Origin of the sequence: Paenibacillus residui (assembly GCF_042677205.1) — a bacterium.
GTDB lineage: Bacteria > Bacillota > Bacilli > Paenibacillales > NBRC-103111 > Paenibacillus_L > Paenibacillus_L residui.
On record NZ_JBHTIU010000027.1, the window covers coordinates 57672 to 115342 of the forward strand.

Below are 57671 nucleotides of genomic sequence, written 5' to 3' on the forward strand. Positions count from 1 at the left end.
TCCATGGGATTCTCCAAAGGTCGTTATTTTAAACATTTGTCCGAACGAATTACCTGCCATCTCAAGCTACCTCCTGTCTATTTCCATAAGTCCGTTTCGGTAAATAAACATTCCTGTTTACTTGCCGGGCGATTCATTGACTATCCGGTTGACTCCTATTATAATGTGAAAACTGGAATAAATGAAATTCAAATATCCATACTCTGACATAGAGGTGCTCTATATCATGATTTCATTGGAAGGATATCGTATTTTTCTTCATACGGCCAAATCGGGAAATTTGACGAAGGCGGCCCAGGAGCTGCACATTACTCAGCCGTCCGTCAGCTATGCGATCAAGCAACTGGAAGAATCGTTGGGCGTCAAGCTGTTCAACCGGCTGTCCAAAGGCGTGGAGCTGACCGCGGAAGGCCGGGCCCTGCTTGAATATGTAGAGCCCTCCTTCTCCCTGCTGGAAGCCGGGGAGACCAAGATCCGCTCGCTCAAGCAGCTCGAAACCGGCGAGCTTCGCATCGGGGCCGGCGGCTCTCTCATCCGCTATCTGCTGCTGCCGTACCTGAAGCATTTCCGTACCCGGTACCCGAATATTCGTATACGTCTGACTCATGGCAAAACCCCCGATCTCGCCAAGCGGCTGATAGAAGGGCAAATTGATCTCGGAATTGTGCACATGCCGTTTGCGGACCGGCTGCTGGACGTTCGCTCCTTCATGACCATTCAGGACTGCTTCGTGGTCGGGGAAGCCTACCGGGAATGGTCGGAGCGGACTCTGGAGGCGGAGGAATTGGGCCGCCTGCCCCTCCTGCTGCTGTCCAAAGGAAGCAGCACCCGGCAATTCGTCGAGCAGTGGTTTGCCGCGCAGAGCCTTCCCCTCGAGGTCGATATCGAGCTGGGCAGCCTGGAGCTGCTAATCGAGCTCGCACAGCTTGGCTTCGGTGCCGCATTCGTCACCCGCTCATTCGTCAGCAAGGAGCTGGAGTCACGCAGCTTGTACGAATTGCCTATTCGCGAGCCTATTCCGGAGCGCAGCGTTGGAATTGCTTTGCGGCGGGACATTTCACTGTCCGAGGCGGCCGCCTGCTTCGTGGAGACGCTGACGTCTCCCCTGCCATAAATACGCATAGCAGAACAGATTGGGAGGATGCTAGAATTGATTGTAGATACATTGAAAGTGTTTGTTACCGTCGTGGAGCAGAGCCATTTCTCCAGAGCGGCCGAGAAGCTGAACCTCTCCCAGCCCGGAGTCAGCCTTCACATCCGGAATTTGGAGAACGAATTGGGGAGCAAGCTGCTGCATCGTACCTCCAAGCACGTTAAACTGACGGAGGCCGGCTCTATCCTGTATCAACGGGCCAAACAAATTCTGGCTTTATATGAGGAAGCCAAGGAAGAGATTCACCTATTAAGGAATGAAGTAACCGGTTCATTGACTATCGGGGCCAGCTTTACTATCGGTGAGTACGTGCTTCCACATTTGCTGGCGGATTATACGATGGACTATCCTCTGGTCGATGTTTACGTGACGATTGCCAATACGGAAGAAATCTCGAGAGGAGTCCGCGCGAATGAGCTCGATCTCGGTCTGATTGAAGGTGAGGTCGAGTTCCCGGAGCTGCTCGTAGCCCCGCCGTTTGCCAAGGATGAAATGGTGCTGGTGGCACCTAACGATTATCCTCTCTGTTCCCTGGCGCCGATAGAGCCGAAGGAGCTGCAGGATCAAGTATGGGTTTTCCGGGAGACGGGGTCCGGAACCCGTGCGTACAGCGACCGCTTCATTATGGAATCCGGCCTCCGGGTGAAGCGATCCTTCGTGTTTAACAGCAATCAGGGGGTGAAGGAAGCGGTCATGGCCGGACTTGGCATCGCGGTTTTGTCCCGTAGGGTCATCCGGAAAGAATTGGCGTCCGGAGATTTGAGCGAAATTGCCATCGCAGGGAAAAAGATGACACGGGATTTTTCCATTCTTAAAGATCCGAAATCCCCTTCCACAATGGCTGTCAACACGTTCATAAGAAAGCTGAGAGAACAAGAAAAGACTAATGCCGCTGGAAGTCAATAATCCTAGACCGAAGAGCAGTCTCGATCCTTTAAATCTAACGAATAAACTTATAACGGATGACCGTTTAAAGCCTCAGTTTATACTTGAAGACGCTGTTGGCCACAAGCGGTCATCCTTAGTCCGTTTACTCCCAAACAGAAGCCTGTAACGATCCGTAATCGATTACAATCGCTTTACTTTATCCTCTAGGGCACATTTATTCTCTTCGTCCCAAACAACGGAAATTTCGAACGTCCCTTCCTGAAAGTACATCGGAAACCGCCTTCTAAACCAGGGCTGCATAGGAAGCTCCAGCGCTTCTTGAATCGGAACCCACAGCAGCTTTCCTTCAGGTGGATTCGTCAGCAGCTCTCCTTCGAAATCATCCGATATATAATTGAACACCATATACCGGTAATTGGTTTGCGGGACGACGTATTCATCCAATCCTTTATACATTAGTCTCTTCACGTGCAGCCCCGTTTCTTCCAAAACTTCGCGAACGGCCCCTTCCGCCGGGCTCTCCGGAAAATCAACCTTGCCGCCGGGGCCTAAATAACCCGGGAAGCCTCGATGATCAGGCCGCTCAATCAGAAGTACTTTATCGTCTTTCTTGAGCAAACACATCGTATAGAGGTCATATCTGATTTGTTTGGACATATTACTCTCCTTTGTCAATCTAATCCGGTTGAATAGAGAATCCTGTTTCATTGCTCTATTCTATTTCCTTCTATATTTTTCCTTCCGCTATTTTCTGTCGAGGTTTCGTTCAAGGATAAACGGCATCGCCGTCCTTAGGACAGCCCGTTATACTTACTTATATTTGAACAAAAAAACCGCGAAGGCTTCTGGAAACCTTCGCAGTTTACTGGCCTATCACCAAATATTAGATTCCTGGACCCTCTGATTAAGGAACAGAAAATCATCGTCCTGCAGCGGCTCTACCTTTCCTTTTTGATAACCGCTGCCCTTCGTGGAGAAAAAGTCGTGCGTACTCGTTTCCGTACGGATTCCGTTAAGAACGACCGGGTTAACTTCTTCTTCTTCAAACAAGGGCTCGAGCCCGAGATTCATCAACGCTTTGTTGGCGTTGTACCGGATATATTTTTTTACTTCATGGGTCAAACCGATCGGATCATACAGCTTCTCCGTATATTCCAGTTCATTCTTATACAGATCCATCAGAAGGTCATTGACGAACGCAGAGGCCGCTTTCTGCTCCTCCTCGTTTAGCTTCTGGAAGACCTCCTGCGCGAGCAAGCCGACGAATACCCCGTGCACGCTTTCGTCACGGATAATCAGCTTGATGATTTCTCCGCTGGCTACCATCTTGCCTTGTCCGGCCAAATATAACGGATAGAAGAAGCCGGAATAGAACAGGAAGCTCTCCAGGAAGACGGACGCAACCATCGCCTGATACAGGCTAAGAGGATCCCCTTCCTTAATGCTCTGATAATAGGAATCGATACGGTGCGTTTTGTACTGCAGCTGTTTATTCTCGCGCACCCATTCGAACGTATCGCGGATCCTCTCCGAGCTGGCTACCGTCGTAAAAATCGTACTGTAGCTCTTCGCATGAATTTCCTCCATCGCAGCCTGAAAAATGAGGATCGCCTTCTTCTGCTTGTCTTCGACGTGCTGCGCAATCATAGGCATGCCGACATTTCCCTGTTCCGTATCCAACAGCGTCAGCCCGCCCAATACTCTCATGAAGGTAGTCTTCTCATCGTCGTTTAGCTTGGTCCACGTCTTTAAATCCTTGGATATTGGAATTTCGGTATCCAGCCAAAATTGGGATGTATTTTGCGTCCATAGCATTTCCGTATAGTCCGTTTCCGGCGAATTCCAGTTCACCGCTTCGAATGCCTTCATTCTGCCTGAATCCTCCTTGTCAAATTCGTTATCGAGTCAGGGACCCGATCGCTGTTATCCCTGTCGCCAGTTCAATATATTTTAAGCCGCCCTTAAACAACGCAGCTGATGCATTCGTCAATCGTTCTTTTCTTCGTGCGGGTATAATAGAGGGTCTTCAGCCCTTTTTTCTGCGCATAAATGTAATACTTGGCCAAATCTCTAGTCGTCAGATCATCCTTCACATAGAGAATGGTCGAGATGGCCTGATCTATATGCACCTGCACCTCGGCAACGAGGTCTATCAGATTGTACATGTCCATATCATAAGCTTCTTTATAATAGAAGAAATTGTCCTCATTCAAGAACGGCATCGGATAAATCGTTCTGGAATCCCCGTATTCGCGCTCCTCTATTCTCTGCGTGATAGGCGCAATAGACGCGGTGGAGGATTGAAGGTATGAGATCGACCCTGTCGGGGCAATGGCCATCCGGTAGGCATGATAGATTCCATGCTCTTGAACCAGCTCCTTCAAGCGGAGCCAATCTTCCTTGGTCGGGATCACATGGCCTTCAAATAATGCTTTCACTTTATCCGTGCGCGGAGAATAATCATTATCCAAGTACCGGTCGAAATAAGCTCCGTTCGCATACTCGCTTTTCTCAAAATCCTTGAACGTTTCCTTCCTTTCCTTGGCAATCAGCATCGACCGCTCCAGGGAATAGAAGTTGAGCATCATGAAGAAGGTGCGTACAAAATCGATCGCTTCCTTCGATTCGTACGGAATTTTGTTCGAGGCCAGAAATCCGTGCAGGTTCATGGCCCCCAAGCCGACGGAATGAAGCTCCCGGTTAGCTTTGGCGACAGAAGGAACGATGGCAATGTTGGTGCGGTCGCTCACCTCGGTCAGCGCATCCATGGCCAGATGAACCGTATCCCTCATCCGCTTGTTCTGCATCACATTCACAATATTCAGCGATCCCAGGTTGCAGGAAATGTCGCGATGGATGTCATCCTCTACCCCGTAATCGTTAATGGTGGATACTTCACTAAGCTGGGCGATTTCGCTGCACAGATTGGAAAACTTCACCCGGCCGATTTTTTTGAGGGCATGATATTCATTGGCGTTATCGACGAACATTATGTATGGGTAGCCGGATTCCATCTGAATTTGCGCAATTTTTATGATGAGGTCTCTGGCGACGATTTTCTTCTTGCGGATATTCGGATTATTGACCAGCTCGTCGTACATTTCCGTAATATCCATATCGTCCAGATGCATTCCGTACTCACGATAAACCGTATGCGGATAGAACAGGTACATGTCTTTATCCTGCTCCACCAATTCGAAAAATTTATTAGGAGCAACGACGCCCAAGGAAAGCGTCTTGATCCGGATTTTCTCATCGCTGTTAATCTTCTTCGTATCCAGAAACTCATGGATATCGGCGTGGAACAGGTTGAGGTAAACGACCCCGCTGCCGTCACGCTGGCCCAATTGGTTCGCATAGGAGAAGGCATCCTCGAACAGCTTCATAACCGGCAGAACTCCGCTTGCTTTGCCGTCCAGCCCTTTAATTTGTTCGTCGGCCGCACGGATCTTGCTTAGATTGAGGCTGACACCGCCGCCGATCTTGCTTAACTGCAGAGCCGAATTGATCGCGAATCCGATCGAGTTCATCGAATCATCCACTTCCAGCAGGAAGCAGCTGACCAGCTCCCCGCGCCGCTTTTTGCCTGCGTTCAGGAACGTGGGCGTAGCCGGCTGATATTCCTGAGAAATCAGCAGATCCGCATATTCCCTCGCCTTTTGCATATCGCCGTTGCCCAGGAACAGCGCTACGACCGCAATCCGGTCTTCATACCGCTCCAGAAACTTGGTCCCGTCATTCGTCTTCATCGCGTAATTGTTGTAAAATTTAAAAGCGCTCATAAAGGACGGAAAGCGGAACTTCCGGGCATACAGCCCCTCATACAAGCTCTTCACTTCGGCAAAGTCGTATTTGTCGAACAGCTCTTTCTCATAATAGTCGTGCTCGATCAAATAATCGATCTTCTCTTTCAGATCATGGAAGAAAACCGTGTTCTGATTCACATAATCGACAAAATAGCTTCGGGCCGCCTCCCGGTCTTTGTCAAACTGGAATTTGCCGTCCTTAAGCACCATAATTTCATTATTAAGCTGTATCCAATTGGAAAGTTGCGTGGACAATTTGATTGACCTCCTGTTTAAATCGCTCGACATCTTTGTTCGTGCCGCTCAGCTCGAATTTCATCAGCAAAGGCACCGAGTACATCTCGGCCACCCGGTCTCCGGCCAAGCCGTAACGGGCTCCCCAGTTCATATTGCCGCTGGAAGCAACCCCTTGCAGCCACCGGCTATTTTCCTCCAGAAATTTCAGGGTCGTCTGCGGAACCTGCCCCACACCCGTAGTATAAGTAATCAGCACATAGGGCTGGTCGACGGTTAACCCTTCCGTAATTTGAACGCATTCCAGCTCCAATTTGTTCACGAACCGTTTCACGTTTCCTGTCTTAGAGTCAAATACGATAAGCATAGCTACCTCCATGGGCATCCACGTTCGGGGTCGTTCCATAGCAATCTACCTATCCACTTTTGAAGTAAAATGTGATAGCAGGATGCCGGCTGGCAGCAATTAACTCCGCCAAGCCCCGGAATTTAGAACTTCCAATGCATTAAAAATGGCCCATCCGCCGGTGGTGGGCCAAAAACGACAGCATGAAAGCTACAGAGCCATAAAATGGGCTCTGCTCCGTGTCGTTTCAACCTCTCATTCCCCGAAGATGCGAAACTTGCAGAGATAGAAGGCAGGTCTACTGGCTTTGTGCTTCATCCTACTTTGAGCCCTTCCCGTATAGACCCGCCCCAAGACGCTGCCTATACAGTGGTATGCTCATTTCATCCGCACTTACAGTTGCGGGGACAGCTCCGGATTCACACCGGATTCCCTATTAAGTCAAATCTGACACCTTCTTCTCTATCTGTTATATTCAGTTAACTCTCTATATCTAGTATCTGTCGTCGAAGATGAACACTAAATATAGTCTCCTAACGTAATATACAATGTTTCTCTGTAACAATCAAGAGGCATTTTGGCATATTTATATTTTCATAGATTTACATAACGGACATCGCCGTTGAGGTAAATAATTCTCCTGCTATTCCAGCCGTCTCTTTAACGGCCATGAAGCTGCCCTCCTGCGGAATAAGGCTCACCCGGGTTGAGGTCGATCACACGCCTTCGCGGTTCATTTAACGAGTGCTGATGCTCGCAGCGCCAACGCTGGCTCTCTGCGGAACCGATCGTTTCCCCGTCTCGAATGATGTCGCCCCTTTCATACAAATAATAGGCGAGATCGACGAGTATGGTGGCTACTTCATTCGGATCAAGACCGGTAAAATGACACTGCAGGTCAGGCACCCCCATCGCGGCAAGACCGCATGTATCGACGAGCATTTCCGGCTGGCCTGTCCCGTCCCCTTCCGCCTTGTATAATCGCACGTTCATAGCCCCGTGCAGCCATTCCCCTTCAGAAATTGCCCGTAAATATTCCTCGGGCTGAACGAGCTTGCCGCTTGTTTTCCAATAGATGGCCTCGCAAGGCGCCGTTTCCAGAAGAGCGCACAGAGCGCTCTGAAACAGTTTCAATCTTTCTTTATAGTTCAGTCCTTCCGCGCAGAAATCGGTCAGCAGCAAGGAATAACGGCAGCCTCCGACCACTTGGCGGGCATCCGGCCAATGCCACGATTGCTGCAGTGCAGCTTCATACAAGGCCGCTTCCGGCGGACGCTCAGAGGGTAAGATACAAGTTTGCGCAGGAACGACTCCATCGCGGTATTGGACCATATAGTTGGAATGATAGAATAAGAGAGGTTCGAAATCTTGCCGCGTCCGCTCGCCGGAATGGGCCTCCGATACGACCGGATCCCGATCCCGCGCACCCTTAGGAGCATGTTCGTCGAGCCTGGCTTCCCCGGTATATTTCTGCATCTTTGCGTATAACCGTTCTTGATTCAGAATTGGCTTGTGCCGGTACAGAAGTTCCACCATCCATACAGGAGCGAAGCCGGGGAATTCCTCTTTGGACTTCACGATCGTCTCCTGCTCCTGCTCCTGCTTCACCGGTGCTTCTGCGGGTTCATGAGCTTCCTCCGTCACTTGCTCTTTGCTTTTGCTCCATTTGCGAAATAGATCTAACCAGCCCATTATCATTAAATTCCTCCTGTCTATCCTGATGTTTTTTCTAACGGACCGTCACCCGACATCCGCTTTGCAGCCTTCTTATTCCTGACGGATACCGTTCCGGAGCCTTATCCATCCCATTGGCAAGGCTATAGCCCGCTCCTTGGTCCGGCCCCGGCTTCAGGGATCGTTTCATGCCCCGAAACTACATATAGCACATCCGCTTGCATTTTGCCATTCATCCGTCTCCACCTCTGCTAAATTATTCATAATCAGGGAGCCGTTAAATAATTTTTCATAACTTTTTTCAAACTTACTGTTTCTTTTTTTTGCAGTTTTAGGTAAAGTATTAAATGTTGTTAATTTATCAATTTATAGAAAGAAGGCTGAGTTAAGTACGATGATGAAGAAAAAATGGAACGTGCTGTTGGCAACTACCGTCCTAACAGCGGGAATTTTGTCCGGATGCGGTTCGGATAACAAACCACCGACAACAACCGACCCTTCGCCAAGTCCTACGGCATCCACCGAGCCTTCGGCTTCCCCGACGGCCAGCCAGAAGCCTGCGGCGGACGGGAAAGAGCTGAAGAGCAAGGACGAGAGCGTGCAAATTACTGTTCCTAAGGATTGGAAAGAGAATGACTCGCTAAACGCGCAGGCCATTCTGGGCGCAGCCAACCTTGTGAAAGAAAAGTACGTGATTGCTGTTCCATTCGCTAAATCGGAATTTGCTGACGATACTACGCTTGATGATTTCATGACCGTTGCTAATCAGAACATCGAAATGACCGCGGAAAATACAAAAATCAGTGAAACCAAAGATATTCAAATTGACGGCATCCCCGCAAAACAAGCCGTTATTTCGGCCGAGATTACCGGTATCAAAGTCCGTTATTTGATTACATACCTGGAGAAAGGCAACCGTTTCTATCAATTGGCTGCCTGGACATTGGATGAACGCTATGATGAGTACGAGGAAGAATTTACTAACGTCATTAATTCTTTCCGGGTTCTGAAAGATGATGTTGAAACTACGGCCGGGAACGGTTCGGATTCCAAGACGAGCGGCAAGGATGTCGTACTTACCGATAGTGCAGACTTGACGGAAATTACACTGCCGGGCGGGTGGACGGAAGCTAATGGGCTGAACGACGAAGCCGACCTCCAAGCCCTTAATCTCTCTGCAGGAAACGAGAACTATCTGATGGTTCTTAACGAGCCCAAGACAGATTTCGACGACGGATTTACGCTGCAAGAATACTACGATTTGATTATGTCCATGCAGACAGACGGTTCTCTCATCGGCAACGCCGTCCATTCCGATCCTGTTGAAACAGATATTAACGGTAACAAAGGCATCCAGTTTGAAGTCCGGGGAGAAGTGGATAAAGTCAAGATCGCTTATCTGTTTACACTGGTAGAATCCGAAAACGGCTTCCACCAAGTAATTTTCTGGACGAATGCCAATAAAATGGATGATAACAAGCAAACTTATATCGACGCAACCAACACGTTTAAAGTTAAGAAGTAATTACACTAACCGGTGAGCTTTCGGAATCGATGCGGGAGCATTTATGGCTGCACGATATCCGGCAGTCCGCGGAATTTATCAAGCAATGGCACTTATTAAATCATTAGCAGGAGCGAAGGGGCGTACCAACGCCCCTTCGCTCTTTTTTCCGGGTGGAAGATTAATCCCGGCTCCGAAAACGCGATGAAGGCGCCTGCCTCAGTCCGGAGCACAGAACGCCTTCGTATTCATATCACTGCTATATTAATTATGACTGGGCTACTCTTGCTCTCCTTCTTTGCGGCATGTCGGGGAGCTCATTGACAGAGACCACCTGATCGGTTTTCTTCCTGGGCTTCTCCCAATACTGTTCATTGCCCGGCAAATCATCGAACCAGGCCGCATCGTCAGGGCAATCCAATACCATAAACCGGCCATAATGCCCCTCTCGGGATTGGTGATATTTCAAATACGCTTTGCCGTCCTGAATCGCCAAAATTTCAATTTTGCCGGAAGTATGGCTCATCGAGAGGCGCACACGCTTACCCAATCCGGAAGTGAGAGCTTTGGCTTCTTCCACGATCTCGTAAGCCCGCTTCAAGGGGAGTACAAAATCTTTGTTACCGGCAACCGGACGGTTGATAAAGAAATAATACGGAGTGACGCCCGCCCAGGATAGCTGGTCTAACAATTCTCCCAGAACGACAGGGTCATCGTTAATTCCTCTCAGCACCGGAGTCTGGTTGACAACAATGGCTCCTGCTTCATGAAGCGCCTGAAATGCCCGTTTCGCTTCCGGTGTAATTTCCCGCGGATGATTAATATGAGCCATTACATATATTCGTTGTTCAGGAGTCGAATAAGTCCGAATCGTATCCAGCAATTCCTGGTCTTCGTATATCCGCATTGGGTTAAAAACGGGGATTTTGGAGCCGAGGCGAATAATTTTGACGTGCTTGATTTCCCGAAGCCGTTGGAAAATCATCTTCAGCTTGGAGGTGGCGAGAATCAGACTGTCTCCGCCTGTCAGCAGGACGTTGTTGATTTCGGGATGCCGGGAAATATATTCAATTCCCGGATCTACATCCAGCATCGCCTCTTTGACATCGTTGCGGAATAGCCGTTTGCGGAAGCAATATCGGCAGTAAGCGCCGCAAACCTCCGACACAATCAACAGAGCTGTTGTCTTATACTTGTGCTGGCAGCCGGGAACCACATAATTCGTGTCCTCGTCGGAAGCATCCCAGCGGCCGTATTCGAGAAGCTCTCCTTCATTGGGAATTACCAGCTTCTTAATGGGATCATGGGGATCTTGCCAATTGATTAATCCTAAATAATAGTCGTTAACCCGAAAAACGAACTTCTCCGTTATTTGCTTAAGCTTTTGTCTCTCTTCCTCCGGTATAGCCGTTATCTTGTCGATATCGGTGATATACTTCGGCTGGGCCATTCCAATTCCTCCTTTATTCTGTTCAAGTCGTGTCTCTTCCTATCTTAGTAATGAGCAGGAACCAAGAGCCTATAGGCGGAGGTTCGCTTAGAATCGATTCTTCGGTATCCACGTTCAACACCCCATTCCAATCAGTGTATAAAAGCAAAAATGTCCCGCCCTGACGGAAAGCCCATCTCTGTCAGCGGCGGGACCCTATACACAAAAAGACCCTACAAGGGTCAAAGTGTAAGCAAGTTTGCTCCTATATCAGTCTTGACCCATCCACTGCAGACGAGGTTAGCTGACGGGCTCGGGAAGATGGTTCCCTACATTCGTAAAGCAATGATTCGCCCCAATAACTGGTTCCCCCGCTTTCCGATGTGATAATCGGAAATTAAGCGTAATCAAATTGTATAGCAGAATAAGGAAATTGTCAACCATTAAGCCTTGACAACCATCCTTTACAAAATCGGCCATCCCCTTCCTTTTACTGCTCAACGCCATTATCCCCTCCCCTAACTGATTGATTTTTTGCCCCTCCCTCGCCGTTATCTTCTCCGCTCCTGCATGACTCCGCGATAGCTAGACCCATTTCTATCACGAAATCTCTCATTATTAAATACTCTATTACTATTAGATAAATCTATTAAATTGCTTTATCAAATTTTGAGGACGGTGGTTTGTATGATTCATCCGGATACGGAGCTTCGCTTCGTTAACGAAAAGATAGGGCTCGGCGTATTCGCGACCAAATTTATTCCTAAAGGAACTATTGTTTGGGTATTGGATGACTTAGATATGATTCTGGACGAGGATTACGTCGATTCTCTGGAACCGCTGCGGCGGGATATCGTCTACAAATACGCCTACCAAAATGAAAAAGGAGAATATGTTCTGTGCTGGGACCACGGAAGATACATCAATCACAGCTTTAATCCTAATTGTATAGGAACGGCGTATGAACTGGAATTAGCGGCGAGGGACATCCATCCCGGCGAAGAGTTAACGAGTGATTATGGAATTTTGGGGGATGAGGAGCCCTTTGTATGTGTGCCGGAGGAAGGCACCTCCCGGACTATAGTCATGCCCGACGATTATTTGCATTATTACCGGTTGTGGGATGAGATGGCCGCGGAAGCCTTCAAATATTTTAATCAGGTGGATCAGCCTCTGAAGCATCTCATTCCCCGCAAATTCAGAAAAAAAGTCCATGCCGTCGCCGCAGGCCTGAGACCGTTGGATTCAATCCTGACTACGTTTTAGCCTTATTCGGCCTGGCTGGAATTTGATGAAAGAGGTGAACGATATTGGCAACTAACTTGGTGATAAGCCTGCTCGGAAGCAGCGGAGGGGTAGCCAAAGCATTGCTTGCCTTGTTAAATCATTCCTGTCAACACGCTTCCGCCCCACTCCACTCCCTTCTTCAGAACAGTCAAATCCATTTGATAGATATCCGGCAGAAACCATTGAATCATTACCGGACAAGATATCCGTCCCTGGCTGACAAACTGGCCGTACATTCGTTCGATTTGGCAGACACGGACCGCTTTAAGGAGCATTTGCTCCATACCCGGACCAATCTCGTTATTGATGTCTCCTGGGCCGATACCGTCGGCATGCTGGAATGCTGCAATGAATTCGGCATTTCCTATATCAACTCGGCTCTGGAAAATACTTGGGTGGACGAAACGGAGGCCGTGGAGAGATTCACCCTGCTGGAAAGATATCGCATTGTAGATGAAGCAAGGGATAAGTATACAAATATGAAAGGAATTCTGTGCTCGGGAATGAACCCGGGGGTCGTCCAGTGGATGGCCATAGAGATGATTAACCGTTACCCCGATGAACGTCCGCTCGCTTGTTATATAGTAGAACAGGATACTTCCTTCTATAGAGATCCGTCCGTCATTCAAGCCAACACCGTCTACTCCTCCTGGTCACCTGAATGTTTCCTTGACGAAGCCATATTAAATTACCCGGTGTTTATGAAATGGCGTTCTCCTTTCGTCATTTTTAGAGAAGTGTACGAGCTGGAGTTCAAGGTCACCCTTGGGGACAAAAGCTTCTACGGCTGCCTTATGCCGCATGAAGAGGTTGTCACGTTAGGGAAATTGTATGACATGGAGGTCGGCTTCCTCTATCGGGTCAGCGAATACATGACCGATATCATCCGAACGAATCTGGACAATGTGGACGATTTATGGGACTGGCATCACCGGGTGCTCGATCCCGAGGAAGCGGAATTATTGGGCGAGGACCTGGTCGGGGTGCTGCTAGTATACGAGGATAAAGAACGCTATATGTATAATGTTTTGGACAATCGTTCCATCTTTCGCAAATTCGGAATCAGCGCCACCTATTTTCAGGTCGCTTGCGGACTGTACGCGGCAGCTTCGGCGGCGATGCTGGACAGCCTTTCTTCAGGAGTGCATTATGTAGATGAACTTCTTCTAGCCTCGGCTTCCCGCTACGGCAGTTATGTATCGTATTACATGAAGCATTTTGTTACAGGGGAAAACCATTCCTCGGACGGTTTGTTATCCGACCGGATCAAAGAAATACCGACGGAATAGACAGCAGCCATCCCGGAATGATACGATGGGGAAAATATATGGATACAGGTGGCTTCCATGAATTCAAGAGGTAGAATGGGACTTCTGCTGCTTTCCTTTCTGCTTGTTGCAGCTTCGATTCCCGTGGGTATATCCGAGTCTGACGGCCCTTTAACGATCGGCGATCCTTTGCTGTCATCACGGCAGCCGGATTCCTATCTCCACTCCGTCGTCAGAAGCTTCGAGCCTACAATGGCCGTTCTCATCGCTGTAGTTTTATATCTGATCTTTCTCCGGAAGAAGCTGCTGCCGCTTTTTCGTTTTCGTTATGCAGATTTAATGATCTTCAAACTGCGGCATCGGCAATTTCTGATGCCTATCAAGTTTACGTCCACTTTCGTGGGCTTCCGTATAGATTTGTTCCGGTGAACATTTCTATACAGAGAGGAGCCTGAGGAACATGCGGCAGAACAAGCCACCTGTGGATGAGAACGATCCGAAGCGAATTAACAGAGAGCTGTTAGGGACATTGCTGTTTCTGATTTTCGCCGGTGTCGTCATCACGGTTGCCTACTTTTGGATAGGTTGAGAAAAGCAATTGGCATCGATTCCGCAAATCCTAATCTAGTGAAGCAGGCTAGTGGAGTGTTAAGCGGATTCCGGCCCATAGTTCTTAATTAAGAAACCGTCCGGCAGATACGCTGTCGGACGGTTATTATTGTACATATCCTCGCCGGCATAGCCGGCCTGCTTCCCGCGCTTCCGCCCCGCTTCTCTTCTTAATGATTAGCCTGTAGCTTTGGATAGCGCACGAGCGGAGATGATCTCGCTCATGCTTTCCGCTCCTCGATAGATCCGGGGCACCCGGGCGGTTATCATGGCCAGAACTTGCTGGGGGATGCTCCCGATATGATCGGCCAGGTCGTTCAGTTTGATTTCCCTGTCCCTTTGCTTCCCGATCAGCGTTACCGGTGTACCGACGGGATAATATCGGGGCAGCCGGATGATGATTTGATCCATGCAAATATTTCCGGCAATCGGAGCCGCTTGTCCATCAACAAGCGTATAGAAGCCTTGATACCCTTTGCAGCAGCCGTCCGCATAACCGATGGAGACGGTGCCCAGCCACTCGTCGCAAACAGCCGTGTAGGAACGGTCATAACCAATGCTTGCGCCCTGCTTTACATATTTGACCTGCACGATTTCCGAATGCAGGGACAAGGTCGGCTTCAGCTCGACATCCAATCTCCGCTTGACTTCCCCGTCACATGGATTGATTCCATAGACAGCAGCCCCTACCCGCACCATATCGAGAGAGAACTCCGGATATTGCAGTGCCGCTGCACTGTTGGAGCAATGTGCAATAAAGCCGGCAAAACCGGAATCAGCTACCCACCCTCTCATCTCTTTAAAGCGGCTGAATTGCCGTTTGTAATAATCTGAGTCCGCCTGATTGGCTGTTGCGAAATGAGTATACACCCCTTCCACAATGAGGTCTTCACTCTGCAAATATGGGGCCATCGCTTCCCATTCGGAGAAATGGCGGATACCGATGCGGCCGAGGCCGGTATCCATTTTGACATGCACACGCAGCGGCTTGCGGCTCTGCTTGTGCCGTCTCATCTCCCTCAGCCAGCCTTCATCGCAAACCGTCAGGGAAATCCCGTATTCCGCCGCCAGGTCCGCATCGGCCGGAAGTGCCGGCGTCAGTACGAGAATAGGTACTTGAATGCCGCTTTCCCTAAGCTGCAGCGCCTCGCTGATCAGACCTACGGCCAGCGCATCGGAACCGGCCTGTAAAGCGGCTGCCGCCGCCTGTACGGCACCATGCCCATATCCGTCCGCCTTCACGGCCGTCATGAACTTTGTCTTCTGAGGCAGACGCCTGCGGATTTCCTTAATGTTGTGGCGGATTGCGTCCAGATGCACATCTGCCCATGTATGTCGGTACCTCGGTTTAACCACCATATCCGCTCGCCTCTTTTCTGAGAGTCTCGACCACTTCCTCAAGCTGCCAGCCCCTGGAACCTTTGATTAACATAATGCAATCCTCATGAAGCTCTTCCTTTAACAGTTCGGCCAATTGCTCTTTATCCATACAGCTGGTAATCCGGCTCTCCTCCATATTTTTCCTGGCCGCTTGGGCAATATGTGCCGCCGAGGTGCCCAATGTGTACAGGGCGTTCAGTCGCTCCCCGTCCAACTGCTCTCCGATTTCCCGATGCATTCGGTCCGACTCCTCCCCAAGCTCGACCATATCTCCAAGAACCGCAATTTTGCGCTTGTCCGGATTCAAGGAGTATAAGGTGTCCAGCGCAGCCCGCAAACTGGTAGGGTTCGACTTATAAGCATCGTTGATAATCAGGCATCGACCGGCCTGAACTAGTTCGTTGCGCATTCCGGTAGCTTCCACTTGCAGAAATCCTTGCCTGATCTGCTCATAAGTAAGTCCAAAGTGGCGGGCGGCAGCAATGACGCTCAGCGCATTGATCACCTGATGTCGGCCAAGAAGAGGGATAAACATTGGCGGACAATCAGGATCGTTAATGGAGAAGCGGACCCCCTTGTCCTCAAGCCGGTATTCGACAGGATAGAGCTGCTGCCCGCGACCGCTGCCGAATGATACGGTTTCGAACTCCACCGTAAGCTCGTCCAACCGGTCGGTTAACCGGGGATTATCCCCGTTATAGATGAACAGGCCGTTCTTCCGCAGACCGCATAGAATTTCCAGCTTCGCTTGGACTATCCGCTCCCGGGTCTTCAAATCGCCCAGATGAACCTCGCTCACATTAGTGATGATCGCTGCATCGGGCTTGGCCAGCGAGGCCAGACGATAGATTTCCCCCAATCCGGACATGCCCATCTCTACAACGGCCATTTCCGTATCCTCTTCCAATCGCAGCAGGGTTAATGGAACGCCCAGATGGTTATTCAAATTACCCGGCGTTTTCATAGTCTTATACTTCACAGACAGGACGGCGGCCAGCATATCCTTGGTCGATGTTTTTCCGTTGCTGCCGGTAATCCCGATAACCTTCACCGCCAGCTGCTGACGATATGCTTTGGCCAGACTCTGCAGAGCATCCACCGTATCATCGACAAGCACCAGAGGGATGTCCTGCGGCGGATCCAATTGCTTGCGGTCCCAGAGTACAGCCGCGGCACCGCCGGCCAGCGCCTCCCTGACGAAGCTGTGACCGTTAAAGCGATCGCCAATGATCGGAACGAACAAATTTCCATCCTGTACGGAACGCGTATCTATGGATACTCCCCGCACTATCGTGTTCCGATAGGCCTCCCGGGGCAGGTCTGCTCCGATCATTTCCGCTATTTGACGTAAGGTTCTGGTAATCATTATTCATCCCTCCTGTAATTACGTGCCTGCTTCCGCTCATGCCGCTCCAAAGCCAGCTCAATCAGCTTGTCAATGAGCTGAGCGTAGGTGGTGCCGTTCGTTTTTTCCCATAACGTCGGGAACATGCTGATTTTCGTAAACCCCGGCAGGGTATTCACTTCATTGATATAAATGTCATTATCGTCGGTAACGAAAAAGTCCACCCTCATCAATCCGGCCCCGTCCAACGCCGTAAAGGCTTGAATGGACAGATCCATCAACCGGCTGTGTATATCGTCGGTCAGGCGGGCGGGGATTTGCTGAATAAGCCGGCCGCTCTTGTATTTTTTATCGTAATCAAAAAAATCCAGTTCCTTAATAAATTCTCCGGCCACGGAGCATTGCGGGTGATCGTTGCCGATGACCGCCAACTGAATTTCCCGGCCGATCACTTCCTTCTCGATCACGAGCTTCCGGTCATACTGCAGCGCTATGTGGACAGCTCGGCACAAGTCTTGGCGGTTGTCACACCGGCTAATGCCCACACTGGAGCCAAGGTTGGCCGGTTTAACATAGCAGGGATAGCCGATCCTCCCCTCGATCCGCAAGCATTCCCGCTCCGCATCGCTCTGCCATTCATGCTGCAGCAGTGCGGTATAATCAGTTTGCGGAATTCCTGCTTGAGCGAACAGATCCTTCATGATGACCTTGTCCATCCCGGCAGCGGAGGACAGAACTCCGTTGCCCACATAAGGAACATCCATCAGCTCGAGCAAGCCCTGGACGGTTCCGTCTTCCCCGTTAGTCCCGTGAAGCACAGGAAGAACGACCTTCTGTTCCGTCCCTTCCGAAAACAGCTTGCACAGCAGATTGCCTATCGAGGCCGCCGGACGGGTGTCCGGGTGTTCCGCCTGCAGCTCGGTGACGTCGGTCAGCTCATGATCGAGCAGGCCAAGGCTGCACCATATTCCTGCTTTCGTAATATAGATGGGATAAACATTATATTTTTGCTTGTCCAATGCGTTCAGCACCGTGAGGGCCGTCAAGAGAGAAACCTCGTGCTCCGCCGATTTCCCGCCATATAATACATACAGATTCGTTGTCATCTCTAATCCTCCCGGATATTAATTATTGATGGAGTGCGTATTTCATAAAAGAAACTAGATGGAGCTCTGAATACAGAACTTCACGCTGCGACCTTTCTGTATCCTCATTTCCGGAGCTCCTGCTTCCGGCATAAATAACTATAGGAAAAAGAGCTGAAAAGTAATTCAATTAATCCTTAAGAAAACATAAAGAAAAGTGAAATAATCTTTAACAAAAGCCCCTTCAGAGAGGCCCCGGCTCATCTCCCCCCCGCCAAAAAACGAACCGTGAAGCCCAGGGAGGAAAGAAGCAGTGTGCAATCCGGGCGAAGCGAAGTGTGTGTACACTCTGACACACTCTGACGTAAAGCAGCCTCTCGATGTTCATTCGTATTTCTTCCTCTCTCTAAGCTTGGGACTATTATCCCGTTGACTCAGACAGGAGCGATGACCCGGGTTCCATCACCTGATTTGACTTCAACCATTTTTTATAACTTTTAAAACGATGATCGATATTAGCCCGAATTCCCTCGCACGAGGACAGTGAGCGAAAGGGATAATAAACAGATGGACCAAGATCAGGGGACGATGACGGTATACACGGGACACTGAGCCAAGGGGATAACAAACAGATGGACTATGATCAAGGGACGATGAAGGTATGCACGGGACACTGAGCCAAGGGGATAACAAACAGATGGACCAAGATCATGGGACGAACGACGGTATATACGGAACTCTGAGCGAAGGGGATAACAGGCAAATGGACCAAGATCAAGAGACGAAGACGGTATGCACGGGACACTGAGCGAAGGGGATAATAGGCAAATGGACCAAGATCAAGAGACGATGAAGGTATGCACGGGACACTGAGCGAAGGGGATAACAGGCAAATGGACGGTAAATGAGACACGGTTCCGGCTGATTGTAATGATGCAATAAGAAGCGCCCTGAACGGACAAAACGTGAAGGAACCGTGAAGGCTTTTGAAAAAATAGCGAGGCTAGTGGTCAATTTCCATTCACATTTGCCCTTCTCTTTCATCGTTGCCCTTTGAATCATTGGAACAAAGGAGTAAGAGAAAGCACCTTGCATCCGGGTCGGCAACAACATCGCAAAGACGAGCAAAAGTGCATTAAAATCCTGCCTTTTTCCAAAAAGAAGGCGAAAGACGCTCAAATGTGCAGGTCTTTTTGCCAGAATGGGGCCATTTCGCAAAAATCGCTGAAAAGACCTGCATTATCGCTTAAGAATAAGGTATCGCGCGGCTTTTCCCAAAAAGAACTGCAGTTTTGATTGTCTTTTTACACAATCCGGCGGGCGACCGGGCTGCCCATAAAGTCCCCGGTGCTGAGCGGTGCTGAAAATCGCAAACCGGATGGGGCAGCACCTTAAGGCTGCTTTTGGAATAAAAAAAATGAACCTTCGCAAGGCATCATGCCCTGACAAAGGTTCAGGTTGCGCGCCGCGGCTATAAGACTTCGGACCAGCCGGCTTCCTTCAGCATAGATTCCAGGCTTGTTCTCGCCTTTCGGATCTGCTCATCGAGCTCCTCCGGGGACCAAGGGCCGGGATGAGCCCCATCCGCTCTTTCCACCTGTACGGATCCGGTAAATCCGGCTTCTTTCATTTGGCGGAACAAATCCGTGAAGCGGACGTCTCCTTCACCGGGGACCGGAAAATCGGCGTTCGCTCTCGCCCCCCGGTGATCCTTGGCAATGAAGGAATAGAGGCGTTCAATGATGATCGGCATATCCTCCTCGGAACGGATTCCTTCATAATAATGGACATTGCCGGGATCATAGCAGGCCTGCACGAAGTCGGAGCCTATGGCCTCCAACGTCTGCTTCAAATGTACCGCCGTCGCCGTATTCCCTGTATGCGGCTTTAATGTCACCGTTATCCCGTAACGTTCAGCCCATTCCGCGATTTCCCGAAATCGGGTAACGAAGCGGTTGTTCGTCCTTGTTAATTCTTCCTCCGGCAGGGGACTATCCGGGAACTGATGGTAGCCCCATGTACCCAAGGATAAGATTTCCTTCACGCCCAACACCTTGGCGGCCTCAAAGCGGCGGCGCGCTCGTTCGATAGGCTGTCCCGGCGCCAACTGATTGGTTCCGACAAGACATACCGGCTCCAACCCGTACCGTTCGCAAAGAGTGACCAGCCTGCCGAGAGCCGTTGAATCGTCCTCTTCGGGCACCTCTATTCCTTCATGAGGCAGACCTAGCGACACGTATCGATACCCTGCCCGAGAAATTCCTTCCAATGCTCTCTCCAATGATTCATTCCGATAAGGCAGCGTCATACAGGCCAGCTTCACCATCTTTGCTCCATTCCTTCCGCTTGATTATTTCCATAATTTGTGAACCCATAAAACAAACTCCTTCGATCTTCGAGGGATGGAGAGGACATCCCGTTGCCGTGCTGTCCCTTAAGCGATCGGCTCCACATATACTTCGCGTCTTTCTTTAAGAGACCTGTAGGCCGCCTCCGAAACGGCAATCGCCCGCAAGCCGTCCTCCAAAGAGATTATAGGGCTTCTATCTTCCCGGATACAGTCAATGAAATGCCCGTTCATCCGTTCCCACATATCATTTCCGGTGAAGGTTATTCGTTCCTCCGGACCGTCGGCCGCCTGAATCCTTACTTCCCCGTTATTATTCCGAACAGTCAAGCCTTCTGCGGCGACGCCGGTTATATCATACTCCACTCGTGTGATCCAAGGGGTGCTTACACTGGCTATTCCGCCATTCCGGAAGCGGATGGCTACCGTAAACCCGTCAGCGACGCTGCCCGGTGGCAGCAAATAGGTCCCGCCATAGGAAAATACGCTCTCCACCTCTCCACACATCCATTGAAGCAAATCGTAATCGTGGGAACCGTGCGAATAGATCGGGCCTTTCGCCTCCGCTTCGTTAAAATACCAATCGGGAGTTTCATAATAGTGGTCGCGGTATTTATCATATACCTTCATGCCGGGGTCCAGGTAATGCGTTCTCATGGACCAGGCTTGCAGAGTCTTCCCCGCCTCCGGACGCATCAACGCTTCCTTCAGCTTGCGGTAGGCCGGATCGAAGCGCAGAGGGTACCCGACCATCGTCTTCAGCTCCGGGTGCTTCTTGCCGGCCTCTACGATGTCCATTCCGTCCTCCAAGGAAGTGGCCAACGCCTTCTCCAGAAATAAATGCTTGCCGGATTCCAGTACGGCCTTGGCCAGCTCCGCATGAAGATGATCCGGGGTCGCCACCCATACCGCATCCAAATCCTGCTCCAGCAGATCTTCGGCTCTATCATAGACCGATGCACCAATTTCCTGGGCCAAGCTGTCCGCTTTCTCCCTAGTCCGGTTATGCACCGCCGTCACCTTCACCCCGGGCATACCGCTTAATGTCCGTGCATGAAGCGTTCCCATCAAGCCGCATCCGATAATGCCAGCTTTAATCATTTAATTCACCTCATCCTGGGTTATTGGCTATGGTTTTCTTCGAAAGAATACATGTCCCAAATCGCCTGGTGGGACTTCAAGGATTCCCATCCATCCGTTTCCGGTGTTTTGCCTTTAATGATACAGTCCAAAAAATGCTCAACCTGAAAAACGGCGTTCGTTCCCCTGTCCTCCGGTATTTTATCTACAGGGCCAAATACGGTCCTTTTTCCCTGCTTATCGATAACATCTATGGTTCTCATGTCAAACGCGATCAGCGCATCGGGAGTATGAAGGTGAAGCAGGGCCGGAGATTCCTTGTATTTCATCCCCCAGCTTGTAACCAGATGGGCGACAGCGCCGCTTTCAAATTTCATAATGCTGTGGGCAGTCCCCTCCCCCTCCATCCATTCGGTTCCGAGGTTCGTTCCAACCGCCGCCGAGATGGTCGGATGGCCGAGCAGCCATATGAGCAGGTCGACATAATGACACCCATGGCTGAACAGAACCCCTCCGCCTAACGTCTCTCTGCGCGAGATCCAGGTTCCCGGCGCCGGGGGCAGGTAGGCCTGTATCCAGCACTGCGCGCTGAATACTTCTCCGAATTCCTTCTTCTCCACGATTTCTTTAAGCCTGCGAACAATCGGCAAATATCGGACTATGTAAGCCATCATAAAAACCACATTGTGCTCTTCCGCTGCATGGATGATGCGGAGCGAATCCGCTTTCGTCGTAGCTAACGGCTTCTCCAGCAGCACATGCTTGCCTGCGGCCATGGCCTGCAATGCTTGAGGGGCATGTAAATGATGAGGCGTGCATAGGCTGACTGCATCAATATCTTCGATAATCGCTGACCAATCCGTCGTATAGCGGCAGCCCAGCTCCTTGGCGACACGGGCCGCCTTCTCTTCCTCCAAATCAACCACCCACGTCAGTTCGGCTTGTTCTGCCGCATGATAAGCATAAGCATGCTGCAAGCCCATATTCAGCCCGACGACGGCTGTCCGTACTTTTCTCAATTCGGTTCCCCCTATCGTCCCATTTGTCTATCATCCTAAAGCAAATCTCCGCCTAAATCTTTAACTTTCCGGACGATTTATTTGCATTTTTGCAGCATAGACTTTATTGAATCCACCCGGAGGAAACCGTTTTCCAAACCGCAGAATGTGATGTAAAATATTAGGTAATGTCTGTAGATGAGGTGATTGGAATGCACTACGTCAGACTCCGCCTTAAGGAAGAATTCACGGTGAATCAAATTATTTCCTTCCATTATTCGGAACTGCCCAAGAACTCGTTTTTTCCGGGAGAAAAGCATGATTTTTGGGAGTTTTTATATATGGATAAAGGCGAGGCGGAGATTACGGCGGGAAAGCATACGCTTCATTTAAGGCAGGGGGACCTGGTATTCTACACCCCTAACGAAATCCATAGCTTGAAAGGAAACGGGCATAGTGCGCCCAACATCATGATTGTCTGCTTCGAGTGCCATTCTCCGGCTATGAATTACTTTAAAGATAAATGTTTTCATCTGGGAGATCGCGAAAGAGCGATACTGTCTTCCCTGCTTCATGAAGGACGGCTCGCATTCGACCGCTCTTATGGGAATAAGTCGGCGCTTCTGGTCAAGAGAAGCCCGGCGGAATTCGGCTCAGAGCAGATGGTCAAAATTTATTTGGAATGGCTGCTGATCCAGTTGTTCCGCAACGACAATTTGCTCAGCCGCGAGCCCCGACTTTCCACGGGAGCCAAAGAGAAAACAGAGGCGTCCATCGCAAACAGCGTTATGCGCTATATGGAAAACCATCTCTCCGGAAACCCGACCCTGGAAGAAATATGCCGGCATGCCCATGTCGGGGCCACTCGCCTGAAATTATTGTTCAAGAAGGAAACGGGCTATACCTTATCGGAATACCAGAACAAACTGAAGATTGATAAAGCGAAGCAATACATTCGCGAGGAAACGATGAATTATACTCAAATTGCGGAAAAGCTGGGATACAGCAGCGTCCATTATTTTTCCAGACATTTTAAAAAATGTACCGGCATGAGCCCGTCGGAGTATGATAAAAGCATTAAAGCGAGAGCTTTGGACTTTTTTTAACAGGAATGCCTTCGAAAGTATTCCGTCCTTACTCCGATAAGAGTCGGCGTGTAAACTTACCCCTAATCGCGGTCTATTGGATCAGGCGAAATCGTCATATAGAATATTAATAACCCGCGATGAATACAACGGGCAGCGTTACCGCTGCCCGTTATTAAATCCCATGCTTTCAATCCCCCGTCTGCAGCCAGTATCAGCTGAGGTATGTCGGACTTGCTTGACCAATTAAGACTCTGCCTGCCGGGAACCGCCGGAATTCGAATTGGGTTCGGGCAGTCCTCCGCCGGCATCCTCCTTATGTTTAAAAAATGCCGCCATAAACGGCAGATGGCACAGAAGGATGATACTCAAGCCGAACCACAGCAAGCCATTCGCTGCCATCGCTCCATTCAGCAGACCAAATAGCGAAAAACCGGCCATATAGGAAGCGTCCTGCATAGGCAGCGTGATGCTGTTAAATCTGCCCTGCATGCCCAGATCGATCCTGGATTGCAGAATCGAAAAATAGATGATCGTAGCCATAATTTCGAATATAGCGGCCACAATCAGGATGAACAAGGACCAGACAAGCCCGAAAGGCAGGCTTAACCCGGCCAGCAAAACCGCTTCTCCCAGGCCGAACACCATATAGATAGCGGTAATGGAAAATCTGTTCCGACAACGGGAGATGACGGTATGGCATCCGATGGCTCCCACCAAAGCACCCAGGCCTTGTGCGGCCAGCAACAGCCCCCAATACAGCTCCACGTTCCCATAACTGCCCGCTGTCGTAAGCAGATACAGTTTCAATATTCCGAGAGTAAGCGAGTAACCGAGTGCCGTGATCACCAGGCCCAAGATGAGCCGGTCTTTAAACAGCAGACGAAGCATCTCCCGATTGAATCCCGTCCCTTGATGTGTGGAATTCTGCGTTTTCCTTCTCTCCGGGACATGTACCATACTAAATAACACAAACGACAGCAGCCCCATTACCGAACAGATCAGCATGACCTTCGTATAATCGAGGATAATAATCATCAGGCTCCCAAGCAGCGGGCCGACAATTTTAGACAGCCTGTCGATCCCCAGCACCAAGGAATTGCCCTGGATTTCTTCCCCTTTAGGAATGACCGATGCGCGCAGGGTCAAGGAAGCCGGCGAGCCGATCGTCTGTGAAATACCTATGGCCAGCAGTGCGAACTGAACATGCCATAATTGCTGTGTAAACGGCAGAATGGCAATGAGCAGGCTGTACGATAGCACATCCAACGTTGTCATCCGCTTGGCCCCCCACCGATCAATCCACACCCCGACGATCGGGCCGAGCACTATTCCCGGAAGCAGCTCCATAACCATTCCCGAGACAAATTCTTTGCCTATACCGTATCGGTCGTTTAAAAACAACGGAATGACGGCGGCCAAGATCCACTTCGTCAAATCCCAAATTAACAGCGCGGTCAAATAACGCCTGAATACATGATGCCCCGATAATAATTTCCAAACGGACAATGGTCTCCCCCCAAGTAATTGAATTTTTTACTTGGGGGCGTAAGCAATCAGGAGGACCACCGTCTCACCTCCTTTAAGAGTTTACGCGCAATAAGAAAAGCTCCTCACGGAGCTATTTCCACAAATGAATAACCCGGTTTTAAAGGTAGCTTTATTAACAGATATTGTAATTCAAAGCATCCGGATTGATCAACTAAAATTTTCGTTTCTATTATTAGTTCTTCCTATTCAGCAGAGTCCGCAATCCGCTAAGTACCTAACACTGTCTTGCCTCTCGGCACCGATCCATGGGAGTCCGGCTCCAAGGTTATGTCTATCGAATCGAACGGCAAATCCGGACTATCCATATGGTACGCAATCGCGCCACGGCCCAGCGCATCCACCTGGAACGTCCCGGCACTCTGCCGCTCCCCTTCGTGAATGAGCCAGACCTGATAAGCGTCCCCTGCCTGATTGGCCGCCAGTCCTGCGAAGCTGCCGACGATCTCTACCTCCGCCCCCTGCCTCAACAGCCAGACTGTGCCTTCGGCCGTATCCATGGAGGCATCCGTCGATTTCAGATTATAAATCTTGATTACTTGCGTGGGGACCGGGTGCGCCGCCACAACAGCAGGCCGGGAGGGCTCCCGTACAGCCGTCAGTTGCTCGTGCATCTTGACATTCCCGCTCAGGGAGACCAGAAGCGCCCCAATTAGCAAGACCGAGGCAGATTTATAGAACCGCGGAGCATAACGCTCCCATTTCCATCTCGCCCGGCGCCGCTCCTCTTTCCGTCTGCGGGCAGTCTCCACACGGGAGAGTTGGAAGGCAGGGACAAGGGCTGGGATCGGCTCCGGTTTCGGCTCTGTTTGCTCATCGGGAAATAGAGAACTTATCACCTGCGTCTTCAAATCCGCCGGCACTTCCTCTTCCTCTGCTTGCAAAGCCAATGCCGTCCAGACCTGCTTTAACTCCCGCGCTTCTTGCCGGCAGGCAAGGCAGTACAGCAAATGCCGCTCAAAGCGTACCCGGTCTTCCTCTCCACATTCTCCGGCGACATAGGCTATGAGCAGAGAACATTCATCGTTCCGGTGATCCATATCTTCCCCCCTCCCATTCCATCTTCAGATGTTTGCGCAATATTTTTAACGTTTGATGAAGCCGGCTCTTCACCGTACCAAGCGGCTCACCCTGCATCCGTGCAATTTCCGCAAGCGAATAACCTTCCCAGTACAACTGCTGAAGCAACTCGATTTGACTGGCGGACAGCCAGCGATAGGCCTCACTTATTTGCCGTCTGATCATTTTGCGCAGCTCTGCGTTTCCTGTCGGGTTGGAAGAACGGGATGGCATCCGCTCCCAATCCTCTTCATCGATTAGAACGGTCTTGTACGCATTTCTCTGTTTCCGGATATAATCCATCGTCAGGTTGCGGGTGACCGTAAGCAGCCAACTGGCGAACCGCCCTTTGTGCGAATGGTATCCTTTCTCCGTAGACCACAATCGGGTAAAGACCAGTTGAACGATTTCCCTGGCCGTCTGTTCATTCTGCGAGGCCTTCAAGGCAAACGAATAAACGAGACGCACATAGCGGTCATACAATTCTTCCAGAGCCGCACGGGACTTGTCCCTTACCAGATCCATCAGCTGCTCGTCCGTCATATTCCGCATCAGCGGTCCTCCTTCCTGCCATCTTATAAGACACATCAAAAACGGCATAACCGTTTATAGCATTCGTTATTTTGGGGGTAAATCATTTTCCGGAAAAGCAAACCGGTCAGTCTTTCCTTACGGCGGCAGCACGGGTCCGAATGGATCGAGCCGCTTGACCTGGAGAAGCTGTACCGGACAAATCTGATTGCTCTTGCCAAGCATACCGATAATAGAAAAGAAGCACAACCGTTTATTGATTATTTAAACCAAAAGCCTGCGATGATACAATCATTTCCGTGCAAAAAAACCTCAGAAGCCCATGTATTGCGGGTTCTGAGGTTTCTTTGAACTATGTGGTAACCGAGGTGCTTGAGTCAGCTGATCTTTTCCCTAACTATCTGCCTAACGGAGCCGGACTCAGAGGCAAGCGGTGATTTTATCGTTTGTTTTTGATTGTAAGAGGCCGAGACCATTATCGCCCTTGATTTTGTTTATCCCGAACACTAATGGTGTCCACCACGTAGGAATAATCTTTCCGCGTTCCATCCTTGGCCGTCACGCTTATCTTCAGCAGACCGACGCTTCTGGTGCCGCTCACCAGCTCGGTATAATGGATGGACGTTTCTTTTGCCCCGCTGCTTGTGATGACCGACAGCTTCTTAGGATCGAAACGGTTGTCATACACCTCCAAGCGGTTCACCCCGAATGTCGGGAGCAGCTTATACTTGGTTTTATTTTTATAAGAAATGGACTCGATGGCCGCAGAGTTGGAAGAACCGGAGAGCTCCACCCAGACCGGATTGGAAAAAGCGAAGCCCGTGCCGGCCAAAGGGCCGATGCCGGAGCTATTCTCCTGTGCCTTCTCACTGCGCACCTCCATACGGTAAAATTCCTTATCCGTCACAGGCAAAGGAATCGTCTTGGAGAAGGTGTTCGTTTGCCGGCCCGTAAGGTCCTCTTCAAAAACAATCTCTCTGCGGGCATAATCCGCGATATCACCGGTTACCGGATATTTAATGACGCGGACGCTGGTCAGATTAGAGTTAGGATCAAAGGCCTGAAGCTGAAACGGCATATGGCCGGCGCTTTCCAGTTGAAGGGTTCCTCCCATGTCGACTCCGCCGATGCTGAATCTGAGCTCCGGTCCATTGGAGCCGTAATAGCCTCCGTTCCTCAGCAGCTCCAGAACATTCTGCTTGGAAAGCCCCCCTATCTTGCCTTTGATATAAGGATCTCCTACTTTATCTTTGGTATGGCCGTCGGAGTTGGCGATTCCGTAATATTTCCCGTCTCCGCGAATATTGATTTCGTCCCAGAAACGGAACGCCCGCTCATTCACTCCGTTGTCCAGGGCGTGCCAGGTGCCGTTCCACACTTCCACCCCGGTAAACCCCGTCCACTGATACGGATTCCGGAACGTATAGGTTTGGTCGAAGGGATGGGCGATATAGAACAGACCGCCTTGGCCTGTCACTTCATCGATGCTGTCCTGCCAGCTGTAGCCGGATTCCGGGTCGTTAATGTCATATCTCGGGACGCCGTTTATTCCGAAGGCCAGCGCATGGCCTGATTTCGTAGTGATTTCCGCAGCCGGTAGACTGAGGAAGCGTCCGTTATAGCTCTCGGTAACCGCATCCGTATCCGGCCCCTGCGAGTCGGTATTATGATCGGAGCTCCATAGCCAGGACAACAGCCGGTTATTATAAACGCTGGCGGAGTTTTCGGCTACGGTATGAACTCCGTCACTGTGCTTCGTATGGGAATGATTGTCTCCGCCATAATACCCTGCCCTGCGGACATCAAAGCTGCTAGTGCCCGTCAGATTAAAAATATCTGTGGATACTTTGGCCTGGATAACAGACCTTCCGCCTTCCAACGCCACCGCACGGACCTTCCTTACCGCCTGCGCACGGGCATCGATAACCGGGATTTCCAGGCTTCCCTCGTCCAGCAAATGGACAAAATATGGAGGATGTACCTCCAGGGCAACATTTTGCAAAGGGGCATCGGTCAGATTCTGCACGGTCATTGTGATCTCAAACGGTGTCTCCGCCACGAGTTCCGAAGGCAGCTCAACCCTGACCTCCGCATACTTTTTCATCGTAAAGTCCGCTTGTATCCTTCTTATCTCCCCAATTTCGACGATTCGGCCTTCTACCGAGTACTCTTCATTTACAGGAGTGATCCGATAGACGCCCTTCTTCGCAAAAATCTGGTATTTGCCCTCACGATTAGTTACCGCTCTTGCGTAGAGGGCTCCGTTCTCGTCCGCAGCCACTATTTCTGTAAAAGGCACAGGGGCCCCCGCCTCATCCGTCACTGAGCCGGTTATGCTCCCGTACTCTTCGGCCTGACCATGATCCCGGATGAATTGCGCCCAGAATTCTGCCGCGGCGTAGGGCTTATCCGCAGGGCCGGCGACATGAGGCAAATGGTAGATCACATAGCTTTGGCTCTCGCCGTCGGGGATCACCGCCGGGAACCAAACCCCCATGAATATAGCCTCATGCATAATGATTTCGGGCTGCTGCTCGTTCGGCCAGAGGATCGCATGGGCTGTTTTCCCGGTGAAGGCGTTGTTGATTCCGTTGAACAGATAGTTATCTGTCCATCCGCTTCTGATCGCATTCTTCTCCTGACTGTACACCCAATTTCTTCCCGGCAGGTAGCTATGCTGCTCTCCCGGCTGATCGGGATCGATAATATACCCGAAATTTCCGTTAAAATCGCTTCCCGTCCGGTTATCGAGCGTAATTTCCATCTTAATTAACGGCGTGCCTTCAACTATGGAATACCGCACCGAGGCTTTCATCTCGTCATTGGAATCCCAGTCCCCGTCGGCTACAATGGTATTGCCGTCCAGACGGATATCCGGAAGCTGGAGCTTCGTTAGCGGATGAAACCAAGACCATTCCATATGCTTGCCGTTCGCTTCGTCCTCCGGCGTTACACCCAAGTCATCGCTCAGAACGAATTCCGTAAAATCGAGGTTCTCCTGCATCGTCAGCTTGGGAACGGCATCCATTATATGACCGGGGGTCAGACTGCCCCACTTATTGTTCCCGGAAGCGTCGTTGCTCCAATCCACCGGGTCTTTGCCGGCTGTTCTTACCGTCCCGACCGTAAATTTAATGTCCGGGCTTTCGATGTAATAGTAATCGTTCTTCGGCCACCAGTCTCTTGATGTTCCCTCATAGGTAAATCCCGGGTCCCCGCGGGTCACGCCCGCTACAATTTCCCCGACAGGAGCGGTCATGTTGAAGTCGACCCGAATCAGATTTCCGTCGCCCCACCCCGCTAACTGCTGCTCGTAATTCTCGCTTCCATTGGTGGCGTGAAGGCTGTAGCCTTCTCCTTTCACGGCGTATAGGCTGTACATTCCTCTGCTGTCCGTAGTGGCCGCGGCATATTTTCCTCCTTCAACCGTTCTGAGTTCAATCTCCACGCCGCCGGACGGACGGCCCTCGGAATCGGTGACCTGACCCGTTATTTGGCCAATCGCTGCCGGATCGATTCCCTGCTTCACGACATTGGCCCAAAACTCCGCAGTCTGATACGCTTCATAGGCCGGGCCCGGGTTATGCGGCAGATGATAGATCACCAGTTCCTTGGTCCCGCGGACAGGCAAAGTCACCTTAAACCAGGCACCGGATATATATCCTTCCGGGATGAGCGCCGAGGGCTGCTGATCGTCCGGCCAAATGATCGCATGAGCTGTATGTCCGGTATATTTATCCTGTATTCCGTTGAAAATGTAGTTATTATTCCAGCCGGAGGTGATATATTCGCTGACCTGGCCGCCTCTCCAGCCCCAGCCGGGAACATAGCTCTGCTGCTCAAGCGCCTCCTCCGGATCAATGATATAGGCAAGATGTCCGGAGAAATCGGCGGTCCCCTCGTTGATCAGCTTGACTTTCATTTTAATCAGGGGGGAATTTTCGACAATCGAGTAAGTAACCTGGGCTTTGACGCTCGGATCGCTGTCCCAAGTTCCATCGGCCACAACCGTGTGATCCGCCACTTGAATATTCGGCATGCTCAGCTTTTCGGTCGGATACCACCACGTCCTCCCGACGTTCTTGCTAAGCACAAACTCCGTATAATCCAGGTTGTCCCGCATGTTGAATTTAGGGGCGGCATCCATCATATGGCCGGGTGTCAAGGTCCCCCATTTGTTATTGCCGGTCGCTTCGTCGCTTGTGTCTACAGGATCATTGGTCGATAATCTGTCCGTCCCGATGGTTAGCTTGACCTGATCGTTTTCAATAAAATAGTAATCTTTGCCCTCTACCCAATCTCTGGCCCCAACAGCATAAGTAAATCCGGGGTCGCCACCGGTCTTCCCCGCTACAGCGGTGGTGGAATCCGGCAGCTCCGGTACGGCGCTTGTTTCGGAAACTCTGCGGCTATCCGCCCCATAGCTCGCTTCCGTAACGGAGATTTCGCCATTCCCCGCCACAATGTCGCTGAACCCCCTCCCGTTGCCCTCCTGTGAGATATCGAGAGCAGAGCTCTCATTACTATTTTCTGCACTTCCGGGGGCAGCGCCTGCTGACCCGCTCGGGAAAGAGCCCGCCAATAACATCACCGATAAGATGACAGCTACACCTTTCGAGAAAAATCGCGATCCCATGTTCTTCCTCCTCTCTCAAATAAAGAGCAGTTTGTACGTGAACCGATCCGTTCATCCCTTCTTCAGCATTAGTAAAGGGCTAATGGCCAGCTTCGGCCGGCGGTCGGACGAAAGGATGCTGACGGAAGGCCTCTGACGTTAAGCTTCACCCGGAACAAGCTGCCTCCGTGGCAATCATCCGCTTCCTCGTCTCTCGCTGTTGTAATATACAGTTCATCGAGTTCGGGACCTCCGAAAGCGCAAGACGTCACCAAACGGGCCGGAACCTTAATCTCCTCCAGCAATTGTCGGCTGGTAGGATCGTAGCGGGATACTTTGCCCCCGCCCCAATGGGCTATCCAGAGCGCCCCTTCCTCATCCACCGTCAAGCCGTCGGGAAGCCCGTCCTCCCGCGCAATTTCCAGCAGCGTTCGGCGGCCGTCAATCCTCCCGGTAGCCAATTCATAATCGAAAGCATATACCTGTCCCGCGATTGTGTCGATGTAATACATCGTCTTCCCGTCGGGGCTCCAGCCCAGCCCGTTAGAAATGCTAACGTTCGAGACTTCCCGCGTCAGGGTGAAATCGGAATGCAGGCAATAAAGACTTCCTGCTTCAGGCTTTCCTGTCATACTCATCGTGCCCGCCCAAAAACGTCCCGCCGGATCGCATTTGCCATCATTCATCCGATTGTCGGGCAGATGCTTCTCCGGAGCGGCTATCCTTGCAAGCGACCTGTCGTGTTCATCGTACCGGTAAAATCCATCCTGCAGAGCCAGCAGCAAGCTACCGTCCTCCGACGGTACCGCCGCCCCGACAAATTGTCCGAAGGAATGCACGGTATCCTCGTGCTTCTCCGGATCATACAGATGCAGGGCCTTGCCTGTGATGTCTACCCACAGCAATCGGTTGCGGGCTGCGTCCCAGAATGGGCCTTCTCCGAGTAATGCGGCCCGATGCAACAGACCTTCCGGCTCCTGGCGCATAAATCCCCCTCCCTTCGAGTTTTAGGTTAATGCAGCATCCAGCCGCCATCCACATTCAGCGTTTGCCCGGTTATAAAATCGCTGTCCGATGAGGCGAGGAAGACAAAAGCTCCTTCGACGTCCGCTGCGACTTCGCGTCTGGAGAAGCACTGCGCCTTGGCCAGGAAAACAGCACTTTCCTCGATCGTCTCCCGGCTCACCTTCTCATATTCCGTTTCCGTCAGAACGGCTCCGGGAGTAATACAGTTAACCGTAATGGAATTTTCTCCAACCTCTCGCGCCAACGCACGGGTGAAGCCGATGATGGCACCTTTGGAGGTGACGTAGTGAAGAAATTGCTTCTGCCCGGTAAAAAAAGTGACCGACGATACGTTAATGATTTTCCCGTAGCTCTGCGCTTTCATATAGGGAAAGACAGCCTTGGCGCAGAGAAATTGCGACCGGACGTTCACTCCCATCAGCGCATCCCATTCCTCCGTTGTAATTTCATGCCAGGTTTTGCGCGGGTCCATCGCGGCGTTATTGACCAAAATATCGATTTTGCCATATCTTCGTACGGTCTCTTCCACCATCCGGCGAACATCTTCCTCTCGGGACACGTCTGCCTGTATGGCAAAAGCTTCTCCGCCGGCGGCGGCAATGTCCTCCCTCACCTGTTCCGCAAGCTCGGGATGCGAACGGTAATTGATGACGACCTTGGCTCCTTCCCTGGCATAACGCTTGGCTACCGCCGCCCCGATGGAGCGGGAAGAACCGGTGATGATCGCTACTCTGTCGGCTAATCTCATAGCCTTACTCCTCCTTGTACACAAGATCCTCCCTGCAGCGCAGGGCTGGCGGATTGGGTGTACAGACGCAGGATCCCTTTGTGATGAAATGCCGGCGGGTTCCAGGACCGCTTTCTTTCCGCGAGAATACCGGCGATCTCGTCCGGGGTCCGTTCCGTCCCTTGAATTCCAACAATATCTATGCGGCGATTCGGAATGTCGACACAGATCATGTCCTGATCCTCCACGAAGGCTATCGGGCCTCCATCGAGGGCCTCCGGCCCCAAATAGCCTACGCATGGCCCCCGGGTTGCGCCTGAAAACCTTCCGTCCGTAATCAGCGAGGTAGTATGAGACAAAACCGGATCCGAAGCGATCAGCTCGGACATGAAGAACATCTCCGGCATTCCGACCGCTTTCGGCCCTTGATAGCGGATGATGACGACGTCCCCGGGCTGTATGGTTCGGGCCACATAAGCATCAACAGCTTCCCGTTCGCTGTCGAACACGCGGGCCGGACCGGTATGCACCTGCATCTCCTCAGCTACGGCGAACTTCTTGATCGTCGCTCCCTCCGGAGCCAGATTGCCGTAGAGAACGGCCAGCGAGCCTTCCGGCTTCAGCGATTTAGAGATAGGGTAGATGACGTTCCTGCGGTTCAGCTTGTAGTTCGCCAGAAACATCTCCGCATAATTCCGCATTTCGCTGCGCCTCATCTCTTCCAGATTTTCTCCAAGCGTCCTGCCCGTTACGGTCATCACATCCAGATGCAGATAGTCTTGAATCTCATCCATAAGAAAAGGAACGCCGCCAGCATACCAAAAAAGCTCCGTCGGATAATGCCCGGCGGTTTTCGTATCCACCAGCACCGGAATACTGCGGTGAATGTCGTCAAACAGCTTTGGCTCCAGGTCGATCCCGATTTCCCTGGCAATGGCGATCAGATGCATGACGGCATTAAGCGACCCTCCAACGGCGGAGTGCACCATGATCGCGTTCTCGAAAGCCTCGCGCGTAAGAATGTGCTCAGGCCGGATTCCTGCCTGCGACAACCTGATCACCTGTTGACCGGCCGCCCGGGCTGCTCTGCGGATTTCCGCATTGGTGGCGGGAATGAGCGCGGACCAGGGAAGCGCCAAGCCAAGGGCTTCGGCCATGACCTGCATCGTGGCGGCTGTCCCCATATACTGGCACGCACCGCAGGTCGGGCAGCAGGCCCGTTGGAACGCCAAAAATTCTTCCTTCGTCATCTGGTTTCGCTCGACCTCAACGCTCATATGCCACAGCTCTTCGTTGGAACGCATGCAGGGGCCGGCTCCCATAGCGCCTCCCGGAACATGAATGGACGGAATATTTAAACGGGCAATCGCCATCAAATGGGCGGGAACCGCCTTGTCTCCCGCAGAGGCCAGCACCATGGCGTCGAAAGGGGTGCTCAACGCATGAATTTCCACCATGGAAGCGATCATGTCGCGCGATGGCAAAGAGTAGTGCATCCCGTTATGTGCCTGTGCAATACCGTCACAAATGTCGGTCGTCGTATAGATGGCGGGCTTTCCGCCCATCTGGAAGACCCCTTTCTCCATTTCTCCGACCAGTTCGTTCAAGTGGTAGGAGCTGGGGTGACTCGCCCCGTGGGTGCTTTCTACCAAAACCTGAATACGGTCCAGGTCTTCCACCGTCCAGTCCATCGACATGCGCAGGGCGTCGCCCTCAAAGCTTATTTTGCGAACCTTCTGACTGGCTCGCGTATGGTCTATTTCAGCCATCGGCTGCACCTCCTTTAGGCTTTTTCTGTGTTGTTATACTTTCTGTTGAAATCATCCTGTGCTGTTATACTTCTGTGGCCCGTGGATAATCATTTCAAGCCACCTACTACTGCCAGACATTGATTATTCACATGTGAATAATGGGCAAAAGCTGAATAATACGGGCTCTGTATGAGTTATCAACGTCTTTTGACTGTTATCCCCTTCGCTCAGAATTCGCTGTCTACCTGGTCGGGGATGTCCCCTGCTCCTTACTTTAGCCCTTCTCAGCTTTTTGCCGGAAAGCCCGCGCGTCATCCCTTGGCCGCTGAGTCCATTGGGCAAATGGAATCTCAGGTTAATGATAGGGACCCGGCTAGCTCTCTGTGTCAAAAGGTTACTAGCACAAGGGATCGTACGGACTTTCCCTGACTCAATGGGATAACAGTACAAGGAGCATAGACCTCAACCATTCCCTGACTCAATGGGATAACAGTACAAGAGCACTGACCCAATCGTTCCCTAACTCAATGGGATAACAGTACAAGAAGCATCGGACCTCAACCATCCCCTGACTCAATGGGATAACAGTACAAGAAGCATGGACCTCAACCATTCCCTGACTCAATGGTATAACAGTACAAGAAGCATAGACCTCAACCATTCCCTGACTCAATGGGATAACAGTACAAGAGCACTGACCCAATCGTTCCCTGATACAATGGGATAACAGTACAAGGAGCATGGACCTCAACCATTCCCTGATACAATGGGATAACAGTATAAGGAGCATGGACCTCGACCATTCCCTGACTCAATGGGATAACCGTGCAAAGGTACGACAAAGGCTGTTGTTCAGGTCGGCTTCTGCTGCGGATTTCTCCAATCGAAGAAATCGTCGAACGGATAGCAGGGGCGTCTCAATTTGTTAAACACAAGCTTCCGCAGATCGGCCGGACTGCGTCCCGGCGTATCCAGCAGGAAGATGTGCTTCGATATCGCCTCGTAATCGGCCCGGAATTGATTGGCCGATTTCACCAGGACGATGTCTGCGGACGCCGGCTCCAGCCCCACGCTTCGATACATGCTCGGATCGCCCGAGAACGTAGGTCTTTCCGTAATCAGAAGCGACAGCCTTCCCAGCTCCAGCACGACGCAGCGGCCCATATTCGCTTCCGTCCCCTTGGCATAGCCCCCGGCCAAAGTAAAGTGCCCGTCGCCAATATGCCTGACCCGGCCGCAGACCCGCAGCGGTTCACCGTCCGGACAGATGGAATAGCCGACGTCTACCTCTACGGACCGGCCTTCTCCCGCGGCAGCAGCCCGAGCCACGGCCGGCGCATCGACAATTGTCAGCAAGATGCTGTAGCTTAGATGCGCCCCGCAGCTCAACAGCTCCCGGAGAACGAAATTGCTGTCCCCGGTCGAACCCGCACCGGGACTGTCCGCGGAATCCGAAATGACGAAGGGCCCGTCGCCCGCTTGCCGCCCGGAGGCCAGCTCCACGATTTCTCGAACCGAGTGAAGCCGGATCTGGAACTCGTGACGCTTCTGCCAGAACAGATCGGCCAGCCGCTCCGCCTCCCTCTCTGCCGCTTTCCCATCCTCATGGACTGTGACGACCGCACAGCCCATCTCTTCGATATCGAGCCACGGCTGGACGGGAAACAGGGAGGTCACCCGGGAGTTCCCCCGCCGCTCCCCCTCCTCCACTGCTTGCCACAGCTCGGCGAATGGACCGTGAGAGCTTTGGCTGTTCTCGGCAGGAACGATCATCGGGATCTTCCGCATGCGTACCGCCGGCTTCCTCCCGCTTCGCAGCATGGAGAACAACAGAGAGGCGGAGCGCATGCCCGTGGAGACAAAATCAGTATGGGGATAGGTGCGAAACCCTACGATTCCGTCCGCCAGGGAGGCCATTTTCGCCGTTACGTTGGCATGCAAATCCAGGGAGACGACGAAGGGAACGTCTCCAATAACTCCCCGAATCATTTCCATTAAGCAGCCTTCCACATCATCGCAACCATCGGCCACCATCGCACCATGCATCGCAAAATACACACCACTGTACCCGGAATGGGATTGAAGCTCCCGAAGCAGCGTTTCCTTCAATTCCTCCAGAGCATCTGCCGTAAATACTCCGGACGAGACCGCATTGGCGGCCATCGTCGGAATGACCTCAATTCCCTCGGCAGAGGCGGCGCGCATAAATCCGCTCAGCTCATTTTCCGTCCTTGCCCGAAGAATGTCTTCACCAAACTGCAGCCGATGCCGGCGGAAATCGTCCATGGTGCTTCTGGCGGGACTGAACGTATTGCTCTCTTGAATGACGGCACCGATTAATACCTTCGGTTTGTTCATGGGAGGACTCTCACATAGAGCACGGAATATTTCTGCAGCTCCAGTTTCCATTCGGCGGAAGAAAGCTGATTCTCTTGAATAAGCTCCAGATTCCTTTCTTTGTCGATTGAATAAATTTGAATTCGCTCATATGTGGCTCCGGAATCGGCTAACCCATTCAGACGCAAGTTTACTGCACGGTCCTCGTTATGGAAATTAGCGAGCAAAGCCGCGACCGGTCCATTCTCCTCCTTGGCCGCCAGACACGACAGTCCATTGGCATCCTCCGGCAGCTCGCAGTGAAGGCGTACATTATGCCGCCGCAAGCTTTCGAAAGCCTGGAAGGTGTAGTACGTCTTCTGCGGAACGCCGTGATAATCGAACAGGCCGCAGAACAGGGCAGTCGGCTGACCGTCGTAATAGTTGGCCGCATCCACCGGAAGGTCCTGCAATAAAGTAAGGATATAGGCGGCGAAGGAGGCCCCTTCCTCCCCTTTCTGCCGATTGAAAGTATCTGCACGCAAATATTCATTGCCTTTTTGCCATATGGTACCGAAATCGGCAACAAAATAGTTCCATTCATTGAGATGACTTTCCGTATCCTTGAAGCCGTACTGATCCAGCATGGCCCGGACATGAAGGGCCCGGCCGGCAATAACTTGCGGATCGGCGGTATACGTATGCCAGGAGAAAAAGTCGAGCGGCACCCGCTTCTCCCGGCAGTGCTCCAGAAATTCAGGAACAAAGTCGGCGGTTGGCCTGGCTACGGCAGGTCCTCCCACCTTAAGAGAAGGATCGTAGCGCTTGATTGCCGTCGCTGCCGTTTCATAGAGCGAGTAATATTGCTCGTGAGTGCCCGACCACATCCTTACGCTGTAGTCCGGCTCATTCCATATCTCCCAGTATTCGATACCGTAATGAAAACCGTCAGCCCAGCCCTCGTTATAATGGCGGATGATTCCGATGCAAATTTGCGCCCATTTTTCGTAATTTTCAGGAGGGTGAACGAAATATTTCTTCTCGGTATGCTCGATGCTTTCCCCCAAGCGGTAGACAATTTTCGCTCCGGTGGCGGCGACCGTACGAAGATATTCATCGGTCTGTGAGAAATTGTAGCTGTCTGGATCGGCCGGGTCCTTCGAGAAATCCGGGAAGACGATATGGATATCGACCTCGCGGGGGTGCGGCCAATTCGGATCATGCAGCCTGACCAGCGGAACCCCCATAGATACGAAATAATCGGAAACATCGACCAGCGAGCCGTAAGTCACCGGCCCGTTATTGACCCCGTGAATCGGTTTGACGGGCCCAAGCGGCCGGTCGATATTCAGTTGAATTTCTGACATGTCCTACTCCCCCATTGTCGCTATTTTGGTCACGATACTCCTGCGGAGTAACGCCAAAAGCTTTCTTGAACACTTTTATAAAATAAGCCGTATTTAAATAACCGACTTGGCTGGTAATCTCGTAAACTTTCAAATCCGTATTCAGCAGCAAGTGAACCGCCCGCTCCATCCGCACGCGAGACAAGTAATCCTTAAGCCCTTCCCCGGTTTCCAGCTTGTAAACCTTGGACAAATAGACGGGATGCATATCCACGTGAGTTGCAAGCGTTTGCAGAGAGACATCCTCCGCCAGATTCGAATGGATGTATTCCTGGATTTGCTCAATGAGTGTTTTTCTGACATCCTGAATTTCCACCTGATTCGACAGGGATAGCCTTCGGCAAACCTCGAAGGACCATTCCTTGAGCAGGGAGACCGACTGCATCAATTCGGGAGAATGGTAGAACCGCTGATCCCCTTCGCAATTCAGCGCCTGGGCCACCGTCTGTCCGTTCGTATGCGCGTAATGAAAGCATGCGGATAGCACCGTATGATAGATCTCGGACAAATAATCGGCATGAATCGGCGAATCCCGCGTTGTCGCTTCGAGTTCGGTAAAGACGCTTTGCAGCTTGGCCTTGGCCTCTTCCCAGAAACCGGCTACGAACAAATGAGAAATCGACGGCGGGGCCTGCAGGACGGAAGCCGCACTCAGCACGGAGGCGGTCTCGGATTGTCCGGCCGTCAGGAGCAGTCCGGTATCATCCCCTATCCTTCTTCTTAAGGTTTGCACCGCTGATTCATACACCGTCATCAGATCGAATGGGAAGGAGACGCATTTCCCGTAGACGACCGACAGATTTTCTTTCAGATAGTGCAGGACCAGATGCTGCAATTGGCTCAGCAGCCGGGAGACCGATTCTTCTTGACGCCCATCGGGCACCTTTTCCCTCGGCTTCAGAATAAGAACCAAATAATTGTGAATATCCTTGCATGACCATAGATGATACATAGGGCCCAGCACTTCTTCGGCGATATTCATGATGGAATATTCCAGCAATGAGCGCTTGCTGTGCCCGGGGGTGCGGCGCTCCAAGCGGATAACCGCCGGATAGACCACATCTCCTTCCTCATAGGGCAGCTCGAGAAGCGCGCATTTTTCATTCAGCTCGGAGGCTGTCTGGCTTCCCTCCAGCATATTGCGCAGCAGATCCGACCTCAGGGTGGGCAGATGCTTCTGCAAATATTGAACCGTTGTCCGCTGAGAGGTGATCTCATTCCATTCCTTCCGCATGGAGGACGTCAGCTTGCGGACCGCGTTCGCAAGCCATTCGTCGCGAACCGGCTTGAGCAAATAGTCGGCCGCACGCAGGCGAAGGGCCTGCTGGGCATACTCAAACTCGGCATGGCCGGTCAGCAGGATGAACTGGATCCGGTTCGAATAGGTACGGATCGTCTCGATCAGCTCGATGCCGTCCATTCCCGGCATGCGGATATCGGTCAGGACGATATCGATGAATTGCTGTCCGACGATGTTCAGAGCCTCCTTGGCAGAATACGCACAGAATACTTCCTCGATATCCAGCTCCGACCAGGGGGTCGTCTGTGCAATCGCGTCGACGACGGAGCGTTCGTCATCTACGATCAAGATCCGGAACATCCTTCTCCTCCCCTTTCCTCTCCAGGACGACGACGACAGTCGTTCCTCCGTTCTTTCCTTGCTTGACCTGCAGGCCGGAGCCTTCGCTGAACATCAATTGCAGCCGCCGATTGACGTTCCACAGCCCGAATGATCCATTATCTGTGTTCTCGCTGCGTCCCAATCGCTCCCGCAGCTCCTCCAGGCGGGCGTCATCCATACCGACACCGTTATCTTCTATAATGATCAGGGAGCGATTCCCCTCGGAGCGACCGATAATCGAAATGCAGCCTCTCCCTTCCTTCGGCTCAATTCCGTGAATGACGGCATTCTCGATGATGGGCTGCAGGATCAGCCTTGGAATGACAATCCTCATTAAAGAGTCCGGAACATCGATCTGATAGGTCATCCGATTAGTGCGCAGGTTCTGGATTTCCAGATAGTTCACGATCACGTTTAGCTCCTCTTCCAGCTGAGCCGTTTGTTTTCCCAATCTCGTGGTATAGCGGAAATATTCCCCCAGATTCAAAGCCATGGCTGCAACGGCCTCTTCGTCCCCCAGACGGGCCATATTTTTGATGAAGAACAGGCAATTGTACAGAAAATGAGGATTGATCTGCGATTGCAGCTGCTTCAATACCGCTTCTCTGGAGCGGACTCTCTCTTCATCGAGCTTCGTCATCAGATCTTCGATCTCTTGCGCCATCTCGTTAAAACGCTGGAACAAAAACGAAAATTCGCTGGCCCCTTCCAGCCGGATCCGGGAGGAATAATCCCCTCTCTTGATTCTCTGCATATTCTTGACCAGCATCCGGATAGGCACCTGAAGCTGCCGGTACAGAATGTAAGAGGCGACCACTCCGAACCCGAGCAGGATAAGGGTAAACGTGTAAAATAAATCACGGGCCTTGGTCACCGGAGATAAAATCTGATCGACCGGAATGGAATCTACCAAATACCAGTCCACTCCATATAAAGGAACGAAGCTGAGCAAGTATTGCTGGTCGGCAAGCTGCAGCGATATATTCTTCCCGATCCCGAGAGGCACCGTATGTAAATAATCGACGACGCCTCCGGCATAAGCCTCATCCAGCGTCCGGTTGCCGATCACTCCGAATTCGGGGCTGTACAGCAGAGGGTCACCTTGACCATCCGCCTTGTACTGGTCCAGCAGCGTCTGCAGATGCGATGCTTCGAAGGCCGTCTTGACGATTAATCTCGCGGATTCCGGCTCTTCGTAGGCCGTGGCGGGAGTGAGGGAGAACCAGACGAATTTCGCCGGTTCATCCCCCCGCCCCTTCACATATTGCCAGCCTCTGCTAATTCCGCTTATGAGCTCGGAATCTACATAGCTGAAGGTTTTGCTGGAGGTGGAGATCACCTCTTGCGATAGACGGGAATAGACGGTAATTTCCGTCCTCCAGCCCGTAATCCCGGATTGCAGCGAAATATGATCCAGGATCATGTTCGTCAGCTTCTGCCGGTCATACGGGTCCCCCGACTGCTGCTGATACTCCAGCTCGCGGATTGCCGGATCATTCGCCAGCGTAATCGAATTGATGGAAATCTGGCTTAATTTCTCTTCGAGCTGGCTTTTCAGAAAAAGCAGCTTGTTCAAATTGGCGGCCTCGATTTCGCTCTTGATCACCTTCACCGTAGTTTGGTTATAGATCGTGAACAGGAGCATCATTAACAGAAGCAGTCCAAAGATAAGAATGACGACCTTGGAGAAGCTGTTCAGCTTTTGTATCATCGTTTTCATCACGCGCCCTGAGTGAAGTGTTATCTGTAGAATAACAGTAACATAGCCCTTCCCGGCCGTATACCAAGTTTTGTGCCAAGGCGGTTTATCGCGAAACGCTTTGGTACCACTCATTCACTTCCTTCGTAATTTGTTCCCCTCCCTGCGCCTTCCACTCTTCAACGAAAGCATCGAACGACTCTACCGGATCATTGCCGAAAATGATTTTGCTGAACTTCTCCATCTCCAGCTTCTTCAAATAATCCCATTTGGTTTCCATAGTAGGAGTTGTTCCGCCTGTGAACTCGCTCTTGACCGAAAACTCCCGCGAGTCCCAGACATCGGTGGCAGATTGCAGCTCGATCGGAGGCACGAAGCCGCCCCAGATTTTCTCATACGGCGTTTCCGCTTTGCCGGACTCCGCGATTTTCACCAGTGCCTGCAGATTCTGCGATGGAATTCTCGGACCATGCTCCAGCAAGCTGTAGAAAAACACGCGAACGCCGCCTCCCGGAATTTTCGCCAGATCGTACGTCACCTCGCCGTCCACGATATCCCAGTCGTATCCTTTGGCCCAACCGTTCTCGAACTCGCTGCCCGGCTTCGGATCGGCAACATGATCGAACAAGTAGTTGGCATACGTGAAGAAGATTTCCGGGTTCTTCATCTTTTTATTGATGAATATCGCTCCGTTGTACGGATGCCTTCCGTAATGCATGCTTTTGCCGTCCGGCCCTACCGGCAGCGGGAAGGTGACCAGCTCGGCTTCCGGATTGTTCTTCTCCAGATCCCCCATCGGATAAGCTTCCGACCAGTATGGACCGGAGAAGGTGCCCGCGCTGCCGGCCGACATGAACGATCCGGCTTTGGCGGCATCCCATATCCCGGCTTCCTGCGGGATATATCCTTTTTGTACCCAATCCTTCAGCTTCTGCAGCCCTTGCTTGATTTCCGGCTGAACGGAGCCGTAGCCTATCGAGCCGTCTTCCTGCTTCAGCCAGAAACCGGGCATAGTGCCATAAGCTCCGAACACCCAGCCCAATCCGAAGGAGTCGCTGTACGAGTCCTTGAGTCCGGTGGAAACTCCATACGTGTTCTTCTGTCCGTCTCCATCCGGGTCGCCGTTCGTGAAGGCCTCCAGCATTTTCTCATAGTCCTCCAGCGTTGTTGGCGCTTCCAAGTCAAATTTTTCCATCCAGTCGCCGCGCACCCACAAGACAGGATCATTGTTGTAATCGTAATCCAGATTCGGGATCCCGTAGCGCTTGCCGTCCCGGGTGAATTCATACCATACGGAAGGATCCTCGTTCATAGCCTTCTTCCAGGTTTCCCCCGCATATTTGTCAAATAGCTCTCCAACGTCCATAAACTTGCCGGAGTCGATCAGCATCTGTGCCACCGAACCGCTGGCGAACAGCACATCGGGCATCTCTTCATTAGAGGATAAGGCAAGCTTCAGCTTGGTGGCGTAGGCCCCGTTAGTATCCTTCACAGACCACAAGTTCTTGATTTCAATCCCCAGCTTATCCTTGGCCCACCGGTAATGAACGTTATCATCCATCGTTTCGCCGTTCTTGAATTCAGCAGCGGAGACAATCCGCCTGACGGTCGTTATCGTTACGGGCGGGTCATACTTCCCGTCGACGAGCTGCAGACCGGCTTCCTGCGGCTTGTCCGATCCTCCTCCGGGATCGCCGCCTCCGGCCGAAGAATCTCCCCCCGTGCACCCCGTCACTGCGACCGATGCCAGCAGTCCGGCTATGGCGAGCAGTGAACCTTTGCGAACGTGATTAGTCATTCCTTCTCCCCCAATCTATGATTAGAAGCTTCTTCATTAATCCTAACCTCATTTTCCGAGAGAAGAAATAATCTATTATTAACAACGGGATATGGTTTTATAAAGATTTGGTGCGTTCCTTAACGGTTGGTTAACATTTGCCTGCTGCCGGATCAAGCGGTTGCCAGCCTCGAATCGGGATTAGTGAGCTTAGGGGTTAACGGTCAGATGTCTGCGTAAAAGATATAAACCAGCGGCTTACAGCCCTGTTTTTGCATGAAATTAATAAGAGATCCGGTTCAGGGGCAAAGCATCTTTGAACGAAAGGAAGGGCTGGGAACAAGGCCCGGGGGCGGAGGAAAAAAGAAGGAACGGTAGGCGTTATTGAGCTTGGCTGCCGGTTAATAAAACAATATGCCAGGTTAAGGATGGGTTATATAGGTTTGAAAAGGGACGTGCTAAAATGTGAACTATCACTCGGATAAAGGATGGTTTGCCCATGGAATCGCATCTCAAACGAAGTTCTCCGCCAACAGTAACCGCTGTTCAAAGGGGCAAGAGGAAGCTCCTGCGGGAGACGTGGCCTTTTCACCTTATGCTGCTGCCCGCAGTCATCCTCGCTTTTCTATTTAACTATCTGCCGATGTTCGGCGTAGTGATGGCCTTCCAAAACTATAAGCCCTGGACCGGCTTTCTGCATTCCGATTGGGTCGGGCTGGAGCATTTCCGCTCCATGTTCACCAGAACCGACAGCAGTCAAGTCATCTGGAACACATTTATCATCGCTTCGTTGAAAATTGTCTTTATAATTATCGTTCCCGTCAGCTTCGCTCTCCTATTGAATGAAATTCGGAAGATGGCGTTCAAGAGAACCGTGCAGACGCTTGTCTATTTGCCCCACTTTCTGTCCTGGGTCATTCTTGGCGGGATTCTGGTCGATTTGCTGTCCCCGCAGTCCGGACTGGTGAACCGGGTGCTGCAAGGCTGGTTCGGCATCGATCCGATTTTCTTCCTCGGCGACGGAGACTGGTTCCGGTTTACGGTCGTAACTAGTCATATCTGGAAGGAATTCGGATACGGGACGATTATTTATTTGGCCGCACTGGCCGGCATCAATCCCAATCTCTATGAGGCGGCCGAGGTGGACGGGGCCAACCGCTGGCAGCAAACGGTCTATATTACGCTGCCCGCTCTGGTGCCGATCATCGTTGTCTGTACCACCTTGGAGCTCAGCAACATATTAAGCGCCGGGTTTGACCAGATTTTCAACCTGTACAATCCCATGGTGTATGACAAAGGGGACATTATCGACACCTTTGTCTACCGGGTCGGAATTCTGGATCAGCAGATGAGCTTCTCTACGGCGATCGGGTTATTCAAATCAGTCGTCAGCCTGATTCTGGTCGTTATCGTATACCGAATCGCGCACAAGGTTGCCGATTACCGTATTTTCTAGGAGGTGAAATCATGTACTACAAAACATGGCCCTATCGCTTCTTCAGCTTCTTCAACCATCTGCTGCTGTTAGGCACGGCTGTCTTGTGCATGCTGCCGCTGTGGCATACGCTGGCTTTGTCCTTAAGCGGAAGAGCTCCGGCGAACGCCAACCGGGTCGGGTTGATTCCGATTGACTTTACATTCGATGCGTATCAAAAAACTTTGGCGAACCCGGATTTTCTGCAAGCGCTGTCCATCGCCTTTCAGAGAACGTTCCTGGGGACCGTTTTCGGGATGCTGATCATCTTCCTGGCGGCCTATCCCTTATCCAGAACGGCCAGTGTCTTTCGTTCCAGAACGTACTATTCCTGGTTCTTCATCATCACTCTGTTATTTAGCGGAGGGCTGATCCCTACTTATATCGTGGTGCAGAAGCTGGGGCTGATGAATTCCATCTGGGCCTTGATCCTGCCGTCAGCGGTTAATGTCTGGCTGCTGATTCTCATGATGAGCTTCTTTCGCAATGTTCCGAAGGAATTGGAAGAAGCCGCACTGATGGACGGCGCGGGTCAGTTTCGCATTTTATTCACGATTTTTCTGCCTATCTCCATGCCGGCGGTGGCGACCCTGTCGCTGTTTACGATGGTGCACCATTGGAACTCCTGGTTTGACGGACTGATTTACATTACGAAAGCAGAGAAATATCCGCTCTCGACATTCCTGCAGACGATCTTGGTGCAAATCGATACCTCCCAGCTTTCCTCGGCGGGCCGGGACCTGGAGAACATCTCCAACAAAACCGTCAAGGCGGCGCAAATCTTTATCGGCGCCCTCCCTATTCTGGCCGTCTATCCGTTCCTTCAGAAATATTTTGTCAAGGGAGTCGTTCTGGGGGCCATTAAGGAGTAAAGCAAGCATGGCACGCTGGAAGGAATCAAGCCCCAAATCCGGCCGCTGGATGAGCTGCACGCCCGAGTGCACTCTCCGGCGGCTATTGTATTCCTGAATCGGCTCGTTCTATTGGTTAGGACATGAAACAAAAAAAGACGCCTGACAGCGTCCTTTTGCAAATGAAAGTGGCTTCATGATTTAGGCCTGGCATTGCCCTTGCTTGAATTTCCCGATTTCCGTTCTCCGGAATGGGAAGGATTGGAATCAAACCGCTTGCGCTCGGTTCGTTCGATCTGCACAATCTTCCCATCATGGACTATGATTTGCACACATCCATACTCCAGCCCGCTCACACTGGCTATAATTCGATTTGCCCATACCTCATCGATTTGTAACGGTTTCGTCACCGTTCTCCCTCCTCCTTCATTTTTACATCGAGAAGCCGACTTCCCGCTGTCTTCTCTTAAAATCCGGTGATGGTTGAAGCATTCACGCCAAGCTCGGGATATCCCGCATACGATTATCCTCTGATCTCTTCAAGCTTCCATCTTCGTTCCGTGTTGACAAATATATAACAAAAAAGACACACACCACTACACGTCACATTCGGGCTGTGTCTCCGGAGGTCCGGTCGACCAACTAATCCCATTTATTTAGTCGGATATATAGTTAACGATATCTTATCACCGCTGGAATCAGGTGTCAACACAGTAATTTCATGACAACTTCTTCGGCAGGCGGAATGACTTCCTCCGCCTAATCCTGTAAAATATTAGTGGCGGCCAGAAATGGCTTAAATGGTTGCCGTTTGAAACCCAATCCGAAATCATTTGAATATCACATCATCAGTTTGGAGGAACGGAATTTAAATGGAGCTGCTAGTTAAATTGGAGCAAGTCAGTATGCGCTTCGGTTCAAAGCCGATTCTGGACAAGGTGAATTTATCCGTGTATAAGCGGCAATCGCTGGCCGTAATTGGTCCGAACGGCTCCGGCAAAAGCACCTTGCTGCGTCTGGTTGCCGGTCTCTCCTCTCCTACAGAGGGCAAAGTCCGTTATTTCGGCAACCCGAAACCGGTCATCGGCTGGGTGCCGGACCGTTTTCCGAAGCTGCCTTTTAACGCTTTTGAATATTTAATGCATATGGGACAAATAAGAGGGATGGACAAAGCCCTCTTGCGGCGCACGATTCCCGGGTTGCTGCAGCGGGCCCGTCTGGAGAATGCGGGACGCACCTGGATACGAAATTTTTCCAAAGGAATGCTGCAAAAGCTGGCCATCGTTCAGGCCGTACTGAAGAACCCGGATCTGCTTATTATGGACGAGCCTTTATCCGGACTGGACGGGGAATCCGAGAACGATTTGCTGGAGATGTTCCTTCAGTTGAAGGCACAAGGAGTTACTCTCCTGTTCGCTTGTCATGAAGCGATCCTCTGGGAGAAGCTCGCGGACCGGACGCTCCGGATTCATCAGACCCGCATCGAACCGAATTCTTCCAAGGATGAGCTTTCCTCAGTTGTCTGTATTATAGTCAGACAGATCGGATTCGGTGAACTCGAAGGCTGGTCCGGCAGGCCCGGAGTCATGGAAGTAGCCGAGGGAGAGAGCGGCATTGAACTCAAAGTCGATGCCGGGTACAGCGATACCTTGCTGAGGGAGCTGCTGGACAGAGGCGGTTCAATCGTAACCATAAGCCGGGAATCGGGAGGGGATCGTCCATGAGCCCGATGCTGGCCTTGATTCGCTACCAACTGCAGCTTTTTGCACGAAGCTACCGTTACTTTGCTCCGATGACCTTATATCTCATCTTTATTGCCTGGATCTATTCCATGATTCCTAATCCGGTCATGAGCAGCTATGCCAGCACTTCCGTCTGCTTGTTTTTGGTGGCTGCTTGGCTGTCCTTTAACTTCTATTCGACGGAACCTCCGACCCAACAGCAGTTGACCTTGATGCATTCCCGCAGCGGAATCCGTTATCATGCCAGCCGAATGGCAACCGTATGGGTGGCTGCTTTTCCCCTAACGCTGTTCGCTGTGCTGTATCCCATCATTCGCGGGAGCTTCGATCGCGCGCCGACGGCGATAGAGATGGCAGTCTCCCTGTACAGTCATCTGCTGTTCACCTGGATGGCGATTGTGCTGACTGCCCTGTTCTGTTCCAAGATCGGTACCCAGCTTATCTCCAAGCTGGGCGGGTTGGTGCTGGCATTGACCTTGTCGCTGGCCGTACCCGGCCTGGCCGAATGGCTGCCTTCGCCCCTCCAATGGTTATTGTGGGTAGTGCCGCCGGCTTCGCCTATCATCGACACCTTGATGAATTTCGACGCTTTGGGCGAAGCGCCGGCTATTGCCAAGCTGGTCTGGCCTTCGCTGTATACATTGGCTTTAAGCCTTCTGACGGTGGTCTATCTGCAGATACGCCGAAAATAAACAACGATTGAGCAGATGAGACAGCTCATGTTTATCGATGAATAGTCAAAGCCTCAATCCTTCACAAACACTACGCAGATATGCAGAAATTCCGAGGAAATGATTCGACGTAGGGCTGTTTATCCTCATGCTGACGCAACGCGCGTCGGGAAAGGCGCGCGTTTAATAGATTACCTAGGCCCCTTTCAGCTATCATGTCCGCTGGCGGATTCAGCGGCTGATGGTGGTGACTCTCACGATTTATTGTCGCCATCCATTTTTGCAAATTTTTCCTTCAAGCTAACGGAATTTCTACCAGATGCTTCTCATAGGAACTATGGAAAGGGTTTAATTAATTTGAGTTCTGGAAATTTCCATATCTCGTTTGAAATCTGTTGTTATGTCTATCCTTTCTTTCTACATTGCTACATTGATTCCATTAACCTCAGATTATTAATTATTAAACACTAATTTGAGACATAATCACTTAACTAATTTCCAAATAAGAATCCCTTCTTCATCCAAATATTCACTTTTCTGTAATATGTGATTATTTTCATAATCTAACCAATACTCAGTTTTAACTGGGAAATCAGATACTACTTTATAAGCCTTTCTCTTACCGAAAAATTCAGATTCGATTTCACCCGTTTCAACAATTTGAAAGTAAGGGGTATACCCACTAGCATCTTGATAAAAAATATAACTATCTTTTTGAATATTTTGTAAAAATAATAATAGGAAGATGTTTGATTCTTTTATAAATATATTTTCATTTGGCGGTAATATAATACGTGTCGTATCAGAAAGCGATCCCTTCGTAGTCTTATTTATCGTTTTAGTCACAACTTCAGTATAGTTTTCGTTATATTCAAATTTTTGGGTTATATTAATATGTTCTCTTTCATCTATTAATTCCCTCTCCTCGTAGCTCGTTGTTGTATAGTTATTATTCATTTTGTACAATCTATAATTTTTCAACCCATCTTGTAACCCAGTTAGGTATTCGGCCGAAAACTCCTTTTCAACAACCATCTCATAGCCTTCTGGAGTAGGAATAATATCGTATTGGGCTGTACCTACCTTGTTCTGTTCATTGAATATATCGTATTTGAGAGAAATATCTGTTACTTCTTCAGCATTATCCACCCCTAACATTGTTGGATCTCCACTTTTTTTCATTTCTAATATTTCCATTTTACTATTTGCCTTGCAACCTACTATCAATATGATACATATGATAGTAATTATGAATGAAGATCGTTTCATAATCATATTCTCTCTCCATTAAATTAAAAGTTTTGTGAAGCAATTGAAAAATAGGCAAGTGGCAACATGGTGACCCAATGAAATAACAAAATGTATTGTAGTCATAGCCACCGGCTCAGTCGGTGGATTCCATTAGCCCTATAAGGGCATGTTATAATCAAGCGACTCAAAGGCGCACTGAAAGTCTGCCAACTGCGTTCTGTCACAGACCAGTACAGAAAAAGTCCTCTTTACCTCCCCTTTTAATCGACTTACCCGTGAGGTCGAAAAGCCTTTCTGTTCAGTTCTTGACTTACGCCATTTGGTTTCGGATACTTAGCGATCACTTTCCTGTTTCGCCCTACCGTATCCACATAGTATCCTCTGTACCAGAATTGGCGGTTCGTATCAGCACTTCAAATTCGCAAATTTGTGAAAAATCATGGCAAACATTCTGACATACTCAAGTTAGGTGAGTATTTACTGGCATGTGAATATGATCTAGGCAAGCCTCGATTGATGAATTTTCGTTCACTCAAATTCCAGATAATTTTTCCGATCTCATAATTTTCCGTAAACTATTTGCCTATAATATTTCAGTGGTTCGATTTCATTTATGTTAGACTTCTCTAATCCATCTCTTGTCCTCCTTGTTTCAATCCGAGCGGCTGGCATATTCGCTCTCATCCTATCATCAAGTTCAGGGGATGACTACTCATATCTATAAGTTTCCCGAACCCCCAGTCTAACTGGAGTTTTCTTTTACAAAAATACCTCTTTGGTAAAATTTATCTAAGCGAAAGCGGAGATGCACAACGTTTGCAAGTAATCTTTTCAGCCGTTCAAAGCTATTTGAAGAGGAGGAAGCAATACTTCCCCCTCTTTTCCACTATCAGTTAATATCGTACGTGTACCGCCATTGCCACCACCATCCCCACTCTATATCCTTAAATCCTGGATTATAATATGTCACCAGGGCACCAAGGTACACCGTGTCAGGGTATTTAACATAACCACTTTCCTTAATCCAATCTGCAGTATATACTTGTGAAAAACCGTCTCCAACAATTTTATCTGCAAAGCCCGGGAATGTTTTCGATACGGAACCTAAGCTATATCCCGCCAAGCTAGGTTGAACAGTCACTTGAACCTGAGAACCATCTGTGATTCTTTGTGTTCCCTTTGGAGCCCAATCTTGCACAGTTGCAGTAATGTTAGAATTGCTAACGGTTATATGCCAGCGTAAGCTATTAATACCTGAGTATTTCACACAGTGCTTACCCCCACCGCAATCAATTAGATAACTTTGACCTCGAATATTGCTTTTCATATCAAGTCCATGGACAACACTATCATCTTCGGATCTAGACTTGGAGGTATAAAGATCAACTACCCCATAAAATTTCACATAGGTGGAATTCTCAACTGTCGGAGTACTCCCTACATGTCTCCATTCATTCGAATTCCAGTTTCCAGAGTCTGCCACAAATAATTGAGGATTGTCCGCCACTGAAAAACCAATTCCATTTTCTAACAAATATTGTTTGTTTTTTGCAGGGTCGTTAGACATTCTATAGAATTTGGTTTTTTTAGTTGACCCTTGTGGGTCAAGTTGTTCTGCAAAAACACTAGTACTCAAACTGAATACTAATGTAAGAGCAAACAGTAATGAAAACGCTTTTTTCATATCGTTTCCTCCTTACTCTTTTTATTTTGTAAACCGGCCGGTATACAATCGAAAATAGAATAAAAATGGAAAATAATGTTATTTTATCCAAAATTATACACAATTTTATTTAGCATGTATATGAGACTAAAGTCATATTTACCAGCATATTCCAAATTTTATGACGAAATTACCTTTTTATGAACGGACTAACTCTTCAATGCTTTCACTTGACTTGACCGTTAGTTCCTTTTGAGACTCATTTTTCAAATTCTCTTAAGGTAAGCAAGATAATACAAAGTGCTGCTTCTTTCATAAACAATTGACAGAAGGCAAATGTTGATATTCTGAAAGTTATTCAATAATGCTTGGAACTCTTTTTAAGTTTCATAATTGCGTATTACCGGCTGGGACAGGAGACAATGACAATTGAACAAATCGAAACGGTTGAAGAATATGTGTGAATGGACTGACGAACAGTGAGGAGGCTATGACATTAGGGTTTACTGTTCTACAAGTAAACAGACTAAAAATAAAATACAAAATGGGGGGAGCAGCGGGCATTTCCCACAAAAATCGAGTAAGGAACCCTGCACATGCTTTAAGTTATGAAGCAGAAAGGAGGAGCCGCAGAATTATACACATCCACAGTATTAAGACAACAACAACTGTCACTTTGACATCTACTCTCGGAACACAATGACATCCAAATAAGTAGTTCCAGCGTAAGACGGAGACGGGATCTACCAAACAGACCAAGCAAAGACGTCGCACGATCCATCTGCCAAAGCACAAAACGGGCATTCTCTGACAGATTTCGCCATCCTTATGCATGGCTGGAAGACTGCGCTCCCGGGTTTTCGTTGCATGAAGCAACTGGTTGCGACACAGACATCGTCATTGGAGCTGATTTCGCCCAACAAATATCGAGGGGTACTCCAATGTCATCCAGCTAGGCATTACGAAATAAGGGCCCCTCTTAGATTTTCAGTGATTGCTGGGATCTTCCGATAACTAAACAAAACGCTTGCCGTAAAACAAGAACTAGTTGGCGTATTTAAAAGGACCGGATTGAACGCTTGTGGGTTCGAGACTTCGGCTACTCGACATCACTAGCTGAAGCCGCTAACGAAGCCTTTGCCTCTCTCGTCCAGCAGCGAAAAAAGCAATTTTGTAGTATCCCCGTAGTCAAGTGAACTAACAAGATTTGGAAGAATAAGAAAACATATAGCCCAAGCGCAAAGAGGAAACGAAAAAGGCGAGTTCTGCATCGCCATACAAAGGCTTTATTCCAAGACGCATTAATAGTTAATCAGGCAAACTGGTAAGAATGACCTACTTTCGGAAAAGTGACATTCTCATATACGATTGAAAATAATAAAATAACTTGACGAGCATAAAATTCTACGTTACCATGAAAGTGGAAATATCCTTTATCTGGAAAACTGGGTATGGTTACCATGAATTTCGATTAAATGTCTAGCGTCCTTTCTGATTTCGGCTTTGCGAAGCCAAATCCATTAACTCTTTTCGAGCAATGAAATGATTTAAAGAAAGGTGGTCCTCTGCATGGATATATTAAGAGACAACCTAGGGGCATTCATAATTCTTCTTTTTTTATTTCCTATAGTCATGGTCATAGTAACAGGATGGTTACTAATTAAATACTTTTCTAAACGAAGATAGTAAAATTTTCTATTAGTAAAGAATCACGTTTGTCCTTATTGAACGATCTGATGTTTTCTATATACATTGGTTCTATTCTATCTGCAGATACGCCGAAAATAAACAACGATTGCCGTCATCTTGTCCGTTGTCTCGATTTTAATGAAGAAAGGAAGCCCTATATGTACTCTGTCGGCCAATTTTCCCGAATTTGCGGCATGTCGGTCAAGACCCTTCATCATTATGACGAAGTCGGATTATTAAAGCCCGCCCATATCGATCCGGAAACGGGCTACCGTTATTATGATTACGGGCAAATTCGAACGGCTCTGCAAATCCGGCGCTTGAAGGATTGCGGTTTGCCGCTGAACATGATCGCCGAATGGCTCAACGCCGACAACCCGGTGACATCGAAAACGATTCTGACCGAAAGCATCCACGAGGTCGAGCGAAACATCGAAGAGCTTAACCAAACAAAGAATAACATCTTGTCCTTATTGAACGAGCTGGAAACCAACAAGCCGCTTATGCCGGTTTCGTCGATTTCCGATTGCTTTGAAGAAATGAGGAAGGACACATGGATTTACAGCATCCGTGAAACTGTTCCAATTTCCGGTATCGATGATCTTGTCCGAACCCTGTTGGAAAGATTATACGCTCTGAAGCTCGAAGTGGAAGACGATGCCAGGCTCATGACGATATTCCATGATGATGAAATAGATCCGGCTTGTACGGAGTTGGAGGTTGGCCTGGCCGTTCAGCCGTCCTTCTCCGGTCTGCCGGGAACCCGAAGCATGGAAGGAGGAAAGCATGTCGGCGTTGAGGTCGAAGGCCCTTATTCCGAGCTCCCCTTCGGTTACGCCAAGCTGATCGATTATATCCGGTCCAACGGATACACCATCGTGGGACGACCGTTCGAAATGTATATTACCGGGCTGCTCCCTCCTTTGAGAAACAGCCGCGATTTCCGCTGCATTAAGCCGAACCTTCAGCTTAGCCCCCTTTCTTTCGTAACCAGGCTCTATATTCCTGTCAACAGCGATTGACCCTCCGGCTGCCGGAGGGTTTATATTATGCCTGAGGCCGGTTTGTGTCAATGTTTTATGGTTGGGGAGCCGGTCCCAATCTGATCGTGCCCTAACCTGATCGAAAGGGGTAAAATTGTAAAATGTATCATTCCAGACTACGCGGAGATTATTATGAAATGGGCTATCGCTATGGAAGCCTGCTGCACAAGAACGGCTTCAGGTTTCCCGAGGTTTCGCCGGAGAAGCTGGCATTCGGAGAGGAAAGCAGCACGATTCTGAAGGCTTATTATCCCGGAGCGATTGCGGAAATTCAAGGGTTTGCAGACGGCTGTGCGGCTTCCTTCGAGCAAGTAAGCTCTTTCCTGCTGACGGTAGGCCTCTTCGGGCAATCCCCTCAATGCAGTATTTTTGCCGTATGGAACGGCAGCGATATGATCGTCGGAAGGAATTATGACATGCTTCTTGATGTCAAGAAATATACGGACAGCTCGCTGGTGAGCCCCAATGGCCGCTTCCGGTATATTGGCCATTCAGACGTTTTTATCGGCAAAGTGGATGGCATGAACGAGCATGGACTGGCTGTGGCCATCACGCTTGTGCCGAGCCCTCTCCGGCAGCCCGGAGTCCACTTTTACTTTGCCACCCGTTATGTATTGGAGCACTGCCGTACGGTGGACGAAGCGGTTCGCGTCCTGTCCGGGTTTCCCGCTTCTCTCTGCTGCAATTACTTACTGGCTGACCCGACAGGCGGTATGGCCGTAGTAGAAGCTTCCCCGGAACGAATCCGTGTCCGCAGGCCCGAAGCGGGCGGAAATTCGCTTATTTGCACCAATCATCATCTTCATCCGGAGATGACCGACATTACCGGCTCACAACCGGAGGCCTGGAGCAAAACAACGGAAAGATATGCTGCCATTCAGCAGCAATTGAGACTTCTTCCCCAGCCGGGAGTCGAGGATGCTATCCGGATTCTATCGGATACGAAGGGCCATGTATGCCTGAATTTGAAGGAGCATCGGTTCGGGACCTTGTATTCCATAGTTATGAATTTAAGTCAACTGGAACTATACCGTGCGGAAGGTGCGCCGAATCGCTGCAAATACAAGAGGGACGACCGGTTAACCGCTCTGCTGAAAAGAACAGTTTAACCGGATTTGTCTTGTAGACAGCCCAATCCCCGCCGGATAGTGCAAAAGACAGATGATTGTCCAGGTCTTTTCTGGAAAAAAGCTGCACCGTACCAAATTCTAGAGCGAAACTGCAGGTCTTTTTGGGGAAAAGGCGCAACATGCTTAAATCTAAAGCAATAGTGCAGGTCTTTAGAGCGACTTTTGCGAATTCGCCCCATTTTGCCAAAAAGACCTGCACTTTTGAGCGTCTTTCGCTCTCTTTGCGGAAAACGGTCGGATTTGAATGTACTTTTGCTCGTCTTTGCGACGTCCTTACGGATCCGGGAAAGACGAGCGTCACCGTGAAAGAATAAGAGCGAGTGTGAGTGGAAAACTGACCACCAGCCTCGCTCTTTTTTTCCGAAAGCTTATCGCTTGTCGGTTCAGGCCGTTTCTCGGTAGTTTGGAAACTACTTTGAAGACAGCTACTTCAAATATTATTAAGAAGAGAGACGATAATGCTGGAGAACTACTTCTGCCAGTCCGGCTTTGTCCAACAGAGGGATGGGAGCCAGGAAAGTGACCGTCACGACGCCGGGATGACGGCCGATTTGAATGGCCCCTGTGATGGTGGCGCGATTCAACACTTCCGGCACCGTAATACCCAGCGTATCGGCCGCCCGCTTCAAGCCGTTGTCCGTCGCTTCATTCAGGTTGGCGCCCGTACCGACGAACGAAATAGGCGCCGTCTCCTCAATCCGGTCCAAGCCCCAGCTTTGCGCTAATTGCAGCGCCCGGCTCTTCTCTTCCGGCGTATAGGGACGGGCCAAATATGGAAGATCCTCCTCCACCGGAAGAAGAACGGGGCCATCGATCTTCAAACCTTTGATCACACGAACCTGCAGTGTGACGATTCCGGACACGTCCGTCGTATGCCCCGCAATTTCCCCGTCTCCCTGCATCGCATGCATATCCCCCAGATAAATTCCGCCTCCGGGCACCTTAACCGGACAAATTAACGTCGCATTCTCGCGTACGCGATTAATGTCCATATGTCCGTCTGTCCGGTCCTCCAGCTGCTCCCTGGTCATCGCATAATCATGCGGAGCTCCGAGCAGAAACGAGCCGAAATCTCCCGCATTATGCGAATCCGGGAAGGGACGGGCAGGCGTTGTCCCCAATTGTCCCAGGAAAGGACGGACCCTCGCAATGGCTCCGACAATATCGTGCGGGGCGAACGTCACGATCGGGTTCTGGCACGAACCTCCCGGTGTGGCCATATATCGCCGCCCATCCTGTGCAATTCGTTCGGCCGCCTCTTTCGGAAGGGTAACCCCGAACTCGCGGCTTTGGTCAAAGCCCATCGTATACCCGTTAGTGAAGACAAATGGCGTAACATCCGCTCCGCACTGAGCGCAGCGAATAGCCTCCGGACCTATCCCTTCAATGCGTGTCTCGGGATAGAAGGTCCCGCAATCCGGACACTTGGCGGCTACGAACGGGTCGCCCAGGAACCGTCCTTCTACGGTCTTGTCGTTACCCGATGCAGTGGCCAAGGAAGTAACGCGAATCGACTTGATGTGAATCGCAATGGCGTCGCCAACCTCTGCCCCTTCGACATACACCGGTTGAGTCACTTCATGCCCGCCGCGAAGCTTCGGTGTAATCATAGGCCCCCAGCATCCGGGAGTCGTGTTGGCCACAATATGCCCGCCGTCCCGGACCGGTCCCAGCATCGGCTTGGCCGGATCCAAAATTCCATCGGTGAAGGTGCTGACATAAACAGTTTCTTGAGCATTGGAATGATTCATGTCTGTCTCTCCTCGCTTTTGGAATTGTTGCCCCATAATTGGTTCACTTTAAGTATATCTCTTCTTCGCGGCATTACACAAACCCGCCGTGGAGTAGAGCCCTCTATTTCATCTAATCATCAAATGAAACGAGCAGCGAATGCTGGCAAGCGGTTTGCAAATCTCTCCAGATTCGATTGATGGGTGCATCCTCCATAACGGAGCGAATCCCCATATAGGGAAATAGGGCCTGTCCGCACGCTAATGCCATGCTTGCGGTCGTTTTGCACACCCGGCTTACTTCCTGCTGCTGCTCTTCGGTATGAGGAAGGCCTTCCACATGTCTATTCCAGGATTGCTGTATGCAGCCGTAGAATGCATCCGCCGCTCTTTGCCATCGGTCTTCCGTCTGCTTGATCTTGTTGCGGACCGAGAAATATCGGCCGGTCGCCCCCCAGGCTTCCCGGTTGTGATCCGTCACCCGTCTGGCCTCTTCCACTAAATGCTTCGCAATGCCAAGGGCTACGGCCGCGAACGAAGATTGGGCAAACGGGAGAAAAGGATAGCTATAGATAGGATCGTTATAATGAATCGGCTTCCCGGCCAAATCGAAAGTCATTTCCTCGGGAACAAACACCCGGTCTACCGTAATGGTATGACTCTCGGTTGCCCGCAATCCGAAAGCCGTCCAATCTCTTACAATGTCCACCTGCTCAGGACGGAAAATAAAGGAACGCATCTTCTGTCCGGAAGAATCCGACTCGTCGGTAATATAAGCATTAGCCGTGAACAGGGTGGCATGGGTGGAACCGCTGCAATATTGCCAACGGCCG

Annotated in this window: 44 protein-coding genes, 1 pseudogene and 2 riboswitches (2 of these 47 cut by a window edge); of the genes and pseudogenes, 14 read left to right on the plus strand and 31 right to left on the minus strand. The window is 50.4% G+C overall.

Features of this window, described 5'->3' with window-relative positions:
• A protein-coding gene (aroC, locus tag ACFQ03_RS07365; RefSeq protein WP_144941804.1) for a chorismate synthase crosses the window boundary here: on the minus strand, positions 1–60 show its start. The gene continues 996 nt to the left of window position 1, outside the view; the window shows 60 of its 1056 coding nt (coding positions 1–60); it begins with the start codon at positions 58–60; the stop codon falls past the left edge of the window.
• 166 nt (positions 61–226) lie between these two features.
• Between aroC and ACFQ03_RS07370 the strand changes: the two genes are divergently transcribed.
• Together ACFQ03_RS07370 and ACFQ03_RS07375 are read left to right on the plus strand one after the other, a co-directional pair.
• Positions 227–1114 carry a LysR family transcriptional regulator gene (locus ACFQ03_RS07370; protein WP_379287165.1) on the plus strand — a complete coding sequence of 296 codons (888 nt, stop codon included), beginning with the start codon at positions 227–229 and terminating at the stop codon, positions 1112–1114.
• A 36-nt stretch (positions 1115–1150) separates the two neighbouring features.
• The gene (locus ACFQ03_RS07375) at positions 1151–2059 is read left to right on the plus strand and encodes a LysR family transcriptional regulator (RefSeq protein WP_144941800.1); all 909 of its coding nucleotides are present in this window, start codon (positions 1151–1153) and stop codon (positions 2057–2059) included.
• A gap of 162 nt (positions 2060–2221) precedes the next feature.
• Here ACFQ03_RS07375 and ACFQ03_RS07380 read toward each other — a convergent pair whose 3' ends face one another.
• The 5 genes from ACFQ03_RS07380 to ACFQ03_RS07400 all read right to left on the minus strand — a co-directional run bounded on the left by ACFQ03_RS07380 (position 2222) and on the right by ACFQ03_RS07400 (position 8119).
• On the minus strand, positions 2222–2698 hold the full coding sequence (locus ACFQ03_RS07380; protein ID WP_144941798.1) for an 8-oxo-dGTP diphosphatase: 477 nt from the start codon (positions 2696–2698) through the stop codon (positions 2222–2224).
• A gap of 216 nt (positions 2699–2914) precedes the next feature.
• Complete coding sequence (gene nrdF / locus ACFQ03_RS07385; protein ID WP_144941796.1) at positions 2915–3910, minus strand: class 1b ribonucleoside-diphosphate reductase subunit beta; 996 nt, start codon at positions 3908–3910, stop codon at positions 2915–2917.
• Positions 3911–4002: 92 nt separating this feature from the next.
• Positions 4003–6135, minus strand: coding sequence for a class 1b ribonucleoside-diphosphate reductase subunit alpha (gene nrdE, locus ACFQ03_RS07390; RefSeq protein ID WP_144941793.1), 2133 nt, complete (start codon positions 6133–6135; stop codon positions 4003–4005).
• Positions 6068–6448 carry a class Ib ribonucleoside-diphosphate reductase assembly flavoprotein NrdI gene (gene nrdI, locus ACFQ03_RS07395; RefSeq protein WP_144941806.1) on the minus strand — a complete coding sequence of 127 codons (381 nt, stop codon included), beginning with the start codon at positions 6446–6448 and terminating at the stop codon, positions 6068–6070. Before nrdI ends, nrdE begins: the two co-directional genes overlap by 68 nt.
• Positions 6449–6701: 253 nt before the next feature.
• Positions 6702–6899, minus strand: a riboswitch (cobalamin riboswitch).
• Between the two features lie 188 nt (positions 6900–7087).
• Complete coding sequence (locus ACFQ03_RS07400) at positions 7088–8119, minus strand: DUF4261 domain-containing protein (RefSeq protein WP_144941791.1); 1032 nt, start codon at positions 8117–8119, stop codon at positions 7088–7090.
• 376 nt (positions 8120–8495) lie between these two features.
• Between ACFQ03_RS07400 and ACFQ03_RS07405 the strand changes: the two genes are divergently transcribed.
• Positions 8496–9626, plus strand: coding sequence for a PsbP-related protein (locus ACFQ03_RS07405; RefSeq protein WP_144941694.1), 1131 nt, complete (start codon positions 8496–8498; stop codon positions 9624–9626).
• 247 nt (positions 9627–9873) lie between these two features.
• Here the strand turns inward: ACFQ03_RS07405 and ACFQ03_RS07410 are convergent, their stop codons facing one another.
• Positions 9874–11055 (minus strand): KamA family radical SAM protein, encoded by a 1182-nt coding sequence (locus tag ACFQ03_RS07410; protein ID WP_144941692.1) that lies wholly within the window; start codon positions 11053–11055, stop codon positions 9874–9876.
• A gap of 253 nt (positions 11056–11308) precedes the next feature.
• A riboswitch (cyclic di-AMP (ydaO/yuaA leader) is annotated at positions 11309–11448 on the minus strand.
• 273 nt (positions 11449–11721) lie between these two features.
• On the opposite strand from ACFQ03_RS07410, the gene ACFQ03_RS07415 reads away from it, so the two are divergent.
• Genes ACFQ03_RS07415 through ACFQ03_RS07430 form a run of 4 tightly spaced genes read left to right on the plus strand, consistent with a single transcriptional unit; the run spans position 11722 to position 14178 of the window.
• Entirely contained in the window at positions 11722–12300 is a 579-nt protein-coding gene (locus ACFQ03_RS07415) for an SET domain-containing protein (RefSeq protein ID WP_144941690.1), read from the plus strand.
• Positions 12301–12341: 41 nt separating this feature from the next.
• Positions 12342–13610 (plus strand): S-adenosylmethionine decarboxylase related protein, encoded by a 1269-nt coding sequence (locus tag ACFQ03_RS07420; protein ID WP_144941688.1) that lies wholly within the window; start codon positions 12342–12344, stop codon positions 13608–13610.
• Between the two features lie 57 nt (positions 13611–13667).
• Positions 13668–14018: a hypothetical protein gene (locus ACFQ03_RS07425; RefSeq protein WP_144941686.1), complete on the plus strand. Its 351-nt coding sequence runs from the start codon at positions 13668–13670 to the stop codon at positions 14016–14018.
• Between the two features lie 31 nt (positions 14019–14049).
• Positions 14050–14178, plus strand: a complete 129-nt coding sequence (locus ACFQ03_RS07430; RefSeq protein ID WP_260982238.1) for a hypothetical protein — start codon at positions 14050–14052, stop codon at positions 14176–14178.
• A 197-nt stretch (positions 14179–14375) separates the two neighbouring features.
• Here the strand turns inward: ACFQ03_RS07430 and alr are convergent, their stop codons facing one another.
• The 6 genes from alr to ACFQ03_RS07460 all read right to left on the minus strand — a co-directional run bounded on the left by alr (position 14376) and on the right by ACFQ03_RS07460 (position 22454).
• On the minus strand, positions 14376–15557 hold the full coding sequence (gene alr, locus ACFQ03_RS07435; protein ID WP_379287171.1) for an alanine racemase: 1182 nt from the start codon (positions 15555–15557) through the stop codon (positions 14376–14378).
• A complete protein-coding gene (locus ACFQ03_RS07440; RefSeq protein WP_144941682.1) occupies positions 15547–16944 on the minus strand; it encodes a UDP-N-acetylmuramoyl-tripeptide--D-alanyl-D-alanine ligase in 1398 nt (465 codons plus the stop codon). Before ACFQ03_RS07440 ends, alr begins: the two co-directional genes overlap by 11 nt.
• Positions 16944–18029: a D-alanine--D-alanine ligase gene (locus tag ACFQ03_RS07445; RefSeq protein WP_144941680.1), complete on the minus strand. Its 1086-nt coding sequence runs from the start codon at positions 18027–18029 to the stop codon at positions 16944–16946. Before ACFQ03_RS07445 ends, ACFQ03_RS07440 begins: the two co-directional genes overlap by 1 nt.
• 1450 nt (positions 18030–19479) lie before the next feature.
• Positions 19480–20334, minus strand: coding sequence for a sugar phosphate isomerase/epimerase family protein (locus ACFQ03_RS07450; RefSeq protein ID WP_379287173.1), 855 nt, complete (start codon positions 20332–20334; stop codon positions 19480–19482).
• A gap of 108 nt (positions 20335–20442) precedes the next feature.
• The gene (locus tag ACFQ03_RS07455) at positions 20443–21456 is read right to left on the minus strand and encodes a Gfo/Idh/MocA family protein (RefSeq protein WP_379287175.1); all 1014 of its coding nucleotides are present in this window, start codon (positions 21454–21456) and stop codon (positions 20443–20445) included.
• A 20-nt stretch (positions 21457–21476) separates the two neighbouring features.
• Entirely contained in the window at positions 21477–22454 is a 978-nt protein-coding gene (locus tag ACFQ03_RS07460) for a Gfo/Idh/MocA family protein (RefSeq protein WP_379287177.1), read from the minus strand.
• Between the two features lie 191 nt (positions 22455–22645).
• On the opposite strand from ACFQ03_RS07460, the gene ACFQ03_RS07465 reads away from it, so the two are divergent.
• Positions 22646–23539: an AraC family transcriptional regulator gene (locus ACFQ03_RS07465; protein WP_379287179.1), complete on the plus strand. Its 894-nt coding sequence runs from the start codon at positions 22646–22648 to the stop codon at positions 23537–23539.
• A 225-nt stretch (positions 23540–23764) separates the two neighbouring features.
• Here ACFQ03_RS07465 and ACFQ03_RS07470 read toward each other — a convergent pair whose 3' ends face one another.
• The 12 genes from ACFQ03_RS07470 to ACFQ03_RS07525 all read right to left on the minus strand — a co-directional run bounded on the left by ACFQ03_RS07470 (position 23765) and on the right by ACFQ03_RS07525 (position 43615).
• Positions 23765–25027 carry an MFS transporter gene (locus ACFQ03_RS07470; RefSeq protein ID WP_186328162.1) on the minus strand — a complete coding sequence of 421 codons (1263 nt, stop codon included), beginning with the start codon at positions 25025–25027 and terminating at the stop codon, positions 23765–23767.
• A gap of 248 nt (positions 25028–25275) precedes the next feature.
• On the minus strand, positions 25276–26106 hold the full coding sequence (locus ACFQ03_RS07475; RefSeq protein ID WP_144932799.1) for an anti-sigma factor: 831 nt from the start codon (positions 26104–26106) through the stop codon (positions 25276–25278).
• Entirely contained in the window at positions 26087–26677 is a 591-nt protein-coding gene (locus ACFQ03_RS07480; protein WP_144932773.1) for an RNA polymerase sigma factor, read from the minus strand. The genes ACFQ03_RS07475 and ACFQ03_RS07480 overlap by 20 nt, the downstream gene beginning before the upstream one ends.
• 454 nt (positions 26678–27131) lie before the next feature.
• Positions 27132–31292: a CehA/McbA family metallohydrolase gene (locus ACFQ03_RS07485; RefSeq protein WP_379287183.1), complete on the minus strand. Its 4161-nt coding sequence runs from the start codon at positions 31290–31292 to the stop codon at positions 27132–27134.
• Between the two features lie 68 nt (positions 31293–31360).
• Positions 31361–32257 (minus strand): SMP-30/gluconolactonase/LRE family protein, encoded by an 897-nt coding sequence (locus tag ACFQ03_RS07490; protein WP_379287184.1) that lies wholly within the window; start codon positions 32255–32257, stop codon positions 31361–31363.
• A 26-nt stretch (positions 32258–32283) separates the two neighbouring features.
• Positions 32284–33045 (minus strand): SDR family NAD(P)-dependent oxidoreductase, encoded by a 762-nt coding sequence (locus ACFQ03_RS07495; protein ID WP_379287186.1) that lies wholly within the window; start codon positions 33043–33045, stop codon positions 32284–32286.
• The gene (gene ilvD / locus ACFQ03_RS07500; protein ID WP_379287188.1) at positions 33042–34793 is read right to left on the minus strand and encodes a dihydroxy-acid dehydratase; all 1752 of its coding nucleotides are present in this window, start codon (positions 34791–34793) and stop codon (positions 33042–33044) included. The genes ACFQ03_RS07495 and ilvD overlap by 4 nt, the downstream gene beginning before the upstream one ends.
• 834 nt (positions 34794–35627) lie before the next feature.
• Positions 35628–37133, minus strand: coding sequence for a M81 family metallopeptidase (locus tag ACFQ03_RS07505; protein WP_379287190.1), 1506 nt, complete (start codon positions 37131–37133; stop codon positions 35628–35630).
• Positions 37130–38458: a GH39 family glycosyl hydrolase gene (locus tag ACFQ03_RS07510; RefSeq protein WP_379287192.1), complete on the minus strand. Its 1329-nt coding sequence runs from the start codon at positions 38456–38458 to the stop codon at positions 37130–37132. The genes ACFQ03_RS07505 and ACFQ03_RS07510 overlap by 4 nt, the downstream gene beginning before the upstream one ends.
• Positions 38391–40097: a response regulator transcription factor gene (locus ACFQ03_RS07515; RefSeq protein ID WP_379287194.1), complete on the minus strand. Its 1707-nt coding sequence runs from the start codon at positions 40095–40097 to the stop codon at positions 38391–38393. Before ACFQ03_RS07515 ends, ACFQ03_RS07510 begins: the two co-directional genes overlap by 68 nt.
• A complete protein-coding gene (locus ACFQ03_RS07520; RefSeq protein ID WP_379287196.1) occupies positions 40072–41838 on the minus strand; it encodes a sensor histidine kinase in 1767 nt (588 codons plus the stop codon). Before ACFQ03_RS07520 ends, ACFQ03_RS07515 begins: the two co-directional genes overlap by 26 nt.
• An 85-nt stretch (positions 41839–41923) precedes the next feature.
• On the minus strand, positions 41924–43615 hold the full coding sequence (locus tag ACFQ03_RS07525) for an extracellular solute-binding protein (RefSeq protein WP_379287198.1): 1692 nt from the start codon (positions 43613–43615) through the stop codon (positions 41924–41926).
• 478 nt (positions 43616–44093) lie between these two features.
• Between ACFQ03_RS07525 and ACFQ03_RS07530 the strand changes: the two genes are divergently transcribed.
• Positions 44094–45050, plus strand: coding sequence for an ABC transporter permease (locus ACFQ03_RS07530; protein ID WP_379287200.1), 957 nt, complete (start codon positions 44094–44096; stop codon positions 45048–45050).
• A gap of 11 nt (positions 45051–45061) precedes the next feature.
• Positions 45062–45940, plus strand: a complete 879-nt coding sequence (locus ACFQ03_RS07535) for a carbohydrate ABC transporter permease (RefSeq protein WP_379287202.1) — start codon at positions 45062–45064, stop codon at positions 45938–45940.
• Between the two features lie 173 nt (positions 45941–46113).
• Here the strand turns inward: ACFQ03_RS07535 and ACFQ03_RS07540 are convergent, their stop codons facing one another.
• On the minus strand, positions 46114–46329 hold the full coding sequence (locus ACFQ03_RS07540; RefSeq protein ID WP_379287204.1) for a YezD family protein: 216 nt from the start codon (positions 46327–46329) through the stop codon (positions 46114–46116).
• A gap of 462 nt (positions 46330–46791) precedes the next feature.
• Here ACFQ03_RS07540 and ACFQ03_RS07545 point away from each other — a divergent pair, with 462 nt between their 5' ends.
• Both ACFQ03_RS07545 and ACFQ03_RS07550 read left to right on the plus strand, forming a co-directional pair.
• Positions 46792–47643: an ABC transporter ATP-binding protein gene (locus ACFQ03_RS07545; protein ID WP_379287206.1), complete on the plus strand. Its 852-nt coding sequence runs from the start codon at positions 46792–46794 to the stop codon at positions 47641–47643.
• The gene (locus tag ACFQ03_RS07550) at positions 47640–48353 is read left to right on the plus strand and encodes a hypothetical protein (RefSeq protein ID WP_379287208.1); all 714 of its coding nucleotides are present in this window, start codon (positions 47640–47642) and stop codon (positions 48351–48353) included. The genes ACFQ03_RS07545 and ACFQ03_RS07550 overlap by 4 nt, the downstream gene beginning before the upstream one ends.
• A gap of 462 nt (positions 48354–48815) precedes the next feature.
• Here the strand turns inward: ACFQ03_RS07550 and ACFQ03_RS07555 are convergent, their stop codons facing one another.
• From ACFQ03_RS07555 to ACFQ03_RS07565, 3 genes and pseudogenes are all read right to left on the minus strand, one after another.
• Complete coding sequence (locus ACFQ03_RS07555) at positions 48816–49607, minus strand: hypothetical protein (RefSeq protein WP_379287210.1); 792 nt, start codon at positions 49605–49607, stop codon at positions 48816–48818.
• 305 nt (positions 49608–49912) lie between these two features.
• Positions 49913–50024, minus strand: a pseudogene (locus tag ACFQ03_RS07560) (IS200/IS605 family transposase); the annotation flags it as partial.
• A 448-nt stretch (positions 50025–50472) separates the two neighbouring features.
• Positions 50473–51267 (minus strand): hypothetical protein, encoded by a 795-nt coding sequence (locus ACFQ03_RS07565; RefSeq protein WP_379287212.1) that lies wholly within the window; start codon positions 51265–51267, stop codon positions 50473–50475.
• A gap of 1826 nt (positions 51268–53093) precedes the next feature.
• Between ACFQ03_RS07565 and ACFQ03_RS07570 the strand changes: the two genes are divergently transcribed.
• The gene (locus ACFQ03_RS07570; RefSeq protein ID WP_379287214.1) at positions 53094–53957 is read left to right on the plus strand and encodes a MerR family transcriptional regulator; all 864 of its coding nucleotides are present in this window, start codon (positions 53094–53096) and stop codon (positions 53955–53957) included.
• Positions 53958–54079: 122 nt separating this feature from the next.
• Complete coding sequence (locus tag ACFQ03_RS07575) at positions 54080–55087, plus strand: C45 family autoproteolytic acyltransferase/hydolase (RefSeq protein ID WP_379287216.1); 1008 nt, start codon at positions 54080–54082, stop codon at positions 55085–55087.
• Between the two features lie 461 nt (positions 55088–55548).
• On the opposite strand, the gene ACFQ03_RS07580 is transcribed toward ACFQ03_RS07575, so the two are convergent.
• Positions 55549–56859, minus strand: a complete 1311-nt coding sequence (locus ACFQ03_RS07580) for an acetamidase/formamidase family protein (RefSeq protein WP_379287218.1) — start codon at positions 56857–56859, stop codon at positions 55549–55551.
• Between the two features lie 112 nt (positions 56860–56971).
• A protein-coding gene (locus tag ACFQ03_RS07585; protein WP_379287220.1) for an acyl-CoA dehydrogenase crosses the window boundary here: on the minus strand, positions 56972–57671 show its 3' portion. 365 nt of this gene lie beyond the right edge of the window; only the last 700 of its 1065 coding nucleotides appear in the window; its start codon lies off the right edge, out of view; it ends in the stop codon at positions 56972–56974.

Coding starts and splice junctions, on each gene's coding strand:
- ACFQ03_RS07445 (WP_144941680.1), bottom strand. CDS start 18,029: ATGACAACGAATCTGTATGTATTATATGGCGGGAAATCGGCGGAGCAC.
- nrdI (WP_144941806.1), bottom strand. CDS start 6,448: ATGCTTATCGTATTTGACTCTAAGACAGGAAACGTGAAACGGTTCGTG.
- ACFQ03_RS07510 (WP_379287192.1), bottom strand. CDS start 38,458: ATGTCAGAAATTCAACTGAATATCGACCGGCCGCTTGGGCCCGTCAAA.
- ilvD (WP_379287188.1), bottom strand. CDS start 34,793: ATGGCTGAAATAGACCATACGCGAGCCAGTCAGAAGGTTCGCAAAATA.
- ACFQ03_RS07410 (WP_144941692.1), bottom strand. CDS start 11,055: ATGGCCCAGCCGAAGTATATCACCGATATCGACAAGATAACGGCTATA.
- ACFQ03_RS07575 (WP_379287216.1), top strand. CDS start 54,080: ATGTATCATTCCAGACTACGCGGAGATTATTATGAAATGGGCTATCGC.
- ACFQ03_RS07440 (WP_144941682.1), bottom strand. CDS start 16,944: ATGATTACCAGAACCTTACGTCAAATAGCGGAAATGATCGGAGCAGAC.
- ACFQ03_RS07405 (WP_144941694.1), top strand. CDS start 8,496: ATGATGAAGAAAAAATGGAACGTGCTGTTGGCAACTACCGTCCTAACA.
- ACFQ03_RS07545 (WP_379287206.1), top strand. CDS start 46,792: ATGGAGCTGCTAGTTAAATTGGAGCAAGTCAGTATGCGCTTCGGTTCA.
- ACFQ03_RS07570 (WP_379287214.1), top strand. CDS start 53,094: ATGTACTCTGTCGGCCAATTTTCCCGAATTTGCGGCATGTCGGTCAAG.
- ACFQ03_RS07415 (WP_144941690.1), top strand. CDS start 11,722: ATGATTCATCCGGATACGGAGCTTCGCTTCGTTAACGAAAAGATAGGG.
- ACFQ03_RS07370 (WP_379287165.1), top strand. CDS start 227: ATGATTTCATTGGAAGGATATCGTATTTTTCTTCATACGGCCAAATCG.
- ACFQ03_RS07490 (WP_379287184.1), bottom strand. CDS start 32,257: ATGCGCCAGGAGCCGGAAGGTCTGTTGCATCGGGCCGCATTACTCGGA.
- ACFQ03_RS07535 (WP_379287202.1), top strand. CDS start 45,062: ATGTACTACAAAACATGGCCCTATCGCTTCTTCAGCTTCTTCAACCAT.
- ACFQ03_RS07430 (WP_260982238.1), top strand. CDS start 14,050: ATGCGGCAGAACAAGCCACCTGTGGATGAGAACGATCCGAAGCGAATT.
- ACFQ03_RS07555 (WP_379287210.1), bottom strand. CDS start 49,607: ATGATTATGAAACGATCTTCATTCATAATTACTATCATATGTATCATA.
- ACFQ03_RS07480 (WP_144932773.1), bottom strand. CDS start 26,677: ATGCGGAATATGACGGACGAGCAGCTGATGGATCTGGTAAGGGACAAG.
- nrdE (WP_144941793.1), bottom strand. CDS start 6,135: ATGTCGAGCGATTTAAACAGGAGGTCAATCAAATTGTCCACGCAACTT.
- ACFQ03_RS07465 (WP_379287179.1), top strand. CDS start 22,646: ATGCACTACGTCAGACTCCGCCTTAAGGAAGAATTCACGGTGAATCAA.
- ACFQ03_RS07485 (WP_379287183.1), bottom strand. CDS start 31,292: ATGGGATCGCGATTTTTCTCGAAAGGTGTAGCTGTCATCTTATCGGTG.
- ACFQ03_RS07400 (WP_144941791.1), bottom strand. CDS start 8,119: ATGGGCTGGTTAGATCTATTTCGCAAATGGAGCAAAAGCAAAGAGCAA.
- ACFQ03_RS07550 (WP_379287208.1), top strand. CDS start 47,640: ATGAGCCCGATGCTGGCCTTGATTCGCTACCAACTGCAGCTTTTTGCA.
- ACFQ03_RS07450 (WP_379287173.1), bottom strand. CDS start 20,334: ATGGTGAAGCTGGCCTGTATGACGCTGCCTTATCGGAATGAATCATTG.
- ACFQ03_RS07525 (WP_379287198.1), bottom strand. CDS start 43,615: ATGACTAATCACGTTCGCAAAGGTTCACTGCTCGCCATAGCCGGACTG.
- ACFQ03_RS07505 (WP_379287190.1), bottom strand. CDS start 37,133: ATGAACAAACCGAAGGTATTAATCGGTGCCGTCATTCAAGAGAGCAAT.
- ACFQ03_RS07380 (WP_144941798.1), bottom strand. CDS start 2,698: ATGTCCAAACAAATCAGATATGACCTCTATACGATGTGTTTGCTCAAG.
- ACFQ03_RS07495 (WP_379287186.1), bottom strand. CDS start 33,045: ATGAGATTAGCCGACAGAGTAGCGATCATCACCGGTTCTTCCCGCTCC.
- ACFQ03_RS07425 (WP_144941686.1), top strand. CDS start 13,668: ATGAATTCAAGAGGTAGAATGGGACTTCTGCTGCTTTCCTTTCTGCTT.
- ACFQ03_RS07530 (WP_379287200.1), top strand. CDS start 44,094: ATGGAATCGCATCTCAAACGAAGTTCTCCGCCAACAGTAACCGCTGTT.
- nrdF (WP_144941796.1), bottom strand. CDS start 3,910: ATGAAGGCATTCGAAGCGGTGAACTGGAATTCGCCGGAAACGGACTAT.
- ACFQ03_RS07580 (WP_379287218.1), bottom strand. CDS start 56,859: ATGAATCATTCCAATGCTCAAGAAACTGTTTATGTCAGCACCTTCACC.
- ACFQ03_RS07565 (WP_379287212.1), bottom strand. CDS start 51,267: ATGAAAAAAGCGTTTTCATTACTGTTTGCTCTTACATTAGTATTCAGT.
- alr (WP_379287171.1), bottom strand. CDS start 15,557: ATGGTGGTTAAACCGAGGTACCGACATACATGGGCAGATGTGCATCTG.
- ACFQ03_RS07520 (WP_379287196.1), bottom strand. CDS start 41,838: ATGAAAACGATGATACAAAAGCTGAACAGCTTCTCCAAGGTCGTCATT.
- ACFQ03_RS07455 (WP_379287175.1), bottom strand. CDS start 21,456: ATGATTAAAGCTGGCATTATCGGATGCGGCTTGATGGGAACGCTTCAT.
- ACFQ03_RS07515 (WP_379287194.1), bottom strand. CDS start 40,097: ATGTTCCGGATCTTGATCGTAGATGACGAACGCTCCGTCGTCGACGCG.
- ACFQ03_RS07475 (WP_144932799.1), bottom strand. CDS start 26,106: ATGGATCACCGGAACGATGAATGTTCTCTGCTCATAGCCTATGTCGCC.